The sequence below is a fragment of the Ruminococcus sp. NK3A76 genome, from assembly GCF_000686125.1.
Classification (GTDB): Bacteria; Bacillota; Clostridia; order Oscillospirales; family Ruminococcaceae; genus NK3A76.
The window spans coordinates 3,400,491-3,456,913 of record NZ_JMMA01000002.1; the positions used below are offsets into that span (position 1 = coordinate 3,400,491).

Below are 56,423 nucleotides of genomic sequence, written 5' to 3' on the forward strand. Positions count from 1 at the left end.
GTCACAACGAGCTGATCGTCGGCAAGGCGCTTGAAGAAGTGCGTGATGATGTTGTTATCGCAACCAAGCTGATGCTTCACTCTGTCGGCTTCGGCAGAAAAGTCTATGACGAGATACGCCGCCACCTTGAAGGCTCACTTGACCGCCTGCGGACTGACTATGTTGACATCTATTATCTGCACCGAATGGGCGGTGTGCCTGTAGAAAAGGTCGCAGAAGCAATGGGCAGGCTCATTGATGACGGACTTATCAGAGGCTGGGGACTCTCTCAGGTCGATGTGGATGTGATCGATGCAGCACAGAGGGTCACGCCCTTGACGGCAATACAGAACATCTACTCAATGGTAGAGCGTGACTGCGAGCGCCGAATTATCCCATACTGCATGGAGCATAACATCGGCTTTGTGCCGTTTTCGCCTATCGCAAGCGGTCTGCTTTCGGGCAAGATAACTGCCGAAACACAGTTTGAAAGAAACGACGATGTGCGCAACTGGGTCCCACAGTTATCCCGTCAGAACATCGAGGGCAATATGCCGATCGTAGAGATGCTTAATAGCTTTGCTGACAGGAAAAACGCAACGCCTGCACAGATCTCCCTTGCATGGATGCTCCACAAATACCCGAATGTAGTGCCGATACCCGGCTCAAAAAACAAGGAACGCATCATCGAAAATCTGAATGCTGCCGATGTGGAGCTTACGGACGAGGAGTTCAAGGCGCTTGACAGTGAGCTTAATAAACACAAGGTCTACGGACACCGTGGGCTTGGCGGATTCTGAACCTATACAAGCAACAAAACGGCGACCCTTCACTGGATCGTCGTTTTATTGTTTCGTTTCAAAAGCATTTGCAGGATAAATCCCACATAGGCAAACAGCACCATGACAGACAGGTATTGAAGCACAGTCAGCAAAGCAGAAGCGTTTGTGTCGATGAATACAAATTGCACTTTTCTGAACAGATAGTCTGTGAATTTCAGCGAGATAAACTCATAGATACCGACTGCACCGACCACACCGAAGATGATACGCAAAGCCCATACCACAGCCTTGTTTTTCAGCTTCATTCGTGCCGCTATCTGCGAAATATGCATACCGAGATGAACGCTCATCATCACAAGTCCCCAGTAGGCGCAGAGCATATGCACTGTTCTGGCGAACATCGCACCGCCGATATTCACAAAGGTGAAAACGTGCTTTGAGATCACGATACCGCTGTACATCAGCCCGATCATACACAGAAATACAAGCGCATTGACAGCAGTGTTCACGCTCCTGCGAAGATCATATTTACCCTTGAACAGCGACTTTATCCAACCGAAGTTCAGGATATGATGTAAAATGAACAGACCAAACATCGCAATGCCGATCACTTCATGTGCCGTTTCTCCCACGATAGAATAGCACATCAGAACGGGCAGAGCCGCTGTCATCAGAATGTCAGCGGCTGTTTTTATCTTCATTTTCATATCAGAATCCCAGCCCGTCAAGCCAGTCACGGACAGCCTGCTGCGTATCGGAGCTAAACTCCTGCGCAGTTTTGCCTTGAATTGCCATACCGTCAAGCACCTGTGCATTCGGCAGATAGCTTCCGATCGCAGAGTATGTTCCCGATTCACCGCTGCCTTCGTGAGTGTTGAACGGGATAACCACCTTGTCGGAGAAATCATAGCTGTCCATAAAGGTATAGACCGCCATAGGCATATCGCCCCACCAGATCGGATAGCCTAAGAACACTATGTCATACTGCTCCATATTCTCAACCTTGCCCTGGATCTCGGGACGTGCTTTGTCAGCCTGCTCCTGCTTTGCCACATCGCAGCAGTCATCATAATCCGCAGGATAGGGCGTGACAGTCTCGATATGAAAGCTGTCTGCACCGACCTCATCTGCGATAAACTCTGCAACTATCTGTGTATTGCCCTTGTCTATCGTGCCGACGTTGTAATTCTCATCGGCACGGGAAAAGTACGCAACAAGGATATTTTTGCCGTCGCTGTCTGTCGGAACCCCCTGTTTCAGCCTGACTTGACGCAGCGCTTTCATCAGACTGTTTATCATCGGCTTTTGTATCGTCTGACTTGCTGTCCTGCTTATTCAGCTTTTCCTGCACTGCTGCCTTGTCATTATCTGCAACGCTTGGGGCAGATGCAGGCTCTCCACTGCCGCAGGCGGTCAGCATCGATCCCATCATAAATGCCGCAATTACAGTTATAACTCTGTTTTTCATATCGCACCTCACTCAGTTGGTCTCAAATCGCCATAAAAAAAGCTCGAAGTTGCTCCACCGTCACACAGGAAGGTGGAACCTGTGATGAATTCTTATCGCCGAGGACGATCTTTTTGCCATAGCCTACCCGCCTTGCGATAGCCATACTGATCTGTCCTGCACCTGTAACTAACATTACTTCTTTCATGGGATCACCTCAGAATTGATTTTTCAGAATTTCGATAAATTCATTTGTGTGCTTTTTCGGGTTATCGGCTTTCATAAACGCACAGTACCGCCTGATGATCGGCTTGCCGTTTCGTGTGAGTCTGACCGCCTTTGTGGTGGTCTGTATTGCATCACCGCTGCCCTCTATGGGCATAAAACCCTTGCCCTGAATGACCTGCATCAGGGCATCATCAATATATTCTGTGAAATATATCTCGCTCTGAAAGCCCATGTCATTTGCATAAAAGCTGCGCTCCGTTTCCTGCTGATCGGGTGAAGAAAGGAGTATCAGCGGCGTGTTTTTAAGGTCGGAAATTTCAACCTCGTCAAGCTGGGCAAGGGGGGAATTTGTCGATATTTCCGCATAATATTCCCGAATGTCAAGCACGATGTTCACATACTCGTCAGAGAACGCCCTGCGCTGGTCGTTCAGAACAATATCGATCTCTCCGTTTCGAAGGAGTGCGTAAAGCGCATCGTGGTTTCCGTGGGTGACTTCCACTGTCACATCGGGGTACTGAACCGTAAACTCCGACACAGCGCTGTTGAATTCCTTGCCGCTGTAACCTTTAAGCAGTCCGACTTTCAGCAGCTCTCCGCTATTGCCTGAAACTCTTTGCAGCTCACGCACGATGTTATCATAATCTGCCACCAGCACAAGACTTTTCTTGTAGAAAAACTCGCCTGCGGGAGTCAGCGTGAAGCTGCGCTTTTTTCGCTCTAAAAGCGTCACACCAAGTTCTTCCTCCAGTGCCTTTATCTGCTGAGAGATAGCCGACTGCGAAATAAAATGCTCCTCTGCGGCTGCGGTAAAGCTGCCGAGCCGCACTACCGACTGAAAATAGCGTATTTGTTTGAGCATAATATCACCTCAGTAGGTCGAGGCGCTCGCTAAAGCAAAGCGCCATTCGCCATTATTCTTCACAAGCTGAAACCTAAGCTGTAGCCGCCATGTATGCTTTCCGCCGCCGAACACCGCCGCCGTGACCTTGCTCCTGCCTGTCAGCACGGCAGTATCACCATTGATCTCCACCTGCATATCCTCATGTTCGGCAGAGTAGTAATTCAGCGTGCCGTCCATGATCGAGCTGATATAGACTTCCTTCGGCTGCCGCATACCTGTCATGTGAACAAGCACAAAGCGGTCATCGTGGACACGTTCAAGCGTAGGCTTATCCTTGTTCACCATAGCGGTGTACATCTCCTTGTAGAGATGAATGATCTGTTCCTTGTCGGTCATAGTATCACCGTCAGTCATGAATTTTGTAATGATTCAAAAGCATCTCGCCAACACCCGGAGCTTCGGGATCGTGGGAACCCTTGCCTGTATCGAGCGCACGAATGCTGTCCATTTCCTCATCTGTCAGAGCGAAATCAAAAATGTCAATATTACCTTTAATACGCTCCGGATTCGTGGACTTCGGCAGAACGATAAAGCCCTCCTGCACCTCAAATCGCAGAATGATCTGTCCTGCGTTCTTACCGTATTTTTCAGCGAGTGCAGTTATCGCAGGATTTTCAAGCAAAGACTTATCACCGTGACCGAGGGGATACCACGCTTCGAGCTTTACATCGTCCTTTGCAAGCACCTCACGCAGAGCCTTCTGCTGGAAAAGCGGATTGCATTCCACCTGATTGACCGCAGGCTTTGTGGCAAAATCAGCCGTCAGCTCGGTGTAGAGTTTCGGTGTCATATTGCTGACACCGATAGACTTGATCTTGCCCTCAGCCTTTGCTTCTTCAAGAGCTTTCCACGCACCTGCCACATCGCCGTAGGGCTGGTGGAGCAGATAGAGGTCGATATAGTCAAGTCCCAGCTTGGAAAGTGACGTATCAATGCCTTTCTTAGCAGCTTCATAGCCGTAGTCCTGAAGCCACAGCTTGCTTGTGACGAAGATCTCCTCACGGGAAATTCCGCTGTCACGGACAGCCTTGCCGACTTCCGCTTCGTTGAAATATGCCGCTGCCGTGTCTATGTGGCGGTAGCCGACATTCAGTGCTTTAAGCACAGCATTGTATGTCGAGCCGTCGGCAGGGATCATGAACACGCCGAAACCCACCGCAGGGAGCTTGTTGCCGTCATTCAAAGTAATGTAATTCATAAGAGTTCCTCCTCAGATAGATTTCTTCGCCCACGCAGCGACCTTGCTTTCGGAATTTGCAGACTCGGCACCGTGAATGGAAAGCCCCGCCTTGACAGTTGCACCCTTGCAGAGGTTTTTCAGATCACGCTCACTTGAACCCATACCGCTGCCCTCGTTGGTACAGAAGGGAATAATCGTCTTGCCTGACAGATCATATTTTTCGAGGAGTGTGAACATACACATGGGCATCGTTCCCCACCAGTTAGGATAGCCCACAAAGATCGTGTCGTAGCCCTCAAAGTTATCGGGATAAGCCTTGATCTCGGGACGAGCCTTTGCACGCAGTTCAGCCTTTGCTTCCTCGATGCAGGTCATATAGCTCTCGGAATAGGGCTTGACGGTGTCCACCTCAAAGAGATCACCGCCTACTGCGTTCTGAATGAACTCAGCAACTCTCTCGGTGTTACCCTTGGCAATTGTTTTCAAGCCGCCGTTCCAGTAGTTTTCGCCCTTGCGGGAATAGTAAATGATAAGTATATTAGCCATTGTGATTACCTCCGTGATATATTTGGTAATTATATTGTATCACGGATTTTCGGATAAATCAATCTTAATTTCGGGGATATATGATAAGATTTACTTATGTAAACTGCACTTCTAAAACCATAATGTTGTTTTGTGTTTTGCAAAAAGCTGTGGGAATATCCGTTACGATGCGTTATGTAAAGAAACAGGGCAAGAAAATAGTGAACCTTGCAGATGAAAAGGGAATAGGCTTCTGAAAAGGAGAATAAGGCGATACCTATGCGTTGTCAGGTATCGCCCTTATTCGTTATTATTATGATTATTCTTGTCGATAGGTACTGCTACTGGTATAGTGTTACTATTTGGAACGGGGATAGTTGTGCTTGCCTGAGAGTGTCCGAGAACGCTTAGGGTCGTTTCAACGTCAAAGATTATGTAGACTGCCATATCGTATCACTCCCAAGCAAAGCAGATTATAGGTTAAGGCAACACCGCTGGGCCATTGTACGTCAGACACGCAGTCAAATTTTTCGTCAGATTGGCTAAATTTACCGCAGGAATACTAACGTATTTCAAGGTAAATTTGGGTAATATGACGGAAAACTTGCAAGTGGATGGCGTGCAAAGGTATCCGCCGGTGGCCCGGCGGTGTTGCCTTAATTATACCACACCGGAACTGAAAGGTAGATCGGCTGAAAAGAGCCATTGCTTTATTTATTCTCCTTTATCAGATTTACAGCCCTAATCCGTACCCTGCACCTACACCTATTACCGCAGAAAGCAGAATGATCTTGATAGGATGTACCTTTTTGAACGCAAGTACAGCAGTTACGGCGAATAATCCGAGAAATACCCAAAAGCTCACCGAAGAAAAAACCGATGCAGTGATACCCGACGGAAAGAATACCGTCCTTGCAACAGATATAAAGGCTGCACCTATCATTCCGACAACGGCCGGTTTCAAGCCCGACATGATACCGCCTACAGCTTTGCTTTTCTTATATTTCTCAAAACACTTTGCGATGATAAGGATAATGATAAATGACGGCAGAACAATTCCGAGCGTTGCGATAATTGCTCCGAGAACACCTCCGGTCCTCATTCCTACGAATGTAGCCATATTGACAGCAAGCGGCCCCGGTGTGCTTTCGCTCAGAGCGACGAAATCCACAAGTTCTTCCTGCGTAAGCCAGCCGTGGCGTTCCGCTTCCGCCTGTATCATTGCGATCATCGCATAACCGCCGCCGAATGTGAATGCTCCGATTTTCAGAAAGGCAAGAAACAGCTCAATCATTGCTCTGCTCCTTTCTGTTCAGAAGCGACCACAGCAGCCCGAACAATCCGCAGCCGATTATCACAAATACGGCATCTATTTTCAGAAAAGCAGTCAGAACAAGAGAAAGTCCCATTATCACATAAGAAAATGGTTTCTTTTTCTTCTGCACCGATTTAAACATCATCCACAGGGCTTTCAGTATCAGCGCAAGTACGGCTGCACGGATACCCATAAAAGCATAGCGGACGGCTTTTATGCTCTGAAACTGCGTCAAAATCAGGGATATAAGCGAGATTATAAGAAACGAGGGCAGAACAACACCGATGGTTGCCATACACGCCCCAAGAAAGCCCGATGTCTTATATCCGACGAATGTTGCGGCATTGATAGCAATCGGCCCGGGGGTTGACTCGGAGATCGCAACAATATCGGTGATGTCCTTTTCATTCAGCCATTTTTTGTTTTCGCATACTTCCTTCTGTATCAGCGGTATCATCGCATAACCGCCGCCGAAGGTAAAAGCCCCGATCTTCATAAAGGTCAGGAACAATTCAAGATTCTTATTCACAGTATCACTCCTACAAAGATATTATACCAAATCAAGGATTATACGTCAACACATGAAAACGCAGCCGACTATTTGCAACTATCAGGAAGATATAAAACGAACAAGAGATGCAATCAAGTATTATCATTTAGAAGATATCTGCTTTTTAAGCAAAAGGACAATAGATGCTCGTAAGCCTCGTAAAATCGGGATTTTAGAAGATGCCATCTTTTTTGTTTGACAGGTTCAGTTAATGTTTAAGAGGATCACCTGATCCAGGTAGTCCTCTTTCATTTCGCCAAACAAGGGATAGTCCGTTATAGCGCTGAGAAAAAGCACCTGACCTGTTGAATCGATCGGGTGCTTTTGTGCTGTCGTGTGATGGCTGCGGTTATTGATTGTAATGTATGCAGCATTTGTGGTCGCTTGTGGGGCGCCTGAATTTGCCTGAATACCTGCGTGTTTTACTTCGCTAAAAACTCCTCTATCTGCCACAGTACATCTTCGTTCTCGTCGTAAACACCGTGAGCCTGGCCGCTGTAGAGCTTGAGACTGCCGCCTGTAAGCTTGGCTATGAGCTCTGCGCCCTCGCTACCGAAGAGCTTGTCGTTCTCGGCACCTATGGCAAGGACGGGCACGGCGATTCTGCTAAGCTCGGGGCGAACATCAAAGCCCTTGAAGCCGCCGCACATCGTCACGAACCGTGTCAGCTCGTCGTCAGTCACGCTGTCGGCAAAGCTGATGAATGCATCACGGTATTTCTCAAAGTACCCTTGCGTGTAGACGTTCTCCCCAAAGGACATGATGAGCTCATCACGCCGCCTGCTTTGTGCAAGGGCTGCCCAGCTGTCAAAAACTTTCCCTGCATTTTCAGGTATGTATGGCGCTGTCGAGCATACGATAAGCCTGCCTGCAAGGTCGGGGCGCTTTGCGGCTATCGCCTGCGCTATCATGCCGCCCTGCGATACACCGTAAAGCACGGCACCTTTTATCCCCAGCGCATCAAGAGCCGCCGCTGTGTCGTCGGCCATGTCATAGATGCTGTAGCTGTCGGGAATGTTCTCACGCCTGTCTAATACATATACGCAGAATTTCTGCGCCAGACGCTTGTACTGAACCTTGATAGCCTCCTCTGACTCCATGACGCTCTTTAACGCAATGCCGGGTATTATCACAAACGGCTGCCCCGTATCAGCCCCGAAGCGGAAATACTTAAGCGTGATGCCGCCTGCCTGTATCGTCTCTGTGCTCATGATATCTGCCTCCCTCTGTGAGTTTGCTGTCAGTATAATTATACCATATCTAAGCTGAAGATTCTTTTAGCAGACACAAAAGCGCCTGCGCCTTACCTGTTGTCTATCTTCTCGGGGTACATATCGTGCCTGGTCAGCCTGTCCCACGCAACGGCCTCCCATTTGGTGCCGGGCTTGCCGTAGTTGCAGTAGGGGTCAATGGATAAGCCGCCACGGGGGAGGAACTTGCCCCATACTTCAATGTATTTCGGGTCCATGAGTTTTATCAGGTCATTTAGTATGATGTTGACGCAGTCCTCGTGAAAGTCGCCGTGATTTCTGAAGCTGAAAAGATATAGCTTAAGCGACTTGCTCTCGACCATGTTGATGTTCGGAACGTATGAAATGTATATCGTCGCAAAATCAGGCTGCCCTGTTATCGGGCAGAGGCTTGTGAATTCAGGGCAGTTGAATTTTACAAAGTAATCCCTGTCCGGGTGCTTGTTCGGAAATGTTTCGAGCACGCCGGGGTCGTAATCAAAGCCGTATTCTGTGTTCTTTTCGCCGAGCAGTGTTATGCTGCCCTTTTCGTTGTCAGTCCTGCCTGCCATAGTCATTCTCCTTTTTTGCCGAGCAAGGGGTCGCTCAGGCCGTTTTTCTCAAATGCTGCCGCTCTGTCACGACAGGTGCCGCATACGCCGCAGGGCTTTTCGCCGCCCTCGTAGCAGCTCCATGTCAGCTCGAACGGAACGCCTAACTCTGTGCCGAGCTTTACAACATCAGCCTTTGTAAGCCCCACAAAAGGTGCTTTTATGCAAAGCTGCTCTCCGCTGCCTGTGAATATCGCCTCGTTCATTGCGTTGTTGAACTTGTCCGAGCAGTCGGGGTAGGCGTTTCCTGCTGCATCGTCAGAATGTGCGCCGTAGTAGATGACACCGCACCCCTTTGAGAGCGCAATGCTCGCAGCCGATGCCAAGAATAGCCCGTTTCTGAAAGGCACATATGTCGATACAGGCTTGCCGTCAGTCTGGGTAAGCTGCTCGGCATAGCTTTCTTTGGGTATCTCGCCCGATGAGCCTTTTAGCAGCGTGCAGTCTGAGTCTTCAAATATCGTCTGTAAATCAAGTATCCTCCACTCAACGCCGTAGTGCGAAACAACTGCTCTTGCAGCCGCTATCTCCTTGTCGTGCTTCTGGCCGTAGTATATCGAGAGCGCAAACACATTCTCACGCCCGTGCTCCTTTATCGCAAGTGCCAGACAGGTCGAGCTGTCGAGCCCGCCGCTGAATAATACAAGTGCTTTCATAGCTTTCTCCTTATATGGTCTATCCTACTCAACAAGCTCTCTTAGCTCCTTGTCCTGCTTGAACCTGCCGATGAATGTCTTTGTCTCTGTCCTTGCCGAGGCATTTCTTATGCCCCTTGCCGTCATGCAGCTGTGTGAGCCGGTTATCTTGACTGCCACATCTTCCGTACCTGCGGCTTCTGAGATTATCTGCGCTATGTCACGCCCAAGACGCTCCTGAAGCTGCAAACGCTTTGCTGCCATGTCGCATATCCTTGCAATCTTGCTAAGACCCAGCACCCTGCCCTTTGGTATGTATGCCACATTCACCGTCATGTCATACATCAGCGCCATGTGGTGCTCACAGTAGCTGAAAACGGTTATGTCCTTCATAACGATAGCTTCGTCTGCGCCTATGTCCTCAGAGGAGAAGGTCTTGCCAAACATCTCTGCGATCTCGTGGTTTGTGTATTTTGTGCCTTCGAGCACTTCTTCAAGCATATTCGCCACACGCAGGGGAGTTTCCTTCAAGCCCTCACGGTCAGGGTCTTCGCCGATCGCTTCGAGCAGGCCTCTTATGTGGTATTCTATCTTCTCTCTGTCCATTTGTCATACTCCTCTTTCATCGGGCGACCATATCAGCTTGTGCAGCTGCAATTGCAGCCTTGCTTTGCCAAGCCTTTTCTCTTTCATGAATTCTACTATCTCTGCCGGCTCTATCCTGCCGAACACCGGGCTTAGAAGCACCGTGCATAACGGCTTGTATTCCTCGATGACCTCTGCCGCACGGTAAAGATCCTGCCTTGAGCCGCACACGAATTTCAGCGTGTCCCATTCCTTTAAAAGCGGAATGTTGTCGGTAAACATATGCCGCTCCATTCTGCTTGACGGCAGCTTGTAGTCTACGGTGAAAACAGGGCGGCACTTTTCCATGAAAGGCCTTATGTCCACAGAACCGTTAGTCTCTATCTCGACACGCAGCCCGAGTTTGGTAAGCGCAAGGATAAGCTCGTCTATCCCTTCCTGCAAAAGCGGCTCGCCGCCGGTGAGGGTCACGCAGTGCAGGTCGTATTTTTCTATCGCATCTCTTGCAATGCCGGTCAGGCGTGATATGCTCGCAAGCTCGAAGGGTGCGCCCTTTTCATTTGCCCAGGCCGTGTCGCACCAGTCGCACTTTAAGTTGCAGCCGGTAAAGCGCAGAAACAGCGCCAGCGCTCCGGCCTGCTGCCCCTCGCCGTTTATGCTCACAAAGCTCTCTGCAAGTTTTAAGCTGCTCATCTTGCCACCTCGTATTCTGCACAGTTGTCGGGCGTTTCGTATATCCTGACCGAGCACACCCTCAGCCCTGCACGGGTCAGCTCGTCAAAAAAGAACTTAGCAAAATTCTCGGCAGTCGGGCGGAACGGCACCTCTGTCAGTGCAAAGCCCTCGTCCTTAAGCGCTGCAAGGGTAGCGGCCTTAAGCGAGCCTGCTTCGTATATCAGCGTGTGATCGAGCTTGTCAGCAAGGGCTCTTACTTCGCTTTTGAGGTCTGCAAAGTCAATCAGCATACCTCTTTTCTCGCCCTCTGTTATAAGCTCCTCGCCGCAGACAGTCACCTCTGCCTTCCAGCGGTGGCCGTGGATATTTGAGCACTTGCCTTTATAGCCTGCAAGAAAATGTGCGCTGTCAAATGCTGCCGAAGTTATCAGCTTGTTCATTAAGAATTCCTCCAAAACATTAAAAAAGCGCCGCAAAAAATGCAGCGCAAAAAGTCATGCAAAAGGCGCACCTCGCCCTTTGCTGATAAACTCATTATAGCTGCCCTGGTTTTTATTAATGACAGGATGGCGCAAACGAACTGTCAGAAAAATATTATACCACCTGCGGCCGCATTTGTCAAGCAAGAAAATGTAAAGGCAACACCGCACAAAGACCGCCTGAAGGCTTTGTACGCAACTTACTTGCATCTTTTCCGTCATATTACACATTTTTTCCTTGAAATACGGTAGTATTCCTTCGGAAAATCTGTGCAATCTGACGAAAAAGCTGACTGCGCAATTTGCGCACAATCTTCGTGCGGTGTTGCCTTAAAGGTCGCAGCGTTTATTCTGACATCGCCTGACTCGTGGGCGTTGAGAGGGTCGAGGTTTCTGCAGGTCCACCATATTTTCTTGTTGTCGATGTAGGTGAATGCTGTGCCTGATGCCTTCGCCCTGATGAGCCACCCCTCAGGCAGCATGACTGCAAGAGACATCACGAGCATAAATGCCGTGACGAAACCAAGCAGCCGTTAACTTGTCTTTTTCATAGCTTTTTCTCATTTATAATGCGATATTACATCACCTATATGATACCACATTCTGCCTTTGCGTGTCAAGAGAACAGACCGCTCGCAAAGCCCCTTGAATACGCAGTTTGCCTGTGATATGAAACTGACAGGCAGGGCTGAATGTGCTGTTTTACAGCCTTTTGTATTGGCTTTGTAAATATGAATAATTATATCAATAATTTATAAACCAGTATCATATATAATATTAATAAATAATTAATCACAGCTGTGTCATATGCTATATTACCAATCTGCTGCTTGAAAAGAAACAGGATTTACAGCACATTGCCCATTTTCGGGGCATATCCGGGGTGATTAGTCAAAAGATATCCCGGTGATACCTTTTGTTCATATTCTCCAAAAAAAGTTGTGGGGTTTTGTACACCATTTCTCCGTTTTAGTTGATAAAAATAGCAAAAGCGCCAAATCATTTTGAACTTTTTTTAAAAAACGGTATAGGCTTCGGGAAAATCTGCTATAATATTAGTGTGAGGAAATAAGAGTAATAATAGGAAAACGTGTGATTATGTAAGGAGTGAATAAAGATCATGCACAGAAACAAGGGTATTATGGGCATCTCGGCTCTCGCAGGCGCAGCGCTTATGATAGCAGGTATGACAGCCTTTGCATCCGATGCTATGTCTATCACGGACAACAGAGAGTACACAGCAGCTATCAATACAGTTGAGGTCAGCATTGACGCTCTTAACGCTGTAGGCGAGAATGCCGGCACTGAGATCGCTTACATGAAGAAGACCGGTATGATAATAGGCGAGACACTCGAAAAGAACATTGAGTACACACAAAACTGCATCAAGAAGATAAAAAAGGCCGAAGAAGCCGAGCAGAAAAAGAAAGAAGAAGAAAAGAAAAAGGCTGAGGAAGAGAAAAAGAAGGCCGAGGAAGAAAAGAAAAAGAAAGAGGAGCAGGAAAAGACAGCCGCAAACACTGTCAACGCACAGTGGGATCAGAGCGGCCAGCTCAGCACCTTCTCCGGCATCTACTACGGCCCCTCCGGCAAGGAGACATACTATAACCTCGATATGAGCGGCATAGTAAGCATAATGAGAGGCATGGGCTATTCCGAAGACGCTTATCCCTACTGGGTAAGAGACGACGGCTGCAAGATGTTCGGCGACTATATAATGGTAGCCTGCAATCTTGATATCAGACCGAGAGGCACGCTCGTCGCCACATCGCTCGGAACGGGCATCGTTGTTGACACAAGCCCTGTTTTCGTAGGCGAAAATGCAACTCAGGTAGACGTTGCGGTCACATGGTAATAAATATGAATGATAAAGACCCTTTCCGTTTGTGGAAAGGGTCTTGTTGCTTACTGCAAAAGTCTGTGTTATTGTGATATGCTTGAAGCGCTTGCTCTCAAAGAAAGTCTCTCGTTTTCACTGCGATACACGAGGGGCTTTCCGGTCGCCCCTCGACCCTTCGGATCTACATCTTGGAAAGGGTCTTTCTATAAGTCATTATTTTCGTAAAAACTTCTTATAAAGCACGCTTGTCAGCCCGGCGGGCATGATGAACATGAACATCTGGAAAGCGCAGGGTATCAGAAGGTCGGAAAGCGAAGAAAAGCCCTTGCGCCATATCCTGTAACGCACCTTGATGAACGCCTTTGTGTTTACCCAGTTGGACCGGCGTCTGTAGTTGCCCTCGTTTACCCTGTAATCGACCAGCACCTTGGGTATGTTGTGCCCGATAGCGCCTGCTGTGAGCATATTCACTACAAACTCGTAGTCCTCGCACCTCGGTATGTCCGAGTAGCCGCCTGTGCGCAGAGCCTTGCTTTTGCGGTAGCAGAGCGTCTGGTTGTTGAAGGGGTTGCGTCGCTTTGCGTATTTTCTTATGGCCTTGTTGCTGACCGGGGTCTTTTTGTATGCTATGTGCTCGCCCGTGTCGCTGTCAAATTCGTCTATGTATGCGCCTGCCATGTCAAGCTCGGGGTGCTCTGCAAAGAGCTTCATCATAAGCTCGCACCTGTCCTTGTGGGCGATGTCGTCAGAATCCATCTTTACTATGTATTCGTGTTTGCAGGCTTTGAGCCCCTTGTTTGCGCACATCCCCACACCGCACTTGTTGCTTCTTATCACGTTTATGCAGGGGTGGCGTTCGCAGTACTTTTCAAGTACCGCATCAAGCTCGCCTGTGAGCTCGCCGTCGCAGACTATCACAAAATCGTCTGTCGGGTAAGTCTGGGATAGTATGCTCTTTATGCTCTTCTCAAAGAACTCTGCCCTTTCGCCTGAGTAAACGGACATCAGCACACTGTATTTAGGCAGCTTTATTTCTTTATTATTGTCACTCATTGTCCGTTCACCTCCTGTCTGTTACGATGCAGCTTCTTTTTTCTTTCTTTTCTTTTCTTCTATCTCTTTGGCCTTCTTGTCAAGCTCTTTCTGCTTTTTCTTCTTGGCGGCCTTCTGTTTTGCCTTGCGCTCCTCGATAGTCGTCATGTATTCATCTGCTATGTCGTCTATCTCGCCGCTTCTTACTACCTCGCCCTTGTCGAGCCAGAGTGCGTGGTCGCACATATTCTTGCAGGTCTCCATGTTGTGGGAAACGAAAAGCAGCGTTGTGCCGTCGGCAAGCATCTCGTTCATCTTGTTCATGCATTTCTTTCTGAAAAGCACGTCGCCGACCGAGAGCACCTCGTCAACTATCAGTATATCGGGCTTTACCATAGTAGCAACAGAGAAGCCAAGACGGGATTTCATACCTGAGGAGAAGTTCTTTACAGGCGTGTCGAGAAAGTCCTCGAGCTCTGAGAACTCAACTATCTCGTCAAACCTCTCTGCAACGAATTTCTTGCTGTAGCCGAGTATACAGCCGTTAAGATAAATGTTCTCCCTTGCTGTGAGCTTGGGGTCTATTCCTGCACCAAGCTCGATAAGGGAAGCCACAGTGCCGTTTACCGTCACGCTGCCCTTGTAGGGCTTGAGTATTCGGCTTATTACCTTTAGCAGTGTGCTCTTGCCGCTGCCGTTGGTGCCTATTATCGCCCACGCCTCGCCGGGCTTGATCTTAAGGTCAACATTCTGCAAGGCAAGGAACTCCTTGAACATCAGCTCGTGCTTTACGAGCTTGACAAAGTATTCCTTTAAGTTGTCTATATTCTCCGACGCTTTGTTGAAGCGCACGGTCACGTTATCAACATCAACGATATATTCGCTCATACACACTATCCTTTTTAATAATGGTCGATATGTCAGTTAACTGTTCCCAAAGCACTGCCTGTGGATCACACAAGCGCAAATATCAGATGTACAGTATGAATTTATCCTGTGACTTTCTGAATGCTGCCACGCCAATGAAGAACATCAAAAACGCATAGGCAAAGCCGAGAACAAAGTCCTTTGCATCGACTAACGCCCACGATTCGAGCCCACGCCTTACAGCCGGGCACCATACGAATGCTCTGAACTGCTTTATGTAAATGTATGCCGGGTTGAAATTCTCGATAACATATGCAAGGTAATATCCGTAGGGAGTCTGACCCTTTTTGATCTGGCTCTTGCCCTTGTCGTAGAAGGAGCCCATGTTGTAGAATATTGCCGAGCAGTATATCCACATGGTAGTAACGGCATGGTAGATGTACTTTATGTCACGGAAGAACACATTGAGCGCTGCGAGCAGGAAGCCAAGCCCCATAGCGAAGATGTAGGCTTCGATTATGACTATCACGATACCTAAGTTCCAGAATGAGAACAGGCATCTGCCGTATCTGAGCGAGAGCGCTACCATAAGTATAACGAGCGCACCCAGCGAGAATACGAAGTCTACCATTGATGCCGTTATTTTCGACATCGGGAACATAAACTTTGAAACGTAGGTCTTTTTGAGCAGCGATGCGTTGTCGGTTATCGAGCTCAACGATTTGTCGGTCGCTGTCTTGATGAACTCGAACACTGTTCTGCCGCACATGAGGTATATCGGGAACAGCTCGGTCTTCTTTGTGAACAGCAGCGTGAATACTACCGACATGATTATCATTATCAGCAGGGGATTTAGCACGCTCCATATATAGCCGAGAAAGCTGCGGCGGTATTTGAGCTTGATATCTCTTGCAACGAGCTGATATAGCAGATCCTTGTAATTGAACAGCTCTAAAAACGAGCCCTCCTTGAACTTATGCTTTTTTTCCTCTGTCAAGAAAATTCAGTCCTTTTTAAAGGCAGCACCGCACGGCCACCGGCTCCGAGCCTTTGTGCGGTGTTGCCTGAAATTTATTGATAATAATTCAATGTTAATTCTACCACAAAGCCCCAAAAGTGTCAATACAAACCACCGTCAAATCGCCCTTTTGACCGAAATATCAGCGTATATAAAAGGTTTATAGGCAATAGCGCACAAAGCCCCGACATAGGGCAGAGATAATAAAAAAGCACCGACGGCATCGGTGCTTTGCGTTACCTGTTCATATCATCTATCTCGGCTGTTGTGTAGTGCGAATAGCCCTCGTATTCATAGCTTTTGTCGATGCCTTTCATAAACAGCTCCAGCGCCTTTTGCTTGCTTATGCGTTCTTCTTCGACCGCAAGCTCGGCGGAGCTTGTTATACCAAGTTTGTTTTGTATCATAAGGCGCTACCTTCCTTTGATTTGTCGATACTATTATAACATATTTCGGCTATCAAGTCAATTGACAGCCGTTTTTACCGTTATCTGAAAAAAATCCACGTACCCTCTTGACAAATCTTCACAAATAGTGTAAAATTACACTAAAGAGGAAATCAAACACCAAAAGGAGCGCTTTTTATGACAAGAGAAGAATTTATAAAAAACACAGATGAGCTGCTGCGCCTTGTGCGCACTGAGTATGAGCTGACGCAGGAGAGTATGGCGCTCTGCCTCGGCATATCAAAAAAGACGCTTGTCGGCATCGAAAAGGGCCGTGGCTCGCTGGGCTGGACGGGGGCGGTAGCACTCTGCTCGCTCTTTTCGCAGAGCAGTATACTGCAAAACACCTTCGGCGGCGATATGCAGGATATTCTCAGTGCGCTTGCATTCGAGCGTGTGCAGCCTAAGTACCCCAAGACTATGGGCGGCCGTGTATGGTGGGAGGAGGTGCAGCAGGGTATTGGCTGGCATATCCAGCAAAACTACATCTCACGCCACTACCGCCTGCTGACCGATGACGACAGGCACGTCTGCTCGTCCTTTGACCTTGAAAAGGTAAAACTCGCCGCCGCAGAATATGAAAGGGTGAATGCAAAATGAAAAAGGACGTAAGGCTTTACAATATGATAATGCCGCTGTGGCTGGTGCTTGCATTCCCCGTGATGTGGCTGCCGACGCTTGCAGGCAATTTTATCATCGACAGCATAGTTTTGCTTATCCTGCTGAAAATAAAAAAGAATGAAAACAAAAAGGATATATGGAAGGGCTGCATATTAAAGGTGTGGGCTTTCGGAATGCTCGCTGATATCATCGGCGGTGCGGCGCTTGTGGCAATAAGTATTTTTCTTGAGAAGATACGCCGCTATGAGGCATCAAATGCTATTATATTCAATCCCTGGGCAAACCCTCTCTCGGCTGTGAGTGTGCTGTTTTGTATGGCACTGTCGTCGGTGCTCATCTATCTGTTTGATAAGAAGATATCATTTAAAAAGGTGTTTGATGACGAGAGTGACCGCAGGTGTTTCGCACTTGCCTTTGCTGTCATCACAACGCCGTGGCTGTTTGCATCGTCTATAGTTATACAGTAGGGAGTGATACTATGAACGCTCTCAGAAGCAAGAAAGCCCTGCTGCTTTTGTGGTTTCTGCTAATAAACTACGCCTTTATTGGCTGGGCGGCAAGCTGCGGCGGGAGACCGTTTCTTCAAAGCCTGACAGATACACAGACGGAGGTGGTTTTGCTCGGCTCTGTGCCTGCGGCGGCTTTGGTGCTGTTCTTTGTCAGGCCCTTTAAGACCTGTGAGGAAAAGCGTTCGTTTCTATGTTTTGCGGCGATACTCATTTTTATCATAAATGCTTTCTGGCTGACGATAATACATGATGTATTTGCATAAGGAGTGATACTATGACCGCTCTGAGAAAAAAGAAGATACTGCTGTTTTTGTGGTTTGCTCTTATAAACTATGGCTTTATGGGCTGGGCGGCAATGTGCGGACTGCCGCTGTTTCCGCACCTGACAGATTATCAGACCGAGTTTTTGCTGCTCGGCTCGGTGCGTATAGCGGCGGTGGTGATATTCTTTGTGAGACCTCTCGGAACCGGTGACGAGCAGCGCTTGTATATGCGCTTTGCAGTAAAGCTCATTATTATCATCTATGCATTTTGGCTGCTGGTAGGTAATGTATTCGAGCATCTTTATTACGATATATTTGTGGACAAGGATATTATAAAAGAGCTGTTCGGTTGACATATCCTCGTTGTTTTGGTATAATATAATCAACGAAAAAACCAAAAAGGAGCTGTTATTTATGAACACCGATAAAAGAAAAGTCGTGCTTATAGGCACGGGAATGGTAGGTATGAGCTTCGCTTATTCGCTCGTTAATCAGGGCGGCATATGCAACGAGCTGGTGCTTATCGACCTTAACAAGAAAAGAGCCGAGGGCGAGGCTATGGACTTAAACCACGGGCTTGCCTTTGCAAAATCGAATATGAAGATATACTGCGGCGAGTATAGTGACTGCAAGGACGCTGATATCGTAGTCATCGCAGCAGGTGTTGCACAGAAGGAGGGCGAGACACGCCTTGACCTTTTAAAGCGCAACACCGAGGTCTTCCGCTCTATCATAACTCCTGTTGTCAAGTCAGGCTTTGACGGCATATTCGTTGTCGCCACAAACCCTGTTGACATCATGACAAGGGTGACCTTTGAGCTGTCACGCTTCGGCGCATCAAAGGTAATAGGCACAGGCACGAGCCTTGATACGGCAAGGCTTCGCTATCTGCTGGGTGATTATTTCACCGTTGACCCGAAGAATATCCACGCATATGTTATAGGTGAGCACGGCGATTCGGAGTTCGTTCCACTCTCGCAGGTGATGCTTGCCACAAAGCGTGTAACAGGCATTCTTGATGATGAAAAGAGCCCCTACACCTACGAGGGCATGGCTCGAATTGAGGAAGAAGTGCGCACAGCCGCCTACAAGATAATAGAAGCCAAGAGTGCGACCTATTACGGCATAGGCATAGCTCTCACCCGGATAGTAAAGGCTATCCTGGGCGATGAGAACAGTGTGCTCACAGTCTCTGCAAAGCTCTCGGGCGAATACGGCACAAAGGGCGTGTTCATCGGTGTTCCGAGCATCATCGGCAGAAACGGTGTCAAGGAGATAGTCGAGCTTGAGCTTACCGAGGACGAGCAGGAGAAGTTCCTCGCCTCAGCTGCCGTGCTCAATGATGCGTTTGACGGGCTGGGAATTTAGTCTGAGGTAACAGGTAATAGGTAACAGGTAACAGGTGAGGTATCGCCGCTTTGCGGCGATATATCAAAAACAGTTTACCCCCGAGGTTCACAAACCCCGGGGGTAAACTGTTATATATTACTTTGTATTGACTACGATCATAACAGCCACCTTGCCGGCAGCGTCGGTGTTTACGAATACCAGCTCGCCGGTCTCGTCGTCAAGGCTTATTATGCAGCTGTCAGCGCTGCCGTCGGTCAGCTTGTCAAGGTCAAAGCCGAGCTTCTTTGCAAGCTCATCTATCTCGCCCTTGTCGTCAACACCTATGACCTCGCCCTTTATCTCTGTCACGGCCTCGAATATCACCCATGCTAAGAACTGCGAGAGCTTCTGATTTACCGAGAAGTCGAGCGACTTGCCTGTAAGTGTGCCGAGGTAAACAAGCGGGTCGTCGTTTAAGAGGTCTCTGCTGAATATGCAGGCGAGCCTGTCGCCGCTCGTGCCTATGATGAAGGCTGTGTCTTCACCGTCGAGGCGTGATATGTATGCCGGGGCAAACACCCTGCTCTTTGCACCCAGGTCAAAGCCCGAGCTTGTGAGATAAAGCTCTTCGAGCGCCTTTGGGAAGCTGATGCCGAGCCTGCTCTCTGCATTGAGCACAGCTGTCTTGTCAACGCCCTTTTCTTTTGAAAGAATTTCCGCCGCTTTTGCAGCGCTGATGTTATACTGCTTTGCCATTGGTTTTACCCTCCCGAATAATACTTATCTTGTTTGTTCATTGCTTACAAGGCTCATGCGAATTGTTGTATATTATTAGTAATAGTATATCACACATCATACCTCTTGTCAAGCGCCGGGCGGGCTGCTGAGGCCGTAAGACGCACGCATGGATATGAGCTTTTTTACGTTTACATCGCTTATGTTTTTAACACCGCCCAAAAGCCTTGCGTTTATCGACACCTGCGCCTGATGTTCAAGCGTGTCCATGCGGCAGAATGCCGTTATCAGGTCACGCCCCAGAGCAAGTGCGCCGTGGTTTTCAAGCAGCAAAACATCGTGGCTTTGCAGATAAGGCGCTATCATTTCTGGCACCTCGTCAGTCGAGGGGGTGGCATACGGCACGAGGGGAGCCTTGCCGACCTCCAGCACGGTAGATATCATGCATTCATCGTCAAGCGGCAGCCCGGCGCACGCAAAAGATGTCGCCGCAACAGGGTGTGCGTGTATCACAGCACCGATGTCTGCCCTCTCCCGGTAGCAGCGCAGATGCATCTTTATCTCGCTTGAAGGCTTAAAGCCGGGGGCTGCGTCCAATACGTTCATGTCGCCGTCTATAAGCCCGACATTCTCCGCCTTGAAAAACGCCTTGCATATCCCGGTCTGCGTGGCTAAGAATTTTCCCTCGCCGACATTGACGGATATGTTGCCGTCGTTTGCCGCTGCCCAGCCCTTTTGCCACATCATGCGGCAGATTTCTGCTATCTGCTCTCTGAGCTCTGAGTACATCCTGCGTCCTCCTGTTCTTGTGTGCTTACTGTGCTTTTTCGCTCACGCAGCCGCAGTATCAGGCAAATAAATGCCGATGCTGCCAGTGCGCCCGAGGTGTCTATCAGCACGTCCTTTACCTCGCCGCTCCGCCCGGGAACAAAGGTCTGGTGGTATTCATCACTTGCGGCATATATTATTGCAGCGAGCGTGCTTGCGATGATGGCCAAGTAAGGCTTCCTGCCACGCCATTTTAAAAAGAAAGCCGTTGATGCGAACATAAGCGAGCCGAACACGCCGTATTCTAAAAAGTGAGCAGTTTTTCTTATTATGTGCTCTATGTCTGACGAGCTGTCGTCTGATTCGAGCGTGTCAGCTATCACCTGAGCCACCTCGCCGCTTAGTGATGCGCTCTCATCTGAGTCCTGCGATGAAAAGGAGTATATAACTACCGCCCAGATCACCGCAAGTGCCAGAAACGCCGCTGCAAGCAATATGTCAGCAGTGGCTCTGTTTTGAGACATATTCTATCAGTTCCTTCTTGTCGTTTTGTACGTTGCCGGCGATAACACCGTCAAGCGCCATTTCAAGCGCTGTGCCTATCTCTTTGCCTGAGTATCCTGCCGCAATAAGGTCGTGGCCGTTCAGGTCAAGGTCTTTAAGTGTCAGGCAGGCGCTCTTTTCTTCGAGAGCTGCCCTTATCTCAAGCAGTATGTCAAGGTCTTTTAGCTTTTCCTCACGGTAGTACATCGACTGCGCCAGCGTGTCGGCACGGCGTATCTTTAAGTAGTTGTCAAAAAACTCGTACCCGTGCTTTGATATGAACCGCCCGACGCTGCGCTCATTCTCCGCAAGCCGGTTGTCGTGCTCGGTTATGTAATTGCAGATAAGCTCTCTTGTCTCATTGTCGGCTCTTAGGCGTGAGAGTATCTCATCTGCCATCTTTGCACCTTCAAAGGGGTGCTTTTTGAAGTGGTCGATGCCGTTTTCGTCTGTTGTCTTGCACCTTGGCTTTGCAATGTCGTGCAGCAGCATCGTAAGCCGCAGAGTCTCGTCCGGTTCTATGTTGTCAATACTTTTGCAGATGTGGGTGTATACATCATACATATGGTGAGGGTTGTTCTGTATGACATCAAAGCACTCGGCAAGCTCCGGGATTATGACTGCGAATACCTCTCTGTATTCGATCAGCAGCCTGCCTGCCCTTGACCCTGTCAGCAGCTTTTTAAGCTCGCAGAATATCCTCTCTGCCGATACATATTTAAGCAGCCCTGCCTTTTCTCTGAGCGCTTTGGCCGTATCATGCTCTATGTCAAAATCCAGCACGCTCGAAAAGCGAAGTGCTCTTAGTATGCGCAGAGCGTCTTCTTCAAATCTTTTGCCGGCATCGCCTACACAGCGTATAAGCCTTCTGCCAAGGTCGCCCTGCCCGTCAAACATATCTATCACGCCGCCGTCTGTGTCAAAGCACAGTGCATTCACGGTAAAATCACGCCGGCTGAGGTCTTCTCTTAGCAAGCGCACGAATCTGACAGAATCCGGCCTGCGGTGGTCGGTGTAATCCCCGTCCGAGCGGAATGTCGTCACCTCTATCGGCTCGCCGCCGCTCAGCACAGTCAGCGTGCCGTGCTTAAGCCCTGTTTCAATGCAGCGCATATCAGAGAAGACTTCTTTCATCTCGTCGGGGTAGGCGGCTGTGCATACATCCCAGTCGTGCGGCGTTTTGCCAAGCAGACTGTCCCTTACGCAGCCGCCTACAGGGTATGCCTCAAACCCGGCACTGTTCAGTTTTTCAAGCACGTCCCTGACGTGACCGGGTATAGCTGACAAATTCGCTCACTCCTTTTATAGTCCTGCAAAGCAGGACACATCGATTGTGCATAGTGCATTGACTATGTCATTTCCACAAATCCCATTTTGCCGTCAGGCGTGGCTTTGAGGTGAACGTCAAAGTTACCTATCAGCTTGCCTGCCTCAAAGATGTAGTCATACCAAACCTTGCCGCCGATAAAGCTTAACGTAACTGAGCTCAGATAGTCAAGCTCTATGTCCTTGTCCTCGACTGCCACAGCAGTCAGCAGCGATTCGTACTTTGAGCTCTCGCCGAGTATCTTTACGGCATTTGCAAGGTGCTGCCTGAACTCACCGTTCCAGAAATCTTCATCGTCTTCCTTTGCCGGGTCGTCAGTGCGCACCGATATGTAATCTACCTTTTCTCCCCATACCATAAGCGGCATCTCAACGGGGATAGTTATTATATCCATTTCCATTGCTTATTGCTCCTTGTCATCGGGCGTTATCTTAAACAGCCTTGCGGTGTAGGGTGCCATGTCTGCGGTCAGCGCACCGTCTGCAAACTCATATCTGTTGTCTGCAAACGAAGGATAAATGCACTCGGCCCTTGCCTGCCTGCCGCTAAGATACCCCACAGGCAGAGTGACACTTCCGCTGTCTCCCTCACGCCTCCATACAGCGATGTATGCGCTGCCGTCGTCATTTCTGAGCCCTAAAGAGGTGAATTCGTCACCGAACCCTGATAAGCCTATCGGCCAGAAAGGCACGGCTGAGCGTATGTCTTTTCTTATCTCACGGTAGAGCTTTATCGCCTGTTTTACAAGCTCGCCGCTCTGCTCGTTTATGTATGCTAAATGACCGCTCTGATGTATGCGCAGCAGCATGGCATTTACCATGTTGAAGACTACCTCCTCGCTGTTGCCGTCGGTCTTCGGGTAGCTCCAGATAGCCGACTGCTCGGGTGTGAGCGCAGTGGGGGAGTTTGCAGCGATAGTGCAGTAGAGCTTGTAGTCGTCCTGGTCAGAGGTTGACTGTATCGAATACAGCGAGAGCATCTGATAGTCCATTCTCAGCCCTCCGCTCGAACAGTTCTCGATAATGAGCGAGGGGTGGCGCTTGAAGGTGTCTCTGAGCCAGCTTATGTATGCTCTCTCGTGCCCGAGCAGGCCGTCGCCGAAGCTGTCAGCGTCAGTCTCGGTGCCTATGCCGGGCTCGATGTTGTAATCCATTTTGATGTAGCCGATGCCGTATTCGTTTGTAAGCCTGTCGATAGTCTCAGCAGCGAACTCTCTTACCTTTTCGTTCCTGAAATCGAGCTGATAGCGGCTGCGGTCATACACTCTCTTGCCGTGCCGCATAAAGAACCAGCTGTCGTCTGCCCTGCCCTTTAACAGCGGACAGTTTATTCCCATGACCTCCAGCTCTAACCATACACCCGGTATCATGCCCTTGCTTCTTATGTAGTCGGTGACAGGGCGTAAGCCGTTCGGGAAGCGCTTGTGTGATACCTGCCACTCGCCGACCTCGTCCCACCACGCACCGTCAGCATACCAGCCGGCATCAATGCAGAAATACTCGCACCCGGCCTTTGCAGCAGCGTCTATGAGGGGGTATTCCTTCTCCTCGGTCGGGTCGCCCCACAGGCAGTTCATGTAGTCGTTGAATATTACGGCAAGGCGCTCGTTGTCCTTGTTGCGGCGGCGTATCAGACGGCGGTAGCGTGTAAGCTCGGCTATTGCGTTGTCAAACGCCGGCATATTGTCCTTTTTTGCAACGCCCACAGCCGCAGTCACCGACTCGAACACGTCGCCCGGCTTAAGTGTCTTTGTAAAGTGTGATTCTATCTCAGTAGGGCCGCTGAGCTGAAGATACAGATGCCCCTCCTCGTCAGAGACTTCTGCGTGCCATGAGCCGTTGTGCTCTATCTGCCATACAAGTGCCGAGCCTGTCTCGGTGTTTTCTATCACACCCATAGGTATGTATTCCTTTGCCGACCAGTTGCCGACATTGCCTATCGCAAAGACCTTCGAGCTGTGCTGGAAAGGCGTCGGCTGCGTCTGCGAAAGTCCGAGCTGCGGCAGCGTGTAGCTCTGCCAGCTGAGCTCTCTCTGCCATGAGTTGTGGCATACCCAGAACAGCATCTTCTTATCCTGAGGCAGACTGCCTTCCTTTTCAATGCCGTTTAGATTGAAGGAGGATACATATTCAAGCACCTGCGGCTCATCACCCTTGTTGGTGACGGTAGTCCATACCCTGCAAACGCTCACACCGTTATAAAACTGATAGTGCGACACAGTCTCGATGCCTGTCGGCTCGTCATAGCAGGTGACTTCGATAAGCCTGCCGAGCTGGTTTGCCGTGTCGTTTATATCTTTAAACTTCATGCGGTAGCCGGGGGCTGTGATGATATATTTGTTGCCGTGGCGCTCTAAAGGCCTGTCAAGCCCTGAGAGGTTTATCTCCACCGGGCGGAAGCTCTTTGCAGCCTCAAAAAGCGCAAAGCCCTTCTCCTCGCAGTAGGGCTCAATGTCTTTTTCCGAAAACGGCACCGGTGCAAAATGCAGCAGTTTTATCTCATTCTCGTCGTTTATCTCAAACAGCATATAGATGCCGTTTTCAAAATAGCTTATTCGCTTTGCCATATATATACTCCCTCTTTTTTTAGTTAACAGTTACCAGTTGTGGTGTCCTGCTTCGCAGGACAGATGGCCATTCGGCCTGTCTGGACAGCGATCTTGCATATCATCGGCAATACCTCGGGGGAACAAGCCCGAATGGGCATAATGTGCCGAAGGCACACCTCACCTGTTACCTGTTACCTATCACCTGTTACCTGTTCAAATAGCTCCCTGAACCGCCCTGCGACCGTTCCCGAAAACTCGCCGTAGCCCTTAGGCCACTTCATGTATCCGTGCGCACGCAGCTCTTTGCCGTTTGTAAACCTCACATCGAGCGAAAAGCCTGTGCCGTCCATTACCATGCGGTTTGACTTGTCAAAGCCGTTCCAGCGGTTTATCTTCATGTCCCTCATAAGCTGCGAAAGGCTCTCGGCAAAGTCAAAGTCCACCTGCTTTCTCAGCGCCTGCTCGTCAGGCACACCGCTTGGCTTGTATTCGGCAGTGTAGCTGCCGTCTTTGTTCATTTTCAGACTGTAATGATAGCCCGAATACATCTCAACTCCGTTCGAGCCGCTCATGAAAAAGCTCATTATCGCCCCTATCTTCACAGGGAACAGCAGTTTTAATAGCCTCACAGCATACCCCTTATCTTGTCAAGTATCCTGTGCGCTGCATCGTCCTTGGACATAATGGGCAGCTCCTGCATATCGTCCTTTGTTATCATGGTTATCACGTTTGTGTCAACGCCGAAGCCTGCGCCCTGCGTTCTTAATGAGTTTGCGCATATCATGTCGCAGTTTTTGCTGTCGAGTTTTCGGCGTGAATTCTCTATCATATCATCAGTCTCCATAGAGAAGCCGCATATTATCTGCCCCTCACGCTTTTTCCCGCCGAGGGCTTTTAAGATGTCCTGCGTGCGCTTTAGGGGGATAGACATATCTCCGTCCTTTTTCTTTATCTTGCTCTCAGCTACCGTTTCGGGGGTGTAGTCTGCAACGGCTGCAGCTTTTATAATGATGTCGGCCTTTTCGCTGTTCGCCATTACAGCATCATACATATCAGCCGCCGATGTGACGGAAATGTTGTTTACAAACATCGGTTCACCTGTCTCCATGTGCGCATGAACGAGCGTTACGTCAGCCCCACGCCTTGCAGCAGCTCTTGCAACGGCAACGCCCATTTTGCCGCTTGAATGATTTGATATAAAGCGCACAGGGTCTATCGCTTCTCTTGTTGCACCGGCGGTGACGAGTATGTTCTTGCCGGTCAGGTCTTTTTCAAATGCTATCTCCTGAATAACGTGCTCAACAAGTACGCTCTCCTCGGGCATACGGCCGTCGCCTATGTCGCCGTTTGCAAGCATTCCACGGTCAGATGCTATTATCCCGTAGCCGTATGATGCGAGCTTTTTGATGTTGTCTTCAACTATCGGGTTGTGCAGCATATTGTGATTCATGGCAGGGGAGACGAGCTTCCTGCACGGGCAGGCCATAACGGTAGTCGTGAGCATATCGTCTGCAATGCCGTTTGCTATCTTGCCTATGACATTTGCAGAGGCAGGAGCTATCAGCACGATGTCGGCAGCCTTTGCAAGGGCAACGTGCTCGACGCTGTACTGGAAGTTCCTGTCGAAAGTGTCGATAAGGCACTTGTGCGAGGTCAGCGTTTCAAAGGTGATAGGGTTTATAAACTGTGTTGCATTCTGCGTCATAAGAACGTGAACATCAGCGCCCAGCTTTATGAGCATTCTTGCGACATTCGCCATTTTGTATGCGGCTATAGAGCCTGTTACGGCTAAAACTACGGTCTTTCCCTTGAGCATTTGTTGATTCCTCCAATTTGAGAATGGTTTTACAGTGTTAATTTTATTATAACACAGAATTTCAAAAAAAGATATAGCTTTTTGAAAAAAAATATGCTATAATGTACTCGCTCGGGGAAAGCCCCCGTGTGCGGCTGTGCCGGAAAGTCCGTGAGTGCGAAAAGCAGGTATCTTTTTTGAGCCTGACTTTGCAAAAGCACAAAGGGCAGGAAAGCACCGGCGCTGTATTGTATCCTCTTGTGAGGAATAATAACAAAGGAGGTTTTCAGATATGAAAACAAACAATTTCTTCAACACCAAAAATCTTGTTATCCTGGGGCTTATGACAGCACTTGTGCTGATCTTCTCGTTCACATCTATCGGCACTATCCCGATAGGCCCACTCTCGATAACACTCAACATCATACCTATAGCTATCGCAGCTGTTACCTGCGGCCCTGCCGGCGGTGCTGTCGTCGGTGGTGTGTTCGGCCTTATGAGCTTTTTACAGTGCATAGGCATAGGCGTTCCTTCGGGAATGGGTGCAGCACTTTTCGCTATCAACCCTTTCCTCGCATTCGTTCAGAGATTTATCCCGAGACTTGCTGACGGCCTTATCGCAGGCTTTGTATTCAAGGCTCTCAGAGACAAGGCAGCAAAGCCCGTTGCCTGCGGTATCACAGGTTTCTGCTCGGCATTCTTCAATACACTTTTCTTTATGAGTGCGCTCGTGCTGCTCTTTGGCAACACTCAGTATATGAAGGATCTCATGGGCGGCAAGAATGTCCTCGTATTCATCGTGACATTTGTAGGCGTGAATGCGCTTGTTGAGATGATCGTTTCCACGGTCTTCACAGCAGCAGTAGGCACAGCACTTTTCAAGGCACGCCTTATCCCGTCTCAGAAAAAGGCTCAGGAAGCCGCATAAAGGCAACACCGCACAAAGACCGCCTGGTGGCTTTGTACGCATCTTGCTTGCATATTTTCCGTCATATCACCCAAATTCACCTTGAAATACGGTAGTATTCCTGCGGCAAATTTGGGCGAACTGACAAAAAATCTGACTGCGCAATCTGCGCACAATCCTTGTGCGGTGTTGCCTAAACCATTCTCTCCGCCGCATAACTTCTGCGGCGGATAGATTTTTATCTGGACGGCAGGTGTCCGGCTCAGAATGCCAGAATAGGCAAAAGCGGCGCAGCCGCACCTCAACTGTTAACTATTAACTGAAATATAGGGGGAGAAACTATGATACTCGCTATCGACGTGGGAAATACAAATATCGTGCTCGGCTGCTTTGATGATAAGCAGATACTTTTCCGTGAGAGGATATCGACAAATCAGCTCGCAACTGACCTTGAATACATGACGCTGTTCTCGACGGCGCTGAAACTGCACTCGCTCTCGGAGGAGAATATCTCAGGCGCTATTATCTCGTCAGTCGTGCCGAGCGTTACAAATACCCTTAAGCAGGCGATAACCAAGCTCGCAGGAGTTACCGCTATGGTGGTGGGCCCCGGCGTAAAGACAGGTCTCAGCATCATGATAGACAACCCTGCCACACTCGGCGCTGATCTTGCCGTGGACGCAGCTGCCGCTATCAGCGAATACAAAGCCCCGATGATAATCATCGACATGGGCACAGCTACCACAATGTCGGTGGTGGATAAGAACAAAAACTACATCGGCGGTGTTATCATGACAGGTATGGCCGTATCGAGCGATGCGCTGACCTCACGCACCTCGCAGCTGCCGAGGATAGCTTTTGAGACACCTAAAAAGATAATCGGCACCAACACCGTTGACTGTATGAAAAGCGGTATCATGTTCTCGACCGCAAGCGCACTCGACGGCATGATAGAGCGCATGGAGGAGGAGCTCGGCGAGAAGTGTACCGTAATCGCCACCGGCGGCCTTGCACCGCTCATAATCCCGCTGTGCAAGAGGGATATCACCCTCGATGAAGACCTACTGCTCAAAGGCCTTATGGTCATATACAACAAGAATAAAAAAGACTGATAAAACACCAGCCCCCGGCGTCGTTTATGACACCGGGGGCTGAATATTTGCTATTTGATCTTCCGTAAAAAGAAGTAAGCTGAGCTTTTTATAAAGCATACACCGCCGAAACCTCCTGACGGTTGGCGGTGTTCAAACCTAAATTACAAGGAGTGCCGTCTTAGATCCCGGGGGTTGCCGCCCTCGGGGCTTAGGCTTTTCCTTTAATAACAGTATACCACACCCTTGGCGTTTTGTCAAGGGCTTTTGTATTGACATATTGGAAAATATATGCTATAATACTATTGGCTCGAGTTGGCGGTCTCCTTAGAGATGAGGAGGGTTGCACAATGTATCTGACACTTAGTGATTTTATACTCCTTATGGAGCTGTTGCTCAGAGTGGTAGAAATACAGATAATGTGCTACTTGTTCTTCCGTAACAAGAAGAGAAAGTAAGCTGAACGTGTAGACCCGGAAAGGGACAACGCAAGTAAAGCAAACACCGCCAAATCTCCATAAGATGAGGCGGTGTTTTATCCGTTAAATTATTGGAGTGCCGTCATTATTCTGCGGAGAGGTCGCATTCTTCGCAGGACTCGGGCTATCCCTTATCTAAAGTATACCACAGCCTTGGCGTTTTGTCAAGGCTTTTTTGTATTCTGAGGGGTGGTTCGTGGGGGCTTTGCTTTTCCTGCCCGAATGGGCATCATATCGGCGCAGTGAAATGTTTTGCAAAGCAAAACTTTCGTCTTATCGGCTTTCGCCGATAAGACACGACACCTCAATTCTTCACTATTCACTGATTCCGTCCCAAAGGGGGCACGATAATAGCCCTCCCCGTTTCTCAGGGAGGGCTTGAACTATCTAATTAACTTAACCTAAGCTAAGGTAATTATCACAATGGCCGTAATTACTGGAGCAGCTGGAGAACCTGTGAAGGAGCCTGGTTTGCCTGAGCAAGCATAGCCTGAGCAGCCTGTGTAAGGGTATTGCCCTGTGTATACTGCATCATGGTCTTAGCCATATCTGTATCACGGATTCTGGAGTTAGCGTCTGTGATGTTCTCAGAAGCAGTTGTCAGGTTGTTGATCGTGTAATCAAGTCTGTTCTCCATAGCACCGAGAGAAGCTCTCTGTGAAGATACGTTGTTGATAACATCTCTAACCTTCTCTGCAACTACGGAAGCTGCATTCTGATTTGAGATATTAAGCGTTAAACCTTCAGTATTAGTCGAAACACCTTTACCACCAGAATAATTATCGCCTGTAAGACCAACCTTTTTTGTATCATCAACATAAACACTTGTTGCCTTCAAATCAGCAAATAAATCATTTGTCTTCAAGCTCTTTAAGCTGATTCCCAACTTATCAGCCGCACCAGAAGTTTCACCTATCTGTAATGTCAACGCACTGCCTTCCTTTTTAGCAATGGTTGTTTCAGCAACTTCAATTGCTCCTGCTTTCTTATCAGCAGCTGCAACTTCCACTTTTGCTATTGTTCTTGCGGCGGAAGTATCCATATCACCATTAAACAGTTTTAATTCATTGAAATTAGCTGTTGTAGCAATTCTGTCAATTTCAGCTGTTAGCTGGTTTACTTCGTCTTGTAAAGCCTGACGGTCAACACCAGTGGTTGATGCATCGCCTGCTTTTGTAAAGTTTTCATTTTTGGTGCCACCATCAACAGTCTCATAAGTACCATTAGCCGACTTCTCAGCAAGCTCTACTATCCTGTTAAGCATATCATGAACTTCGCCCATGTAACCCTCAGCTGTCTTGATAAGGGAAGCGCCGTCCTCTGCGTTCTTGGAAGCTGTGTCAAGAGCCTTGATCTGAGCCTTCATCTTCTCGCTTATTGCAAGACCGGAAGCGTCGTCTGCTGCTCTGTTGATCTTAAAACCTGTTGACAACTTTTCAAGGTTGCCTGCTACTGTTGAATTGTTCTTGTTGAGCGCATTGTTTGCGTTCAGTGCCATTGTGTTAGTTCTAACTACCATACTCATAATAAATACCTCCATGTATTATAAATTTTTTTGTCACGGCGTCCTTGCCGTGTATGGTTTTGGTTGGCTTGGAGCTGTGCGCTACTCCTTGCCGCTTACAATATATTAATCGTCCGTCAGGCAGTTTTTTAAATTGGCAGATGTTACAAATATTTTTGGGTTTTATGGGCGTAATGCACAGGAAAAATCCCTTCCCCGTTTCTCAGGGAAGGGATTTTTTTCGTTTAAACTAACTTGCGCTAAGTTCTAAGCAGCTGTTCCAATTACTGGAGGAGCTGGAGAACCGATGACGGAGCCTGGTTTGCCTGAGCGAGCATAGCCTGAGCAGCCTGTGTAAGAGTGTTGCCCTGTGTATACTGCATCATGGTCTTAGCCATATCTGTGTCACGGATTCTTGAATTAGCGTCTGTGATGTTCTCAGAAGCAGTTGTCAGGTTGTTGATTGTGTAATCAATTCTGTTCTCCATAGCACCGAGCTTAGCTCTCTGTGCAGATACATCGTTGATAACGTCACGTACCTTTTCTGCAACAACAGAAGCAGATTCCTGATTGGAAACGTTAAGTGTTACACCATTAGCATTTGTAGATGTGGTATTCTTTGCAACCACTAACTGAGCAGTTGCAACATTATTAGCATTTTTTGTATCAGTTGTTAATGAATTAAACAGCTGATCTGTTTTAAAGCTCTTAATGTTTACACTCAGCTTATCAGCTGCGCCAGATGTCTCACCAATTTGAAGTGTAAGAGCAGAACCAGCAGTATATGCGGTCGATGCAACAGATGTTCCTTTTTCTTTAAATACACCATTTTCTAACGTATCATTTGTAACAACCAAGCCTTTATTTGTTGCATTATCCTTGTCCATAGAGCCATCCATAAGTTTTAACTCATTAAAGTTGGCTGTTGTGGCAATTCTGTCAATTTCAGCTGTTAGCTGATCAACTTCGTCCTGAAGTGCCTGACGATCGGTTTCAGCTGCTCCAAAAGCCTCTTTAGCCGCTCCGCCTTCCTTGGTCTCATAAGTACCGTTAGCCGACTTCTCAGCAAGCTCTACTATCCTGTTAAGCATATCATGAACTTCGCCCATGTAACCCTCAGCTGTCTTGATAAGGGAAGCGCCGTCCTCTGCGTTCTTGGAAGCTGTGTCAAGAGCCTTGATCTGAGCCTTCATCTTCTCGCTTATTGCAAGACCGGAAGCGTCGTCTGCTGCTCTGTTGATCTTAAAACCTGTTGACAACTTTTCAAGGTTGCCTGCTACTGTGCTGTTGTTCTTGTTGAGCGCATTGTTTGCGTTCAGTGCCATTGTGTTAGTTCTAACTACCATACTCATAATAAATACCTCCATGTATTATAAATTTTTTGTCACGGCGTCCTTGCCGTGTATGGTTTTGGTTGGCTTGGAGCTGTGCGCTACTCCTTGCCGCTTACGTTATATACATCGCACGGCTTTGAGTATTTTAAAGGGGCAATGTTTCACAAATGTTGAGGCCTTTTGTTGTGCAGACTTAACAAATGAGGGGTATTTGCAGCCTGAATCGCTCAGAAGCGTGGCTGCGAAGGGGTGATGCCAGCTGCGCAGGCACGGGGCGACCGCAAAGTCCCCTGACCAACCCTCAGAATACAAAAAAGCCTTGACAAACCGCCAAGACTGTGGTATACTGTGATTAAGGAAAAGCCTAAGCCCCGAGGGCGGCAACCCCCGGGATCTAAGACGGCACTCCTTGTAATTCTAAGTGTTTGAAAACACCGCCGTTACTTAGAGTTTCGGCGGTGCTTTACTTTTATATCAAAAGCTAAGCTTACTTCTTTTTACGGAAGATAAGGTAGCACAATGTAACAAGCGCCATAAGCATACTTGTGAATTGAAACAGACTTTCGTATGTAACGTAATCCTGCATAGCTACCACCTCCTTATCTCTAAGGAGACCGCCAAATCTATGTTGCCAAACTCAGGCTATGGCTATTATAGCATATATTTTCATAAGTTGTCAATGCAAAAAGCCTTGACAAACCGCCAAGACTGTGGTATACTGTGATTAAGGAAAAGCCTAAGCCCCGAGGGCGGCAACCCCCGGGATCTAAGACGGCACTCCTTGTAGTTATTGGTGAAATTGCACCGCCAACCATTTGGAGGTTTCGGCGGTGCGTTCTTTTTATTAAAAAGCTACGCTATTTCTTCTTGTGGAAGATAAGATAGCAGAGGGTAATGACACCTACGAGCATATTGGTGTATAACACAAGCTCGGTAAAGGTTATGTATTCCATGCTACCACCTCCTTATCTCTAAGGAGACCGCCAAATCTATGTTGCCAAACTCAGGCTATGGCTATTATAGCATATATTTCCCCAAAAATCAACTCGACCCCCGGGGCATCACACCGCCCCGGGGGTCGTTCTGTATACTTTTATCCGGCTCAAAGCCCCTTTGCGCTCTTAAGCGTTATGCCGTTTGCGCCGAGCTTTATCGCATGGTCAAGACCGACGAACTTGCCGCTTTCCTGCCAGAGCACTTCCTTGACGAAGTTGTATTTCTCGTCGTCCCAGGTGGTGAAGTCATCAAGCACTAAGCCGCCCGTGTCGCCTGAGTTTGCGTTGAAGCACCAGAAGGTGTGGTTTAAGTGATTGTCCTTTATGAGCTTTCTCATGTAGGTCATCCATGTGAGGTTCGGCTCGGTCATAAATCCGCCCCATTCGCCTATCAGCAGGGGAGCCGTGTCGTTCTCGCAGATGTAGAACCAGTTGTCCTTCCAGCAGTCCTTCATCAGGCTGTCAAAGTCGTAGCTGCCCTTGAACCACGGCTGCTCGTAAACAGTCGGGCCGTAGTCGTGCGGCGAGTAAACGAGCTTGTCCTGATACTTGCCAAGGTCAACAGGATAGTCCTTTACACCTCGTAAGTTGCCGCCCCACCAGTTGAAGTAGTAGTCATCATCATCGGTGGACTTGTAGTCGCCGTTTTTCTTGATGTCCTTCGGGTATATCTCCGTGCCCTCTACCATAATGAGCACGTTCGGGTTCTTTGCAAGCACCTTGGAAGCCGCCACCTCTGCGGTGTTCTTCCAGTTGTTCTTGTCCTTCGAGTCGTTCCATATAGCAGCACTGTCGCCCTCGTTAGGCTTGCCGTGCGGCTCGTTTTTAAGGTCGAAGGCTATTATCGTGTCATTCTTCTTGTACCTGTCAGCCGCCCATTCAAGTGCTGCGTAGTAATCCTCCTCGCTCACCCTGTCAGTGTACCAGAGATTTGCGTTGTGACCCGATGCATCAGTGTTTGCTGAGTGTATGTCGAGCATTACCTTAAGCCCGTTGTCCTCCGCCAGCTTAAGGAAATACTCAAATATCTCCAGGCTGTTCATCTGATTTAGCTCTGCGTTGTAGGCGTTGTTGTAGTTTGCCTGCGGATAATCGCCTGCCGCCCAGTTGTTTATCAGCTCAGCCGATATCGGAACTCTTATCAGGTTGAAGCCGTGGTCTGCTATCGCCTTGACAGTCGGTGCAAGCTCGCTGTTCCATAACCCGTCAAAGGTGTTCGTGCCTGTGTTGTAGCCGAACCAGTTCACACCTGTCAGCCAGACCTCCTTGCCGTCCTTGTCGAGTATCTTGCTGCCGTCGGTGTGCAGCCAGTCGTCGCCCTGTACGGCGTTCTTGTTCCTTGTCAGAAGCTCCTTGGTGCTCTTTGACGATGCACCGTTGTTATTGCCGCCGTTATTATTGTTCTGGTTGTTATTGTTGTTTTGATTGTTCTGCTGGTTCTGGTCTACCTTGCCGGCCTTTACCGTGCAGTCCTTCTTGTTGAGCTTTGCGCTCTTTATCTTAAGTGCCGAAGTCGTGCCGATGTTGCAGCCTATGACCTGCGAGCCGCCTGCCGGGATCTCGCCGTTGTAGTCAGCGTTCGTTATGGTGAGCGTGCTGCCGCTTGCCTTCCATGTGCCGTTCCAGCCGTCAACGCTCTTTAATCCGTCAATGTCGCACACCAGCGTCCAGCCGCTTATCGGAGAAGATGTGTTGTTTTCTATTTTGAGCTCTAAGGTGCACATCTGTACGCCGCTGTCTTCCCAGCCGTTGCCTGCATTATATACTATAGTATAGCCGTCGCTCTTTTTGTCGTCAGCGTCCGATGAGTCGTCCTGCGAGCTTTCTTCTGACGAGCTGTCAGCTTCAGATGAGCTGTCTTCCTCCGACGAGCTGTCTGAGCTCTCATTGTCAGATGATGCATCGTCACCGCCTACAGGCAGGCCGCCTGCGCTCTCCTCGGAAGATGCGTCGTCGCCTCCCTCGTCCTCGCTGCTCGATGCCGACACAGACGAGCTCTCACCCTTTGATGAGCTGTCGTCTTTCTTTGCATTGTGCATGAGTGCTATAGCAGCGATAACAGCCACCACCAGCACATCAAGTGCTATAAACGCCGTCAGCAGGCGCTTTTTCTTTGCCTTGTCCACTTCGCCCGACGGCTGCTGCGGCTCGGGCGCAGTATCAGCTTCGGGGGCTGCCTCTGCTTCGGGAGCTTCGTTTTCGTCAGGGGTCTTTATATCCTTTTCATCAGACATATATCTTCCTCCAGTTTCCGGTTGGATATCAACCGTGATATATCACGCTGTTTCTTCTTATACTTTTTAATTATAACACACTTTTTCCTATTTATCAAGAGCGCAGATATGATTTTATCAAATAATCATACGTTAAGGCGGCAGACTTTATAAACTCCGGCATCACCGCCATGCATGATAACGTTTACACTGCTGCGATAATAGGAAATGTATAAAAATAAATAGCATAATCTATATCTTTTACAGCGGCATTATGGTAATATAATTATAACAATTGATGCTGAAAGGAATGATACCTTATGTATACCCCGAATGAGAAACGCTATGATAAAATGGTCTATAACCGTATCGGCAGGAGCGGCCTGAGAGTTTCGGCCATATCGCTCGGCCTCTGGCAGAACTTCGGCTTCGGCTCGAGCTTCACCGCTGCCGAGGAGATGTGCCGTACCGCCTTTGACCTCGGTATCACACACTTTGACCTTGCAAATAACTACGGCCACCCCTATAACGGCTCTGCCGAGGAGAATTTCGGCAAGATACTCGACCGTGGTATGCGCCCTTTCCGTGACGAGCTGTGTATCTCCACAAAGGCCGGCTATGATATGTGGCCTGGCGTTTACGGCGATAAGAACGGCTGCCGCAAGTATCTGATATCCTCGCTCGACCAGAGCCTTAAAAGAATGAAGCTCGACTATGTCGATATCTTCTACCACCATGTCTTTGACCCTGATACCCCTCTTGAAGAAACAGCTCTTGCACTTGACCATATAGTGCGTCAGGGCAAGGCGCTCTATGTAGGCATATCAAACTACAACAAGGCGCAGACTGCCGAGATACTGGCGATATTTAAAGAGCTCAAGACACCATTTATCGTCAACCAGCCCTCTTTTTCTATGCTCAACCGCTGGGTCGAGCGTGACGGGCTCGATAAATTCTGTGCAGAAAACGGCATAGGCCTTGCGGTGTTCTCGCCGCTCTATCAGGGCTTTCTGACTGACAGGTATTTAAAAGGTATACCCGATGACTCCCGTATCGGCAAGGGCGCTACCTGGATAAAGAACGAGCTTGATGACAAGATGCTCGCCAGACTTAATGCCTTAAACGACCTCGCCGCTAAAAGAGGGCAGAAACTTTCTCAGCTCGCTGTAGCATGGCTTCTTAACAACAAGGCCGTGGCTACAGTGCTTTGCGGAGCGAGCAGGCCGCAGCAGATAATCGACAACGTGGGCGCTCTTGAAAACTTAACATTCACTCAGGCAGAGCTTGACGAGATTGAAAAGATACTCGCTATGTGATAAGGAGAGCAGGCTTATGAAAAAGAGAAAAGCACTCCCTCTGCTGCTTGCGTCAGTGATGCTTCTTGCTTCGTGCGGCAAGGGAAGCTCGTCGCAGAGCTCTGACAGCGGTACAGAGCAGTCGTCCTCATCATCTGAGGAGAGCGGCGCTGAAAATCAGAATGTCGATATGCTCGATATAAAGCCCTCGCAGGTGATAAACAAAGAGCCTGCGACCTTTGAGAGCCTTGGCGCTGACAAAGAAGCCGTCAAGGCCTTTGAGCAAGAACAGGCCGGCGAGCACACTATCCCCTCTATCCACATAGTCACCGCTCCGGGTGACGAGGTGGTGTCTATTTACGATTACACCTCATGCGTGGTCGATACTTTTAACTGCGACGAGAGCGTCAGACTCGACGGCGTGTCGGCAGGCGTCAAGGTCAGGGGCAATTCGAGCGCATTCTACGGCGACGTGGCGCAGATAAGAAAAAACCAGGTGCCCTACAGGATAAAGTTTGATAAAAAGACCAATATGCTCGGCCTGCATGACGGCGCCGAGGCAAAAAGCTGGGTGCTCCTCAAAGCTGACTGGGATCTTATAAGAAACGATATAGCCTTCCGCTTTGGCAGAACGCTTATCGGCGGGCATACATTCAGCACCGATTCTCAGATAGTGTATGTCTACCTCAATAACGAGTTCAAGGGCATATACACCCTCTGCGAGCAGTGCCAGGTCGGCAAGAACCGTGTCAACATCACCGAGCAGGAGGAGGGCTACACCGGCAACGACCTCGGCTATTATCTGGAGATAGACAACTACGCCACAGGCGATGAAGACAATATCTACATCACCCTTGACTATGGCGAATACGAGGTGACGGATATCGAGGGCGAGACGAGAAAGTTCGTGCCGGCTGAGTATTCGCTAAAGAGCGATGTATACACCAAGCAGCAGGTGGAGTTTATCGAGAAGTATATGAAGGGCGTTTTCGAGATAGTATACCGTGCCTGCGAGAAGGGCGAGTATTACACCTTCGATGAAAACTACGAGCTTGTAAAGGCCGACTTTGACAATGCAAAGGACACCGTGGAAGCCGTTATGGATATCGAGAGCGTTGTGGATATGTACCTTTTATATGAGATAGTACACGACTACGACTGCGGCGAGGGCAGCTTCTTTATGTGCGTTGACTTTTCCGAAAACAGCGAGGTAAGAAAGCTCACATTCACCTCTCCGTGGGATTTCAACTGGGCGTATAACGACAGCACATCACGCTACTGGGCAGGCGCATTCTGCGAGCAGAGCTTTGTTAAGTCAAAGGGCGACAGAACAAACCCCTGGTTCGTAATACTTATAAAGCAGGACTGGTTCAAAGCGCTTGCTTCTGAGAAATGGACATCTCTTAAGGACACAGGCCTTATTGACAAGTGCATAGCCGATGAGAAGATATACCTTGAAGTATACAAGGATGACCTCAACGAAGACGGCGGCGTTGACTGCGCATATGACCTTTTCAACTGGATAAACGCAAGGCTCAAATGGATGGACAAGCAGTTCTACACAGGCAGCTGATGACAGGTAATGCAAAGCTATAAAGCATCATACCCCCGGGAGTTTTTTAAATATCCCGGGGGTATTTGCTGTTTTGGCAGTGCTTGACCCCGTTTTGCAACACTTTTTTGTAAAATTATCCATAATTTTGTATATTTACCGTTGACAATTTGAAGGTTTTGTAGTATAATACATACGGGTATCTTTGTGGGCAGCTCTGCCCTTATGAATGGCGGTGAGGTAATGGTTGAAAAGAGCATTCTCTATATCGGTAACAATAAGATGAACCAGTTCGTTCTCAAACAGGCTATCGGTAAGGATTACAATATCATCATGCTCGGCAGCTATATGGAGGCTGTCAGCAAGACCTCTGCTCTTATCGGCAGGGTGAGCGCTGTTATATGCTGCGATGAGCAGTTCTCAAATGAGATGCGTGTCTACGGCGATGATTTTGTCACCAAGAAGTATTCCGAGACGGTGCCTCTTATAGCTATGCTGCCGAGAGAGATAGTTGAAGACCACGCTTCTGCCGTTTACCTTTCAGGCTATAACGAGATAATCGAGATGCCCTACGACCCCACATACCTCCGCACAAAGATGAAGGCCGTGACCGAGATCTACGAAAAGGCCAAGACCGAGAGCGGCGGAGATTCCAAGGATCTTGAAAAGCGCACCAAGCAGCTTATAACCGTCCTCTCAAACTGCTTTACACTGATACAGTTCGAGTCAGCAGACCATATAATCCGAAGCAAGGATCTGACGCATATCATTGCCGAGACGTTTGCTGATATGTACCCCGAGTACGGCATCAGCCAGCAGGACGCTGATTATATAGGCGATGCGGCAGCACTGCACGACATAGGCAAGGCTCTCATACCGCCGAGCATACTCTTTAAGGCCGGCAAGCTCACTGATGATGAGTTCATCACCATGAAGCAGCATACCGTAAAGGGTGTTGAGCTTCTGAACCGCTTCGGGCTCGATAATTCGCATAAGTTCTTTACCTATGCGTTCGAGATAGCCAAGTACCACCACGAGCGCTGGGACGGCAAGGGCTACCCTGACCACCTTGAGGGCGACCAGATACCTATCTCCGCTCAGATATACTCGATAATCGACGTTTATAACGCCCTTATCGCAGAGCGTGTGTATAAGTCGGCTATCCCTTACGACCAGGCACTGTCTATGATAAGAGAGGGCAAGACGGGCGTTTTCCCGCCGAAGGTTCTCTCGGCCTTCAATGAGTGCGAGTCTAAGATGAGGGCTTACCTCGAACGCTCGCTCAATATGAAGATAGAAACATCAGGCACGGTCGTTACCGGCAGCTGAGTGCTGATACTATTATATATATTATATTAAGACACCCCTGCATATAAATATCAGAATATGATAGTCCCCCGTGAGGTCCTGCAAGGATCATGCGGGGGCTTTGTTTTTTACGATCTCTTGCCCGTAAATTGCCGTGCGCTTTCTTTATGTTAGAATATTTGCTGAAAATGCGCTGTTTCGTTTGTCTAATATGCTTAATTCATAGCATTATTTTGCAGTATTTTGAATAAATATCTGTAAGTGACTTGATTTTTGTACCGTTATGTAGTATAATTAACTTGGTATAATATGAATAATAAGATAACTGTCGGATGACGATTAAATCAATTCATTTGACAAAAACTGCAAACGGAGGTAAAAAGGCTATGCTGTTTGAATCTATTGACTTTAAAGCTATGGAATCGAGCCTGAATATGCTTAATGTTAAGCAGCAGGTCATAACGAATAATCTCGCTAATGTTGATACTCCTCATTATAAGACTCAGGAGGTCAGCTTCAGGGATCTTCTTGACCGTGAGTATGAGAGCGCAAAGCGTGGCGGCGACTATGCCTTTGAGACCTCTATACTCCAGACGGAGGATACATATTTTACAACAGACGGCAATAACGTAGATGCTGATAAGGAATCGCTCGAGCTCTACTCGACATACCTCCAGCAGTCATATATCATTCAGAAGATGAATATGACTATCGGCAACTACCAGTATGTAATGCAGAATGCAACATTCAGATAAGGAGGGGAGATAAGTGGCTTTTTTGAATTCGCTCAATATCACAGGCTCGGCACTCACGGCTGAGAGATATAAGACAGATGTCATTTTACAGAACATCGCAAACCAGAACGTGGCCGCTTCCTCGCCCGAAGAAGCCTACCAGCGCAAGCAGGTGGTCTTCCGTGAAAGGGCTATGACCTTTGATGAGCGTATGATGAAGGTCTACGGCGGCGGTGTAAGAGTTACCGAGACAGTTGAGCTCGGTGAGGACGTAAACCCTGTCTACGACCCCGACAACCCACTCGCAGATGAGGACGGCTACATATATATGCCCAATGTCAACAACGCCGAGGAGCAGATAGACCTGCTTGAAGCTACCCGTGCGTATGAGGCTAACCTTACAGCCCTTTCTGTGGTCAAGGCAATGGCCGCAAAGGGTCTTGAGATAGGCAAGGGCGGCTAAGGAACACACTGACTTAAAAGACTATTACGAGGTGATAATAAATGCCTGTAGCACTTATAACTCCGCTTGAGCCGATGAAGGCTATAGAGCCTGTGGCAGAGCGTGCCGGAAGACTATTGAAGACTGACAACACCGGCGCATCATTCGAGCAGCGCCTTGAAGATGCTTTAAATAATGTAAGAGACTTGGAGGAGGCTTCAAACAAGGCTTCCTACGACCTCGCTGTCGGTAAGACCGATGATACGACGGGCGTTATGCTCGCCGCTACCAAGGCGCAGATAGCGATACAGATGACTACCCAGATAACCACAAGGGCAGTTAATACCTACAGAGAGATAATGCAGATGAACATCTGATAAGGATGACATCTGAGTCAGTAGAACGGTTGGGAGAAAAGACATTCTATGAATGAGAAGTTAAAGGCCTTCGGCGGCCGCATCAAGGAATGGTGGGGCGGCCTCACAGCGGCGATAAGGCGGCTCATAATTATCAGCCTTGTAATAATAGTGGGTGCGGCGATAGGTCTTACTATCTTCCTTAATTCCCGTACCAACGGCTATGTCACCCTGTTTCCGAATATGTCGGCTGAGGAGACTGCCGAAGTCTACCAGTATCTCCAGAGCGAGAACGTCGAGGTGATAATAAACGGCGACGGCCAGCTCATGGTAAAGGAAGAACAGTGGGATCAGCTCGTGTATGAGCTCGCAGCAAAGGGCTATCCGCAGTCGGCACCGTCGTATTCGACGTATATCGACAACCTAAGCATGACGATGACCGATTCTGAGAAGAAAAAGCTCATTATAATGGAGCTTCAGGACAGATTGCAGACGACTATAAATCGTATCGACGGCGTAAAATCATCGGTAGTCACGATATCCTATCCCGAGAGCTCGAACTACGCATGGCAGCAGAACACAGAAAAGGCCAAGGCGAGCGTTACGCTCACGATGAGAGGCAATACGCAGTTTACCTCGCAGCAGGTGCAGGCGGTAAAGAACCTCGTGGCTTATTCCGCACAGCAGATGAGCCCTGATGATGTTACCGTGATAGATACAAGAACCGGCAAGGAGCTCGGCGGCTCGGCAGGCTCGGGCGAGGAGTATGAGCTCGGCACCCGTGAGAGCTATGAGCGCATAGTAAGACAGCGTATAGAGGAGGGTGTCATAGAGATACTCTCAAACCCCTACGGCGCAGGAAATGTCGCAGCAGCGGCAGCAGTTTCGGTAAACTATGACAAGATAACCGAGGAGATGAAGAAGTACTTCGAGGAAGAAGGAAACATCGTTGACTGGGAAAAGATAACCTATACAGGCGACCGTGACGGCGACAATGCTCCCGGCGGTGTCACTGGCGAGGAGGACAACACAGACGTTCCTTCCTACCCGAACGAGGACGAGGAAGCTTTAAGGAACGACCCCGACTACTACGAGCACGAGGTCGATAACGCCGTAAGCTATGTCCTTACACAGACAGAGAAGGCGCAGGGCGTTATAGAAGACGCAAGCGTTTCCATAACTTTAAAGACAAAGACACCCCTTACCGATGCCGACAGAGACAGGATAATATCTTTAGTCAAGAACGCCACGAGCATATATGACCTCAACAAGATAACAGTATTTGACTGGCGTGGCACCGATGAGGAGGAAGACGAGACAGAGGAGGTAACGACACCTCTTACCAAGAACTGGCTCTTCTGGGCTCTTGTGGCACTCGGTGCAGTGCTTATAATAGCTATCATAATCATACTTGTGGTAACTTCAAAGAGCAAGAAGAAGATAAAGGAACTCGACCAGAAGAACAAGGCAAAGGTCAACGAGCTCGAAGAGGAGCTGGAGGATACCAAGCGGCGTTCGCTTATCGAGCAGGCTAATGAAAACAACAAGCTGCAAAAGGAAACGGCCGAGGAGGTCAAGAAGTTCGCTGTTACCAACCCCGAGCTTACTGCGGCTATCATACGTTCTATGATAAACGAGCAGGAGCTTGATGAACAACAGCAGCAGAACAGCGAGGAAGAAGGCAGCGGAGGAGATGAGAGCTGATGTCACCCAAAAGAGAGAAGGCTTCCCGTGCTAAGGGAAAGGCTATGGAAGCAGCTGCTCAGGAAGAAGCTGCCGCAGCAGAAAAACAGCGTGAGGAAAAGGCAAATTCATTCCGCTTAAGCTCCGTTGCGACTATGAACAAGCGCACCAAGGCAGCAGCTGTGCTGATAGCACTCGGCACATCTCCTGCATCTGAGGTGGTAAAGTATCTGCATGAGAATGAGGTCGAGACGCTCTCCGCCGAGATAGCGCAGATAAAGAGCCTTACCGCCGAGGAAAAGGAAGATATAATAAACGAATTCTACGAGATGTGTATAGCCCAGAAGGCTATCACAGAGGGCGGCACAGACTACGCAAGGAGCGTGCTCGATAAGGCCTTCGGCGAGAAAAAGGCCGATGAGCTGATATTCAGGGCAACAACTAAGATAGACAGCGCCCCCTTTGCATTCATAAATGATGTAGATAATAAGAACCTGCTTATGACGCTCCAGCATGAGCACCCGCAGACTATAGCTGTGGTGCTGTCTCACGTTTCGAGCGATAAGGCATCAAAGATAATCTCCGAGCTCCCCCGTGAGCAGCAGATAGAGATAATCGAGCGTATTTCCAATATGGACAAGGCGAACCCCGAGATAACGGCGATAGTTGAGAGAAGCCTCAAAAAGAAGCTCTCGGGAACATACAATACCTCGTCCTCGTCTGCTCCAGAGCACGGCGGCGTACAGTATATCGCAGAGATAATGAACCGTATCGACAAGGACTCGCAGAAGGCGGTCTTCGAGGGCATGGAGGTCACAAACCCCGAGCTCGTCGGCAAGATAAAGAAGCTCATGTTCGTTTTCGGCGATATCATAAACTTAAACGACATGGAGATACAGGCCTTCATAAGAGAGGCCGACACCAAGGATCTTACCGTGTCGCTCAAGGCGGCCTCGCCCGAGCTTCAGGAGAGGATATTCAACAATATGTCGTCCCGTCAGAAGGAAATGATACAGTCGGATATGCAGTATCTGCATAACCTGCGTATGCGTGATGTCGAGGCGGCTCAGCAGAGGATAATAGATGTTATCAGAGGCCTTGAGGAAAGCGGCGATATCGTGCTCTTCAAGGGCGGCGATGATGAGATAATAGCTTAAAGGGTGATGTTTATTGCTCAATGTTATAAGCCCGGCTAACGTGACTGAGAACGCAAGAGCGGTAGAGATACCAGATGCGGTGATAGTTAAGAAGCCAAAGCCTAAAAATTCCGATGTTACTCTTGAAAAAGCCGGCATCGAGACCGATAAATTTGATAAGACGACACGAAAGGCGCTGCAGGAATATTTTGCCGAGCAGTATAACGAGCTGGTCAGGAACGCCAAGGCCGAATCCGCAAGGATAGAGGAGGAGTGCAAGGCAAGAGTTGACAGCTCGCTCAGAGAGGCAAGGGAAATAACCGAAAACGCTAAGGAAGAAGCAAAAAAGATAATAGACGAGGCGATAGCCCAGGGCGAGGATCTCAAAGAGCAGGCAAAGCTCGAGGGATTTGAGGAGGGCAAGCGTATCAAGGCGCAGGAGACCGACGAGATGTTCAAGGCAGTCGCCAAGCAGATAGATGAGATAAAGACAGCACAGCAGCAGGCATTCGATGAGTATGCCGAGCAGCTTAAGTTCTTCGCTGTAGATGTGGCGGAGGACGTGGTAAAGAGAAAGGTCGAAAGCGATGACCTCTATCTTGAAAACATGGTAAAGCGTGCGCTGCTGGGCTTCAAGGATGCAGACTACATAAGCGTGACTATGAGCGAGAACCTCTCGATGCTTGCTAAAAAGCTCAAAGAGGACCGCCACACGGCAGGCCTGCAGAACGCTGAGTTCAAGACAAATCTCCCTGAGGGGGGAAGCGTTATATTGGAAGTCAAGGAGCAGGTGATAGACGCATCGCTCCCCGTTCAGTTTGAAAATATCAGAGAATACCTCAGGAATATAGACGAGGGTGACGAGGACGATGAACAATTCCTTTGATAAGATAATCAACCTCCGGCGTGAGATGCGCCACATGAATTTCTATACAAGGCTTGGCAAGGTCGAGCAGATAGTCGGCATGATAATAGAAGTGTCAGGGCTGCTTGCAAGCATCGGCGATGTGTGCGAGATACGCATACCGAACAAGCCGCCTGTTTTAAGCGAGGTCGTGGGCTTTCACGACGGCATAACACAGATAATGCCCTACGATGAGACAGACGGCATAGGCTACGGCAACACGGTGTACAACACCGGCAAAAAGCTGCGGGTAATGATGGGCGATAACCTTATCGGCAGAACAGTCGATGCGCTCGGAAGACCTATCGACGGGCTCGGCGAGATATCAGACGGTGTGATGCATCCTATAAGCGGCAAGGTCGCAAACCCCATGCGCCGCCCTGAGATACGAGAGCCGATAACTCTCGGTGTCAAGGCGATAGACGGTATGATAACCCTCGGCAAGGGGCAGAGAATAGGTATATTCGCAGGCTCGGGCGTTGGTAAGTCAACGCTTATGGGCATGATAGCAAGAAATGTAACGGCAGATGTCAACGTGCTCGCACTTGTCGGCGAGCGTGGCAGAGAGCTTATGGAGTTCTTAAAAAAGGATCTGGGGCCTGAGGGCCTTAAGCGCTCGGTGGTCGTGGTCGCTACATCTGATAACTCGGCAATGCTCAGAAACAAATGCGCAATGACAGCCACGGCGATAGCTGAGTATTTCAAGAACCAGGGCAAAGACGTGCTGCTGATGATGGATTCGCTGACACGTTTCTGTATGGCGCAGCGTGAGATAGGCCTTTCGACCGGCGAGCCGCCTGTTGCAAGAGGCTATCCGCCTTCGATATATGCATCGCTCCCCAAACTGCTCGAGCGCTGCGGCAACTTTGAAAACGGCTCTATCACGGGCATTTACACAGTCCTCGTTGAAGGTGATGACACCAACGAGCCTGTAGCTGACACGGTAAGAGGTATCATAGACGGTCACATAATGCTGTCAAGAAAGATAGCCATGACCAACCACTACCCGGCTATAGACGTGCTCGCATCGCTTTCAAGACTTATGAGCTCTATAGCTACTCCCGAGCAGAAGGAGTGCGCAGGGCAGATAAGAAACATGATGAGCATATACAATGATAATATAGACCTTATATCTATAGGCGCATATAAATCCGGCTCAAACCCGGCGCTCGATACGGCGATAAAGAAGATAGACGCTATAAACGGCTTCCTGATGCAGAAGGTCGATGAGAAGTTCACCTTCGAGCAGACGGTCGAGCTGATGCGCAAGATAGTCAAGGGGTAAAAGAAGATGATGGCAAATGAAGAAATTTGAGTTCTCGCTCGGCAGGATAAGGGATTACAAGAATATCCTGCTCGACAGGGAAAAGAACGTGCTCGTCGGGCTGATGATGGAGAAAAACAACATCACCGACCGCATGGAACAGCTCGATAAGGAATTTGAGCGCATAAACAACGAGATGCACGAGGAGATGCGCTCGGGGCTCAATGTAACAAGGATAAGGCTCTATGAAGCCCAGAAAAACGGCATGAGAGAGGAGCAGAGGCTCTTAGGCGACAGGCTCGACTTTTTGCAGGTGTCGATAGACAAGCAGCAGGAAAGGGTAAGCTCGCTGAAAATGGACGTTTCGGGCTATGATAACTTAGAAGCCAAAAAGCGTGAGGAATGGAACAGGCAGCTCTCAAAGGAGCAGGACCTTGTGATATCCGAATTCGTATCCCAGAAGTATACAAGAGAGCACAAAAACTACTGATACCAAATGCGGCCACGCATTTGATAATAATTGACAGAGGGCTGCCTTCTGTCAGACAAAAAACACACGGGAGGTGAATTGAATGGACGCAAACAATTTAATGGCAGTAACAACAGGCGATGCCGGTAAGGTAAACCACGCAAAGCCAAGAGCAAGGGTCGATGACAAGAATGTTCAGAATGTCGATTTTCTCGATATAGTGAACAGGCTTTCAGCAAGCCAGACGCAGAGCAGCAGCAAGGCAGGCAAGACATCAAAGCAGACAGGAGCGCAGGAGGCTTCAGGCGCACAGGAGCTTACAACAGGTGAGGTCGATAGCACAAAGACCGATAACGAGGTGCTGGGAACGCTCGATGAGATAATCAGCGAATACGGTGCTGAGAACCTGAATGCGGATATCCTTATGGAGCTGATGTCGATGTACACTACCGACAGCTCGGTTGAAGGGCTTGTAAATTCAGATGACCCCTTGCAGACAGTTCAGAGCAGCCTTTACAGCGCAGTTCTCGACAATACATCACTGCTTCGCACAGGCGGTGAGATGATAGACGAGATAGCAGACGGCTACTTTGACGACCTTGTAAATGTCATGGGCTCATCAAAGGCTCTAAACAGCCTTCTTGAAGCGCTCGGCTCGGTGCAGGATGCGGATGAGTTTGAAAGAGCTCTCAAAACTATATCGGGCATAACGGTGACAAGCGAGGTCAACGAGGTAGACAGGACTGTAAACGTGCTCAGTGAACAGCTTAATCTCTCAAAGGCAGTGAGAAGCGCACAGGCAAGCATCGAAGGCAGGGAAATGCCTGTACAGACCGATGTAGCGGCGAATGAAGCACCCATATTCGCACAGAACATCGTGAACACACAGGTACAGCCCGCACAGCAGATACAGCCTGAGCAGACAGTGCAGTCTGAGCAGTTGGTACAGACGGCCGTTCCCGAAAGCATTGCGGAAAATACAGGGTACGCACAGCCTGTGTATGCAGAGCAGAGGGAAATGACCGCACAGCCTGAACAGACAGCGCAGACAGTACAGACAGCTTTCCCCGAAACTGTCGCAGAAAATACCGGGTACGCACAGCCTGAGTATGCACAGACAAGGGAAACATCGGTACAGCCTGAGCAGACAGCACAGACGACCCCACAGCCGGTTCAGACGGAACAGGCCTTACAGCAGGTAACAGATGCGCAGACAGCGCAGCCACAGCAGGTCATGCAGACAGCACAGCCCGAAAGCGATGAAGGTGACGCAGGGTACGCACAGCCCATGCAGACAGAGCAAACGGACGATGCTTCACAGACCTACAGGCAGGCACCGACAGCGCAGCAGCCGACAACAGAGCAGAGCCATGCACCCGGCAAAGCACAGACGGCACAGCAGGAAAGGACATCAGCTCCGGTAAGAACGCAGAGCACACGCAGTACACAGCAGACTCAGCCGGCACAGGTATCAGATGCACCCACAGATACGGCAGCGCAGGCAATGGGCTTCGTGGACTACGGCAGAGGAGTGACACCCAAGGAGGTGCTCACCGAGGGAACGCCCGAGGACAAGGCAGTCTTCAATCAGACGCTCGACCTTTTATCAAGGGCTATAACCGAGGAAAGGCAGCTCTATACGGCAAGGCTCCACCCTGAGGGGTTAGGCGAGATAATCATAAGAATGGAAAAATCAAGCGCAGGTGTCGTATTCGATATCCTCGCAACCAACGAAAAGACCGCACAGCTCATCAATGCCAGACTTGCACAGCTGCAAAACGGCATGAGCGAATATGAGGCAAAGGTCAACCCTGCGGTAGTAACGGCTTCAAGCAATGCAGAGAGTATGTCGGGCTTCGGCTTTGATGATTTCTCGGGCAGCTTCGGCGGCAGGGGCGAGAACGCCTACAGCGGCAACAGACAAAGAGCCGGCACTCGCTACACCGAAGTAGGTGAAGACGAGCGTGAGGCTAAAACGACAGGATATAAGACTACCGATATCCTTAACAGAACTATATAAGAAAAGGAGGAGCACGCTATGGCAATAGACAGCTTGAATTCGGGCTACACCGCTTCGAGAAACTATACAGACCTTATGAACGGCACTGCCAAGTCAACGAGCGCTCAGAATCTTTACAACAACGTAAAGTTCTCAAACGAGGATTCGTCAAAGGTCGAAGTACAGGACTTTCTCAACCTTATGGTGACACAGCTCACAAACCAGGACTTTATGAACCCTGTTGACGATACCCAGTATCTCTCTCAGCTTGCACAGTTCTCGTCGATGAGCGCTATGCAGGAGATGGCATCATTCTCAAAGCAGAGCTTCGCTATGAGCTACCTCGGCAAAGAGGTCACAGCTTCCGTTTACAACATAGGCGGCGATGTCGAGACGACTACAGGCAAGGTGACAAGCGTTTCGTTAGTAGGCGATGACTACAAGTTCACAGTCAACGGAAAGGAATTCTCTCTTTCGGATATCAAGAGCGTTTCTGACTCTTCAAAGCCTTCTGAGACTGAGAGCACCATAACAACAGAGGCGGCTGCCGATACACAGAATACATGATATACGCTATACGAGCATGAGCGGTGATTATCCATTTTAAAGGAGAAAGGAGTCTTGGGATATGGATATTAAGATGCTAAGGCTCACAGCGCCGATTACTACGGGAATACCGCAGACAAGCACAGCAAGCGTGAACGACAGTATCGCTACGGCCAATTTCGACCAGGTGCTCAAAAGCCAGCTGCAAACGAGCGGCCTTAACTTCTCAAAGCACGCAGTCAACCGTGTGGTCGAGAGAAACATCAACGTTTCCGACGACAATATGGAAAGGCTCAATGCAGGCGTTGAGATAGCACGGGAAAAGGGGCTTGACGATACGCTCATACTTGTGGATCAGTCGGCGTATATAGTAAGCGTGAAGAACAACACCGTAATAACCACAGTTTCAAATGAAGAACTAGTGGGCAACTGCTTTACAAATATCGAAGGAACGGTTATAGTATAAGGGCCGGACCTGTTTTAGGGGGTCTTTGGCTCACACCGAATGACAGAGGGTGAGCCCGACAAAACCGTTTCATAAAAAATACTAAAATGAACGGAGGATCATATTATGATAAGAAGCTTATATTCAGGCGTTGCTGGTATGACAACACAGCAGACCAAGATGGACGTTATAGGTAACAATATATCAAACGTATCTACATACGGCTTCAAGGCAAGCCGAGTTACATTCAGAGACGTATACTATCAGACATCAAGAGCAGCTACTGAGGCTACTGCTGCCAAGGGCGGTACGAATGCGGTTCAGATAGGCTACGGCGCTAAGATAGGCTCGACAGACGTTAACCAGTCAACTTCCGTTATGGCAACAACGGGTCTTGCACTCGATGCTGCTATCACAGGTGACGGTTACTTCCAGGTAATGGACGGCGACGGCAATATCTTCTACACCAAGGCTGGTATGCTCGACGTTGACGCAGAGGGCAACCTCGTTGATATCAACGGTAACTTCGTGCTCGGTGTTTCGGGCAACAACATGAACCAGGGCGCTTCCTCACAGAAGATAAGGATATCGCTCCCCTATGAGAACCCCAACGTTTCGTCCGCAAGCGACGTTATAAACGACATCAACATAAAGGTGAGCTCCACTGCTGAGAATGCAAACGGCAACCTTTCATTCAACTTCATATCTTCAAACAATATCCCGATAGGTCAGAAGGCTGAGGCTGTTGTGACTTCAAACTCTATCACTGTAACACTTAATGCAAATGAGTCGTTTGCAAACCTCAATGAGCTTGAAAATGCTATAAACGACGCTATCACAGCAGCAAACTCGGGCGCAGCGCACCCGGCAGGCAATTTCAGGATAGACATCGACTCGGCAGCGGCTTTTAGCGAGCCTCTTACAGGTGAGCAGATAGTCGGCGCAAACTTCGGTGTCGCATCAGGTAAGATACCGCTCCCGGCAGATATATCAAGAGCATTCTCGATAAAGAGCGTGGGCGATGAGTTCAGCTACGACCAGCCTATGGATTTTGATATCGCAGTTGATGAAACAGCCGGCACCTGCACTATAACAGCAGGCGGCGGACTGTACAAGGCAGTAGTTACCAAGGAGCAGATGCAGACAACAGGTTCTGTAGTTCTCAGAAATTCTTCGGCAGATCCGGAGGATGACGACAGCTTCGTACTCACATTCCCGAACTGGAACAATGTAAGCACATATACAGGCGCACACGCAGGCACAGAGGACTGTACACCTTCCGCTCCTGCAAGGAACTTGGGCCTCGGCTCGACCTCCTTCGCACTCAACGGCGGTACTGAGGGCGGCGCACAGACCTTTGCAGACCTCACAGGTGTTGCTATAGGCTTTAACGGCATAATCTACGGCACACACCCTGCACTCGGCACTATCGAGCTCGGAAGAATAGATCTTGCGACCTTCGACAACCCGGCAGGTCTTTCGCAGGTGGGCTCCACATACTTCCAGAGAACAGTTAACTCCGGCGAGCCTCATCTGTGCATACCCGGCGAGGACGGTTCAGGCTCCATCGCAGGCGGTACACTTGAAACTTCAAACGTTGACCTCTCGCAGGAGTTCTCGGATATGATAGTTACACAGAGAGGCTTCCAGGCTTGCTCAAGACTTATCACAGTTTCCGATACTATGCTCGAGGAGCTTATAAACCTTAAGAGATAAGCACCATACAAGCAATATTTGACCCTGAGGGCGGCATAATGCCGCCCATTGTGGGGTAAATAGAAGTAAGCCGGAAAAGACGACAGGCGGGTATCATTACAGTTTCGCCCGGCTCTTGGCGCTTATTTCTGAATGGAGGGTATTGATAATGATAGTTCTGACAAGGCACAATGACACACATTTCGCACTTAATGACGACCTTATTGAAACCATCGAGGAATGCCCCGATACAACAATAAAGCTCACAAACGGCAAGATATACATCGTAGCCGAGAGCCTTCATGAAGTGATAGAAAAGATAATCGAGCACAGAAGGCAGTGCGTGAGCAATGTATTTTACGGAGCTTCGATAAAGCAATGAAAAATACTCTCATAATATAATATGCGAAAGGGGCATATCTTAAGTTATGGATATTTCATCGATCATAGGCTGGGTAGTCGGAATGGGTCTGATAGTTTTCTCTATCATGCTCGGCACCGACCCTGAAACAGGCGGCTATATGGTAACGCCGGCCTCAATAAAATCGTTTATAGATATCCCGTCTATTGCGATAGTTGTGGGCGGTACCTTCTGTGCGCTGTTCGTTTCATACCCGCTTTCAATGTTCAAGAAAATGCCTAAGCACATGGCAATGATGTTCAAGGACAAGAACAAGAACCCGAACGAGATAATCGAGCAGCTCATAGACTTTGCCAAGGAAGCAAGAATAAACGGTGTTCTCGCTCTCGAAGAAAAGGTAAAGGGTATCGAGGACAAGTTCATGCAGAATGCGCTGATGATGGTCTGCGACTCGGTAGACCCCCAGAAGGTGCAGGAAATGATGGACAACGAGCTTGACTACATGGAGGAGCGACACTCGCAGTGTCAGGGCTTTTACCTTAAAGGCTCGGACTATGCGCCTTCCTTCGGTATGATAGGTACACTTATCGGTCTTATAAACCTGCTTGGCAACCTGTCCGACTCGGATGCGCTCGCAGGAAACATGGCGGTAGCGCTTATCACGACATTCTACGGCTCGTTTTTGTCATCATTCGTGTTCAAGCCTATCGCAAACAAGCTGAAGGTAAGGCATGAGTCTGAGATGCTCTGCAAGTCGATAATCGTTGTCGGCGTTCAGGGTATACTCGCAGGCGACAACCCCAACTTCATACAGGACAAGTTAGTCAAGCTCCTGCCTGCTAACCAGAAGGCCAAGAAGGGCGGCAAGGGCGATGCAGGCAAGTTCAATGACGACGGACGTATATAATTAATAATTAATAGTTAATAATTAATAATTAAGGTGTCCTGCTGCGCAGGACGTATTATAAAAGAATTGTGCATTGTACATTGTACACCATGCATTGGAAGGGAGTGTGAGGCAGTTGGCGAGAAAAAAAGGCGGCGGTGAGGAAAGCGGCGGAAGCTGGATGGATACATACGGCGATATGGTTACGCTGCTGCTTACATTCTTTATTGTTCTCTACTCAATGTCCTCTATCGAGGAATCTAAATGGGCGGAGATAGTAAAGGCATTTAATAAAAACGGCAAAACTAAGGTCGATCAGATAGTCCTTGTGGTTGACGGCGACGGTGATTCGCCTGCGCAGAATACCGGCGACAGTGAGCCCGAGGGGCAGGGGCTGACCGAGTTTGATGAATTCTATACAGCGCTTGTTGAGTACCTCGATGAGCAGGAGGCTACCACCGAGGTGGCTGAGCAGGGCGAGGACGAGAGCAGCGATACATCAAACGGCACCAACAAGGAAAACATCTACCTCAGGTTCCAGGATATGATAGCCTTTGAGCCGGACACTGCCGTGCTCAGGGAATCAAGCTACGACTTCCTCGACTTCTTCGGTCAGAAGCTCTCGGATATCGAGGACAAGCTCGCAGTTGTTATCATCAAGGGACATACCGCGATATATGACAGCTCGGAGGTCGATGCGAGAATACTCTCCTCGGAGCGCGCAAGTACGATAGCTAACTACCTTGAAACAAATTATAATATCGAGCCCAAAAAGCTTTTCCCGCTCGGGCTCTCAAATCTCTATCCCGTTGCAGACAACAAGTCTGAAGACGGCAGAATGAAAAACAGGCGTGTTGAGATATCTATCATCGGCGTCAACTCACCGCTCATCAAGGACGACCTCTTAAAGAGCCTTATCGGTATGGATTACGACTACGATAAGCTGCTCGAGGGCAACTCGCTCGCAGATGCCGTGACAGGCGATGCAAACGAGGCAAGCGATGAGGAGAAGACCGAGGACGAAGGGGAAGAAAAGTCTGACGAAGGCTCAGAAGAAGAGTCTGATGAAGAATAATTACTGTAAGGAAGAATCATAAATGAGCAATTCTGAAGCACAAGAGCAAAACAAGGCTGCTGAAGTGACCGCCCAAAAGGCTGTTCTGTACGATTTCAGAGTGCCCAAGAAGTTCACCAAGGAGGACGTTAAGGCACTCAACCGTATAACGGACGCCTTTTCAAAGCACTTAAGCTCGGGGCTTACGGCTATGACAAGGGAAAACTGCTCGGTCTACAACCCCCGTATCGAGGAGATAAGAACGACCACATACCTTGAAAGCCTGCCTAAATTCACTATGATAGGGCTTCTGGGCTTTACGGTCTTAGACACGGAATTCCGTGACCCGAGGGTTATGTTCCACATTCCGCCGTCGCTGTCGTATCTGCTTATAGATATATTGCAGGGCGGCCCCGGAAAGACGCTGCAGATGGACAGGCAGCACACCGACTTAGAGGTGGCTATACTCAAAAACCTTATAACACGCTTCTGCGATATGCTCAGCGCCGCATGGAGCTCGCTCGTGACTACCGAGATAAGCTACGAAAAGAGCGAGACTAATCCCAAGCTGATAGATGTAAGGAGCGAGAGCGACGTAAGGCTCGTCATGAGCTTTGACGTGTCGGTGAAAAACTCTGTCTCGACTATCAGTATCGCATATTCGGCGCAGTTCCTTGAAGACCTTATGGAAAAGCTGCACGGGCAGAAGGTCGATACACAGAACTTCGAGCCTATTGATGCAGAGCGTGACCAGAGACGGCGTGAGCAGATAATAGACACGCTCAGCGAATCGAGCATCGAGCTCAAGGCAGTGTTTGCTGAGCTGACGCTTGATATGCAGGAGGTCATGAGCCTCAGGGTCGGGGATATAATACCCCTTGATAAAAAGCTGACCGATGATATTACGATAGAGGTCGATCACGTCCCGTGGTTCAAGGCAAAGCTCGGGCAGACCAACATCAAAAAGGCCGTAAAGATCACGGAAAGTATATATGATACAAACAACGAGTGAGGAGATAATTTCAGATGAGTCTTGACAGATCTAAGTTCGATAAAATATCAGAGGTGCTTTCGGACGCAGTGGGTTCGGCGCTTGATGCGCTATCTCCCATTCTCGGTGCAGACCTTAATGCACAGCCGCAGCCTGCACAGATACACACTATAAAGGATACTGACTACTCGGGCGTTATGCCTGCGATGTATTTCAATATAGTCTTTGTGGGAGATATCAGCGGCAAGGCCGTGGCAGTGTTCCGTGAGATAGATCTTGCGGTCATACTCAGGCTGCTCATGAATTCCGACAGCGATGAGATCGAGTTTGACGAGATGGGTCTCGGAATGATAAAGGAGATAATGTCTCAGGTCTCAAATAAGCTCTCCTCAAAGCTCGGCGAGTTCTTCGGGGTGGAGGCTTCGGCATCTATCTCGGCGCTCATGCAGTTTGAAGGCAACAGCGTAGTTGCAAGTGCCTTCGGCGGCAAGGAAACGGGCGAGTGCGCCACAGTAAACGTCAAGTACGAGGTCGGCACCATACTCAAGGGCAAGGCCTGCGTAACATTTGACGATATGTCGGTGAACAATCTCTCGAAATACTACGATATGACAAACAACAGCACCACACAGCAGCAGCTCACAGCTGCTCAGAACGTTCAGAGCATAGGCGCTGTCAGCAAACAGAATATGAGGCAGGCTGCAAGGCAGCCGATACAGAATACAAACGCCCCGGCGCTCAATATCTCGCCCTCGTCGTTCCCGAGGTTCGATGTGGGGGCTGATGATGACGGCATAGGGATGCCAGGAAACATGGATCTTCTTATGGAAGTGCCTATGAACGTATGCGTTGAGATAGGAAAGACAAAGAAGAAGATGAAGGAGATAATGAATTTCTCGCAGGGAACTATTATTCCCATAGACAAGCAGGCAGGCGCTCCGGTGGATATAACCGTGAACGGCCAGCTCATAGCAAGGGGCGATGTTATCGTTATTGATGACAACTTCGGTGTCAGGATAACCGAGCTTGTGAATTCAAAGAATAATATTACTTCCTGATCGGAGGAGTCAGCTTGGACATAGTAAAGAGCGTATTTACGCTTATTTTCGGGCTTATCCTCTTTGCAGGGATACTTTATCTTGCGTATATCTCCACCAAGTTCATTGGCAAGCGGTATATGATAAGCGGCAAGGGCGGGCGCAACCTGAAGATACTTGAAACAGTGTCTGTCGGCCGTGATATGACCATTGCTATAGCAAGGGCAGGCGAGAGGATATTCCTTATAGGCATAACGCCCGACCGCATAAACCTTATAAGCGAGCTTAAGGAGGAGGAGCTGCTTACCCCCTACAGCGAGGAGCAGAGCAGCAGTATACAAAAGGGCAGCATCAGCTTTGCGGATGCGCTAAAGTATAACATCAACAAGAAGCTCGGCAAAAACGAGGATATAAACGACTACCTGAAAAAAGAGGACACATCAAAAACGGCGGAGGAAAGCGATAATGAATAAGGCCCGCATGATAAAAAAACACATTCTCCGTCTGATATTCGGCTCGCTCGGGGTGATGCTGAGCATATCTCTCATGACACTCAGGGCAAATGCAGCGACTGTTGATGTGACACTTGACACAGGCGAGTCGAGCGGCTCATCAAGTGCGCTTGATCTGCTTTTCCTGTTAGCGATACTCGCACTCATACCGTCGCTTCTGCTCGTGATGACCTCGTTTACGAGGATAATCATATCGCTGTCTTTTTTAAGATCTGCTATCGGCACGCAGTCCGCACCGCCTAACCAGGTGTTGATAGGGCTTGCGTTGTTTCTGACTATATTCATAATGTTCCCGACCTTTACGCAGATAAAGGAGAACGCTTATGACCGGTATGTCAGCGGCGAGATAGGCGAGCGTGATGCGATAACCGAGGCGGGCAAGCCGCTTAAGGAGTTCATGCTAAAGCAGGTATACAACGACGATCTTGATATGTTCGTATCGCTTGCTGAGGATAAAAATATAACC

The 56,423-nt window shown here is 48.9% G+C and carries 62 protein-coding genes and 2 pseudogenes (2 of these 64 cut by a window edge); 31 read left to right on the top strand and 33 right to left on the bottom strand.

Annotated features, from left to right (window positions below; all coding sequences use genetic code 11):
• Positions 1-779, top strand: partial view of an aldo/keto reductase gene (locus tag CD05_RS0115865; RefSeq protein ID WP_028511305.1) — the 3' portion only. 187 nt of this gene lie to the left of the window's left edge; only the last 779 of its 966 coding nucleotides appear in the window; its start codon lies beyond the left edge, outside the window; its stop codon occupies positions 777-779.
• A 29-nt stretch (positions 780-808) separates the two neighbouring features.
• Here CD05_RS0115865 and CD05_RS0115870 read toward each other — a convergent pair whose 3' ends face one another.
• From CD05_RS0115870 to CD05_RS0115950, 18 genes and pseudogenes are all read right to left on the bottom strand, one after another.
• Entirely contained in the window at positions 809-1,468 is a 660-nt protein-coding gene (locus CD05_RS0115870) for a DUF4405 domain-containing protein (RefSeq protein ID WP_028511306.1), read from the bottom strand.
• 1 nt (position 1,469) lies between these two features.
• Positions 1,470-2,060, bottom strand: a complete 591-nt coding sequence (locus tag CD05_RS19125; protein ID WP_242841282.1) for a flavodoxin — start codon at positions 2,058-2,060, stop codon at positions 1,470-1,472.
• Positions 2,061-2,314: 254 nt separating this feature from the next.
• A pseudogene (locus tag CD05_RS20755) lies at positions 2,315-2,416 on the bottom strand (short-chain dehydrogenase); the annotation flags it as partial.
• Between the two features lie 9 nt (positions 2,417-2,425).
• Complete coding sequence (locus CD05_RS0115885; RefSeq protein WP_051589080.1) at positions 2,426-3,298, bottom strand: LysR family transcriptional regulator; 873 nt, start codon at positions 3,296-3,298, stop codon at positions 2,426-2,428.
• Positions 3,299-3,307: 9 nt separating this feature from the next.
• Positions 3,308-3,676, bottom strand: a complete 369-nt coding sequence (locus tag CD05_RS0115890) for a nuclear transport factor 2 family protein (protein WP_028511308.1) — start codon at positions 3,674-3,676, stop codon at positions 3,308-3,310.
• Between the two features lie 10 nt (positions 3,677-3,686).
• Complete coding sequence (locus CD05_RS0115895) at positions 3,687-4,538, bottom strand: aldo/keto reductase (protein ID WP_028511309.1); 852 nt, start codon at positions 4,536-4,538, stop codon at positions 3,687-3,689.
• A gap of 12 nt (positions 4,539-4,550) precedes the next feature.
• Positions 4,551-5,066 (bottom strand): flavodoxin, encoded by a 516-nt coding sequence (locus tag CD05_RS0115900; RefSeq protein WP_028511310.1) that lies wholly within the window; start codon positions 5,064-5,066, stop codon positions 4,551-4,553.
• Between the two features lie 279 nt (positions 5,067-5,345).
• Positions 5,346-5,492: a hypothetical protein gene (locus CD05_RS20760; RefSeq protein WP_156947529.1), complete on the bottom strand. Its 147-nt coding sequence runs from the start codon at positions 5,490-5,492 to the stop codon at positions 5,346-5,348.
• Positions 5,493-5,778: 286 nt separating this feature from the next.
• Positions 5,779-6,339 carry a chromate transporter gene (locus CD05_RS0115905; RefSeq protein WP_028511311.1) on the bottom strand — a complete coding sequence of 187 codons (561 nt, stop codon included), beginning with the start codon at positions 6,337-6,339 and terminating at the stop codon, positions 5,779-5,781.
• Positions 6,332-6,889, bottom strand: coding sequence for a chromate transporter (locus CD05_RS0115910; protein WP_028511312.1), 558 nt, complete (start codon positions 6,887-6,889; stop codon positions 6,332-6,334). Before CD05_RS0115910 ends, CD05_RS0115905 begins: the two co-directional genes overlap by 8 nt.
• Positions 6,890-7,114: 225 nt before the next feature.
• Entirely contained in the window at positions 7,115-7,363 is a 249-nt protein-coding gene (locus CD05_RS20765; protein ID WP_156947531.1) for a hypothetical protein, read from the bottom strand.
• Positions 7,333-8,121, bottom strand: a complete 789-nt coding sequence (locus CD05_RS0115915) for an alpha/beta hydrolase (protein ID WP_051589081.1) — start codon at positions 8,119-8,121, stop codon at positions 7,333-7,335. The genes CD05_RS20765 and CD05_RS0115915 overlap by 31 nt, the downstream gene beginning before the upstream one ends.
• 92 nt (positions 8,122-8,213) lie before the next feature.
• A complete protein-coding gene (queF, locus tag CD05_RS0115920; protein ID WP_347495376.1) occupies positions 8,214-8,717 on the bottom strand; it encodes a preQ(1) synthase in 504 nt (167 codons plus the stop codon).
• Positions 8,714-9,406, bottom strand: coding sequence for a 7-cyano-7-deazaguanine synthase QueC (gene queC / locus CD05_RS0115925; RefSeq protein WP_028511315.1), 693 nt, complete (start codon positions 9,404-9,406; stop codon positions 8,714-8,716). Before queC ends, queF begins: the two co-directional genes overlap by 4 nt.
• Positions 9,407-9,430: 24 nt before the next feature.
• Positions 9,431-9,991: a GTP cyclohydrolase I gene (gene folE, locus CD05_RS0115930; RefSeq protein WP_028511316.1), complete on the bottom strand. Its 561-nt coding sequence runs from the start codon at positions 9,989-9,991 to the stop codon at positions 9,431-9,433.
• A gap of 3 nt (positions 9,992-9,994) precedes the next feature.
• On the bottom strand, positions 9,995-10,663 hold the full coding sequence (queE, locus tag CD05_RS0115935) for a putative 7-carboxy-7-deazaguanine synthase QueE (RefSeq protein ID WP_028511317.1): 669 nt from the start codon (positions 10,661-10,663) through the stop codon (positions 9,995-9,997).
• Entirely contained in the window at positions 10,660-11,085 is a 426-nt protein-coding gene (gene queD / locus CD05_RS0115940; RefSeq protein WP_028511318.1) for a 6-carboxytetrahydropterin synthase QueD, read from the bottom strand. Before queD ends, queE begins: the two co-directional genes overlap by 4 nt.
• A 257-nt stretch (positions 11,086-11,342) precedes the next feature.
• Positions 11,343-11,621 (bottom strand): hypothetical protein, encoded by a 279-nt coding sequence (locus CD05_RS0115950; protein WP_028511320.1) that lies wholly within the window; start codon positions 11,619-11,621, stop codon positions 11,343-11,345.
• A 623-nt stretch (positions 11,622-12,244) separates the two neighbouring features.
• On the opposite strand from CD05_RS0115950, the gene CD05_RS20990 reads away from it, so the two are divergent.
• A complete protein-coding gene (locus tag CD05_RS20990) occupies positions 12,245-12,979 on the top strand; it encodes a hypothetical protein (RefSeq protein ID WP_037323101.1) in 735 nt (244 codons plus the stop codon).
• Positions 12,980-13,177: 198 nt separating this feature from the next.
• Here CD05_RS20990 and CD05_RS0115960 read toward each other — a convergent pair whose 3' ends face one another.
• The 4 genes and pseudogenes from CD05_RS0115960 to CD05_RS20770 form a co-directional block, all read right to left on the bottom strand.
• Entirely contained in the window at positions 13,178-14,017 is an 840-nt protein-coding gene (locus CD05_RS0115960) for a glycosyltransferase (protein ID WP_028511321.1), read from the bottom strand.
• Between the two features lie 21 nt (positions 14,018-14,038).
• Positions 14,039-14,884, bottom strand: a complete 846-nt coding sequence (locus tag CD05_RS19135; RefSeq protein WP_084262230.1) for an ABC transporter ATP-binding protein — start codon at positions 14,882-14,884, stop codon at positions 14,039-14,041.
• An 82-nt stretch (positions 14,885-14,966) separates the two neighbouring features.
• Positions 14,967-15,860 carry an ABC transporter permease gene (locus tag CD05_RS0115970; RefSeq protein ID WP_028511322.1) on the bottom strand — a complete coding sequence of 298 codons (894 nt, stop codon included), beginning with the start codon at positions 15,858-15,860 and terminating at the stop codon, positions 14,967-14,969.
• Between the two features lie 338 nt (positions 15,861-16,198).
• A pseudogene (locus tag CD05_RS20770) lies at positions 16,199-16,288 on the bottom strand (cell filamentation protein Fic); the annotation flags it as partial.
• 177 nt (positions 16,289-16,465) lie between these two features.
• On the opposite strand from CD05_RS20770, the gene CD05_RS19140 reads away from it, so the two are divergent.
• The 5 genes from CD05_RS19140 to CD05_RS0116000 all read left to right on the top strand — a co-directional run bounded on the left by CD05_RS19140 (position 16,466) and on the right by CD05_RS0116000 (position 19,088).
• The gene (locus tag CD05_RS19140) at positions 16,466-16,927 is read left to right on the top strand and encodes a transcriptional regulator (RefSeq protein WP_037323104.1); all 462 of its coding nucleotides are present in this window, start codon (positions 16,466-16,468) and stop codon (positions 16,925-16,927) included.
• Complete coding sequence (locus tag CD05_RS0115985) at positions 16,924-17,415, top strand: hypothetical protein (RefSeq protein WP_028511323.1); 492 nt, start codon at positions 16,924-16,926, stop codon at positions 17,413-17,415. The genes CD05_RS19140 and CD05_RS0115985 overlap by 4 nt, the downstream gene beginning before the upstream one ends.
• An 11-nt stretch (positions 17,416-17,426) precedes the next feature.
• Positions 17,427-17,720, top strand: coding sequence for a hypothetical protein (locus CD05_RS0115990; protein WP_028511324.1), 294 nt, complete (start codon positions 17,427-17,429; stop codon positions 17,718-17,720).
• 11 nt (positions 17,721-17,731) lie between these two features.
• Positions 17,732-18,073, top strand: coding sequence for a hypothetical protein (locus tag CD05_RS0115995; RefSeq protein ID WP_028511325.1), 342 nt, complete (start codon positions 17,732-17,734; stop codon positions 18,071-18,073).
• Between the two features lie 61 nt (positions 18,074-18,134).
• Positions 18,135-19,088: an L-lactate dehydrogenase gene (locus CD05_RS0116000; RefSeq protein WP_028511326.1), complete on the top strand. Its 954-nt coding sequence runs from the start codon at positions 18,135-18,137 to the stop codon at positions 19,086-19,088.
• A 117-nt stretch (positions 19,089-19,205) separates the two neighbouring features.
• On the opposite strand, the gene CD05_RS0116005 is transcribed toward CD05_RS0116000, so the two are convergent.
• The 8 genes from CD05_RS0116005 to coaBC form a co-directional block, all read right to left on the bottom strand.
• Positions 19,206-19,805, bottom strand: coding sequence for an SMI1/KNR4 family protein (locus CD05_RS0116005; RefSeq protein WP_028511327.1), 600 nt, complete (start codon positions 19,803-19,805; stop codon positions 19,206-19,208).
• Between the two features lie 108 nt (positions 19,806-19,913).
• The gene (locus tag CD05_RS0116010) at positions 19,914-20,573 is read right to left on the bottom strand and encodes a class II aldolase/adducin family protein (protein WP_028511328.1); all 660 of its coding nucleotides are present in this window, start codon (positions 20,571-20,573) and stop codon (positions 19,914-19,916) included.
• A complete protein-coding gene (locus CD05_RS19145; protein WP_051589082.1) occupies positions 20,546-21,076 on the bottom strand; it encodes a VanZ family protein in 531 nt (176 codons plus the stop codon). The genes CD05_RS0116010 and CD05_RS19145 overlap by 28 nt, the downstream gene beginning before the upstream one ends.
• Positions 21,051-22,382: a CCA tRNA nucleotidyltransferase gene (locus CD05_RS0116020; protein ID WP_028511329.1), complete on the bottom strand. Its 1,332-nt coding sequence runs from the start codon at positions 22,380-22,382 to the stop codon at positions 21,051-21,053. The genes CD05_RS19145 and CD05_RS0116020 overlap by 26 nt, the downstream gene beginning before the upstream one ends.
• Before the next feature lie 62 nt (positions 22,383-22,444).
• Positions 22,445-22,822, bottom strand: a complete 378-nt coding sequence (locus CD05_RS0116025) for a hypothetical protein (RefSeq protein WP_028511330.1) — start codon at positions 22,820-22,822, stop codon at positions 22,445-22,447.
• A gap of 3 nt (positions 22,823-22,825) precedes the next feature.
• Positions 22,826-24,988: an alpha-galactosidase gene (locus CD05_RS0116030; protein ID WP_028511331.1), complete on the bottom strand. Its 2,163-nt coding sequence runs from the start codon at positions 24,986-24,988 to the stop codon at positions 22,826-22,828.
• A gap of 173 nt (positions 24,989-25,161) precedes the next feature.
• Complete coding sequence (locus tag CD05_RS0116035) at positions 25,162-25,599, bottom strand: hypothetical protein (RefSeq protein WP_028511332.1); 438 nt, start codon at positions 25,597-25,599, stop codon at positions 25,162-25,164.
• Positions 25,596-26,786 (bottom strand): bifunctional phosphopantothenoylcysteine decarboxylase/phosphopantothenate--cysteine ligase CoaBC, encoded by a 1,191-nt coding sequence (gene coaBC / locus CD05_RS0116040; RefSeq protein WP_028511333.1) that lies wholly within the window; start codon positions 26,784-26,786, stop codon positions 25,596-25,598. Before coaBC ends, CD05_RS0116035 begins: the two co-directional genes overlap by 4 nt.
• A 271-nt stretch (positions 26,787-27,057) precedes the next feature.
• Between coaBC and CD05_RS0116050 the strand changes: the two genes are divergently transcribed.
• Together CD05_RS0116050 and CD05_RS0116055 are read left to right on the top strand one after the other, a co-directional pair.
• On the top strand, positions 27,058-27,693 hold the full coding sequence (locus CD05_RS0116050; RefSeq protein WP_028511335.1) for an ECF transporter S component: 636 nt from the start codon (positions 27,058-27,060) through the stop codon (positions 27,691-27,693).
• 320 nt (positions 27,694-28,013) lie between these two features.
• Positions 28,014-28,784, top strand: coding sequence for a type III pantothenate kinase (locus tag CD05_RS0116055; RefSeq protein ID WP_028511336.1), 771 nt, complete (start codon positions 28,014-28,016; stop codon positions 28,782-28,784).
• A gap of 891 nt (positions 28,785-29,675) precedes the next feature.
• Here CD05_RS0116055 and CD05_RS0116065 read toward each other — a convergent pair.
• From CD05_RS0116065 to CD05_RS0116085, 3 genes are all read right to left on the bottom strand, one after another.
• Positions 29,676-30,767 (bottom strand): flagellin, encoded by a 1,092-nt coding sequence (locus tag CD05_RS0116065; protein WP_051589083.1) that lies wholly within the window; start codon positions 30,765-30,767, stop codon positions 29,676-29,678.
• A 263-nt stretch (positions 30,768-31,030) separates the two neighbouring features.
• The gene (locus CD05_RS0116070) at positions 31,031-32,098 is read right to left on the bottom strand and encodes a flagellin (RefSeq protein ID WP_051589084.1); all 1,068 of its coding nucleotides are present in this window, start codon (positions 32,096-32,098) and stop codon (positions 31,031-31,033) included.
• Positions 32,099-33,182: 1,084 nt separating this feature from the next.
• Positions 33,183-35,309, bottom strand: a complete 2,127-nt coding sequence (locus CD05_RS0116085) for a cellulase family glycosylhydrolase (protein ID WP_242841283.1) — start codon at positions 35,307-35,309, stop codon at positions 33,183-33,185.
• A 299-nt stretch (positions 35,310-35,608) separates the two neighbouring features.
• Between CD05_RS0116085 and CD05_RS0116090 the strand changes: the two genes are divergently transcribed.
• From CD05_RS0116090 to fliP, 22 genes are all read left to right on the top strand, one after another.
• A complete protein-coding gene (locus tag CD05_RS0116090; RefSeq protein WP_028511340.1) occupies positions 35,609-36,604 on the top strand; it encodes an aldo/keto reductase in 996 nt (331 codons plus the stop codon).
• 16 nt (positions 36,605-36,620) lie between these two features.
• The gene (locus CD05_RS0116095) at positions 36,621-38,156 is read left to right on the top strand and encodes a CotH kinase family protein (protein WP_028511341.1); all 1,536 of its coding nucleotides are present in this window, start codon (positions 36,621-36,623) and stop codon (positions 38,154-38,156) included.
• 222 nt (positions 38,157-38,378) lie between these two features.
• On the top strand, positions 38,379-39,464 hold the full coding sequence (locus CD05_RS20160) for an HD domain-containing phosphohydrolase (protein ID WP_051589085.1): 1,086 nt from the start codon (positions 38,379-38,381) through the stop codon (positions 39,462-39,464).
• 365 nt (positions 39,465-39,829) lie between these two features.
• Positions 39,830-40,198, top strand: a complete 369-nt coding sequence (gene flgB, locus CD05_RS0116105) for a flagellar basal body rod protein FlgB (protein ID WP_028511342.1) — start codon at positions 39,830-39,832, stop codon at positions 40,196-40,198.
• Positions 40,199-40,211: 13 nt separating this feature from the next.
• The gene (gene flgC, locus CD05_RS0116110; RefSeq protein WP_028511343.1) at positions 40,212-40,640 is read left to right on the top strand and encodes a flagellar basal body rod protein FlgC; all 429 of its coding nucleotides are present in this window, start codon (positions 40,212-40,214) and stop codon (positions 40,638-40,640) included.
• A gap of 41 nt (positions 40,641-40,681) precedes the next feature.
• Complete coding sequence (gene fliE / locus CD05_RS0116115) at positions 40,682-40,996, top strand: flagellar hook-basal body complex protein FliE (RefSeq protein ID WP_051589086.1); 315 nt, start codon at positions 40,682-40,684, stop codon at positions 40,994-40,996.
• A gap of 48 nt (positions 40,997-41,044) precedes the next feature.
• Positions 41,045-42,679: a flagellar M-ring protein FliF C-terminal domain-containing protein gene (locus CD05_RS0116120; protein ID WP_028511345.1), complete on the top strand. Its 1,635-nt coding sequence runs from the start codon at positions 41,045-41,047 to the stop codon at positions 42,677-42,679.
• Positions 42,679-43,815, top strand: coding sequence for a flagellar motor switch protein FliG (gene fliG, locus CD05_RS0116125; RefSeq protein ID WP_242841284.1), 1,137 nt, complete (start codon positions 42,679-42,681; stop codon positions 43,813-43,815). Before CD05_RS0116120 ends, fliG begins: the two co-directional genes overlap by 1 nt.
• A 13-nt stretch (positions 43,816-43,828) precedes the next feature.
• A complete protein-coding gene (locus tag CD05_RS0116130) occupies positions 43,829-44,680 on the top strand; it encodes a FliH/SctL family protein (protein ID WP_028511347.1) in 852 nt (283 codons plus the stop codon).
• On the top strand, positions 44,664-45,983 hold the full coding sequence (locus CD05_RS0116135; protein ID WP_084262233.1) for a FliI/YscN family ATPase: 1,320 nt from the start codon (positions 44,664-44,666) through the stop codon (positions 45,981-45,983). The genes CD05_RS0116130 and CD05_RS0116135 overlap by 17 nt, the downstream gene beginning before the upstream one ends.
• Positions 45,984-45,999: 16 nt before the next feature.
• Entirely contained in the window at positions 46,000-46,452 is a 453-nt protein-coding gene (locus CD05_RS0116140) for a flagellar FliJ family protein (protein WP_028511349.1), read from the top strand.
• A gap of 82 nt (positions 46,453-46,534) precedes the next feature.
• A complete protein-coding gene (locus CD05_RS0116145; RefSeq protein WP_028511350.1) occupies positions 46,535-48,451 on the top strand; it encodes a flagellar hook-length control protein FliK in 1,917 nt (638 codons plus the stop codon).
• 18 nt (positions 48,452-48,469) lie between these two features.
• On the top strand, positions 48,470-48,997 hold the full coding sequence (locus CD05_RS19155; RefSeq protein ID WP_051589087.1) for a flagellar hook capping FlgD N-terminal domain-containing protein: 528 nt from the start codon (positions 48,470-48,472) through the stop codon (positions 48,995-48,997).
• A gap of 61 nt (positions 48,998-49,058) precedes the next feature.
• Positions 49,059-49,442 carry a TIGR02530 family flagellar biosynthesis protein gene (locus CD05_RS0116155; RefSeq protein ID WP_028511351.1) on the top strand — a complete coding sequence of 128 codons (384 nt, stop codon included), beginning with the start codon at positions 49,059-49,061 and terminating at the stop codon, positions 49,440-49,442.
• Positions 49,443-49,547: 105 nt separating this feature from the next.
• Positions 49,548-51,137 carry a flagellar hook-basal body complex protein gene (locus CD05_RS0116160; protein WP_028511352.1) on the top strand — a complete coding sequence of 530 codons (1,590 nt, stop codon included), beginning with the start codon at positions 49,548-49,550 and terminating at the stop codon, positions 51,135-51,137.
• Positions 51,138-51,285: 148 nt separating this feature from the next.
• The gene (locus CD05_RS0116165) at positions 51,286-51,498 is read left to right on the top strand and encodes a flagellar FlbD family protein (RefSeq protein WP_028511353.1); all 213 of its coding nucleotides are present in this window, start codon (positions 51,286-51,288) and stop codon (positions 51,496-51,498) included.
• A 46-nt stretch (positions 51,499-51,544) separates the two neighbouring features.
• Positions 51,545-52,384, top strand: a complete 840-nt coding sequence (locus CD05_RS19160) for a motility protein A (RefSeq protein ID WP_037323106.1) — start codon at positions 51,545-51,547, stop codon at positions 52,382-52,384.
• 115 nt (positions 52,385-52,499) lie between these two features.
• Complete coding sequence (locus tag CD05_RS0116175) at positions 52,500-53,438, top strand: flagellar motor protein MotB (RefSeq protein WP_028511354.1); 939 nt, start codon at positions 52,500-52,502, stop codon at positions 53,436-53,438.
• Between the two features lie 22 nt (positions 53,439-53,460).
• Positions 53,461-54,429 carry a FliM/FliN family flagellar motor switch protein gene (locus CD05_RS0116180; RefSeq protein WP_028511355.1) on the top strand — a complete coding sequence of 323 codons (969 nt, stop codon included), beginning with the start codon at positions 53,461-53,463 and terminating at the stop codon, positions 54,427-54,429.
• 14 nt (positions 54,430-54,443) lie between these two features.
• Positions 54,444-55,466 (top strand): flagellar motor switch protein FliN, encoded by a 1,023-nt coding sequence (gene fliN / locus CD05_RS20165; RefSeq protein WP_028511356.1) that lies wholly within the window; start codon positions 54,444-54,446, stop codon positions 55,464-55,466.
• Between the two features lie 14 nt (positions 55,467-55,480).
• Entirely contained in the window at positions 55,481-55,918 is a 438-nt protein-coding gene (locus tag CD05_RS0116190; RefSeq protein ID WP_028511357.1) for a flagellar biosynthetic protein FliO, read from the top strand.
• On the top strand, positions 55,911-56,423 hold the 5' portion of the coding sequence (gene fliP / locus CD05_RS0116195) for a flagellar type III secretion system pore protein FliP (RefSeq protein WP_028511358.1). It continues 282 nt past the right edge of the window; 513 of the gene's 795 nt are visible here — the first part of the coding sequence; its start codon is at positions 55,911-55,913; its stop codon lies beyond the right edge, outside the window. Before CD05_RS0116190 ends, fliP begins: the two co-directional genes overlap by 8 nt.

Excerpts from the sequence above, each read along its gene's own strand:
- CD05_RS0115870 (WP_028511306.1), bottom strand. The coding sequence starts at position 1,468 with ATGAAAATGAAGATAAAAACAGCCGCTGACATTCTGATGACAGCGGCT.
- CD05_RS19125 (WP_242841282.1), bottom strand. The coding sequence starts at position 2,060 with ATGATAAACAGTCTGATGAAAGCGCTGCGTCAAGTCAGGCTGAAACAG.
- CD05_RS0115885 (WP_051589080.1), bottom strand. The coding sequence starts at position 3,298 with ATGCTCAAACAAATACGCTATTTTCAGTCGGTAGTGCGGCTCGGCAGC.
- CD05_RS0115890 (WP_028511308.1), bottom strand. The coding sequence starts at position 3,676 with ATGACCGACAAGGAACAGATCATTCATCTCTACAAGGAGATGTACACC.
- CD05_RS0115895 (WP_028511309.1), bottom strand. The coding sequence starts at position 4,538 with ATGAATTACATTACTTTGAATGACGGCAACAAGCTCCCTGCGGTGGGT.
- CD05_RS0115900 (WP_028511310.1), bottom strand. The coding sequence starts at position 5,066 with ATGGCTAATATACTTATCATTTACTATTCCCGCAAGGGCGAAAACTAC.
- CD05_RS20760 (WP_156947529.1), bottom strand. The coding sequence starts at position 5,492 with ATGGCAGTCTACATAATCTTTGACGTTGAAACGACCCTAAGCGTTCTC.
- CD05_RS0115905 (WP_028511311.1), bottom strand. The coding sequence starts at position 6,339 with ATGATTGAGCTGTTTCTTGCCTTTCTGAAAATCGGAGCATTCACATTC.
- CD05_RS0115915 (WP_051589081.1), bottom strand. The coding sequence starts at position 8,121 with ATGAGCACAGAGACGATACAGGCAGGCGGCATCACGCTTAAGTATTTC.
- queF (WP_347495376.1), bottom strand. The coding sequence starts at position 8,717 with ATGACTATGGCAGGCAGGACTGACAACGAAAAGGGCAGCATAACACTG.
- queC (WP_028511315.1), bottom strand. The coding sequence starts at position 9,406 with ATGAAAGCACTTGTATTATTCAGCGGCGGGCTCGACAGCTCGACCTGT.
- folE (WP_028511316.1), bottom strand. The coding sequence starts at position 9,991 with ATGGACAGAGAGAAGATAGAATACCACATAAGAGGCCTGCTCGAAGCG.
- queE (WP_028511317.1), bottom strand. The coding sequence starts at position 10,663 with ATGAGCAGCTTAAAACTTGCAGAGAGCTTTGTGAGCATAAACGGCGAG.
- queD (WP_028511318.1), bottom strand. The coding sequence starts at position 11,085 with ATGAACAAGCTGATAACTTCGGCAGCATTTGACAGCGCACATTTTCTT.
- CD05_RS0115950 (WP_028511320.1), bottom strand. The coding sequence starts at position 11,621 with ATGTCTCTTGCAGTCATGCTGCCTGAGGGGTGGCTCATCAGGGCGAAG.
- CD05_RS20990 (WP_037323101.1), top strand. The coding sequence starts at position 12,245 with ATGCACAGAAACAAGGGTATTATGGGCATCTCGGCTCTCGCAGGCGCA.
- CD05_RS0115960 (WP_028511321.1), bottom strand. The coding sequence starts at position 14,017 with ATGAGTGACAATAATAAAGAAATAAAGCTGCCTAAATACAGTGTGCTG.
- CD05_RS19135 (WP_084262230.1), bottom strand. The coding sequence starts at position 14,884 with ATGAGCGAATATATCGTTGATGTTGATAACGTGACCGTGCGCTTCAAC.
- CD05_RS19140 (WP_037323104.1), top strand. The coding sequence starts at position 16,466 with ATGACAAGAGAAGAATTTATAAAAAACACAGATGAGCTGCTGCGCCTT.
- CD05_RS0115985 (WP_028511323.1), top strand. The coding sequence starts at position 16,924 with ATGAAAAAGGACGTAAGGCTTTACAATATGATAATGCCGCTGTGGCTG.
- CD05_RS0115990 (WP_028511324.1), top strand. The coding sequence starts at position 17,427 with ATGAACGCTCTCAGAAGCAAGAAAGCCCTGCTGCTTTTGTGGTTTCTG.
- CD05_RS0115995 (WP_028511325.1), top strand. The coding sequence starts at position 17,732 with ATGACCGCTCTGAGAAAAAAGAAGATACTGCTGTTTTTGTGGTTTGCT.
- CD05_RS0116000 (WP_028511326.1), top strand. The coding sequence starts at position 18,135 with ATGAACACCGATAAAAGAAAAGTCGTGCTTATAGGCACGGGAATGGTA.
- CD05_RS0116005 (WP_028511327.1), bottom strand. The coding sequence starts at position 19,805 with ATGGCAAAGCAGTATAACATCAGCGCTGCAAAAGCGGCGGAAATTCTT.
- CD05_RS0116010 (WP_028511328.1), bottom strand. The coding sequence starts at position 20,573 with ATGTACTCAGAGCTCAGAGAGCAGATAGCAGAAATCTGCCGCATGATG.
- CD05_RS19145 (WP_051589082.1), bottom strand. The coding sequence starts at position 21,076 with ATGTCTCAAAACAGAGCCACTGCTGACATATTGCTTGCAGCGGCGTTT.
- CD05_RS0116025 (WP_028511330.1), bottom strand. The coding sequence starts at position 22,822 with ATGGAAATGGATATAATAACTATCCCCGTTGAGATGCCGCTTATGGTA.
- CD05_RS0116030 (WP_028511331.1), bottom strand. The coding sequence starts at position 24,988 with ATGGCAAAGCGAATAAGCTATTTTGAAAACGGCATCTATATGCTGTTT.
- coaBC (WP_028511333.1), bottom strand. The coding sequence starts at position 26,786 with ATGCTCAAGGGAAAGACCGTAGTTTTAGCCGTAACAGGCTCTATAGCC.
- CD05_RS0116050 (WP_028511335.1), top strand. The coding sequence starts at position 27,058 with ATGAAAACAAACAATTTCTTCAACACCAAAAATCTTGTTATCCTGGGG.
- CD05_RS0116055 (WP_028511336.1), top strand. The coding sequence starts at position 28,014 with ATGATACTCGCTATCGACGTGGGAAATACAAATATCGTGCTCGGCTGC.
- CD05_RS0116065 (WP_051589083.1), bottom strand. The coding sequence starts at position 30,767 with ATGAGTATGGTAGTTAGAACTAACACAATGGCACTGAACGCAAACAAT.
- CD05_RS0116070 (WP_051589084.1), bottom strand. The coding sequence starts at position 32,098 with ATGAGTATGGTAGTTAGAACTAACACAATGGCACTGAACGCAAACAAT.
- CD05_RS0116085 (WP_242841283.1), bottom strand. The coding sequence starts at position 35,309 with ATGTCTGATGAAAAGGATATAAAGACCCCTGACGAAAACGAAGCTCCC.
- CD05_RS0116090 (WP_028511340.1), top strand. The coding sequence starts at position 35,609 with ATGTATACCCCGAATGAGAAACGCTATGATAAAATGGTCTATAACCGT.
- CD05_RS0116095 (WP_028511341.1), top strand. The coding sequence starts at position 36,621 with ATGAAAAAGAGAAAAGCACTCCCTCTGCTGCTTGCGTCAGTGATGCTT.
- CD05_RS20160 (WP_051589085.1), top strand. The coding sequence starts at position 38,379 with ATGGTTGAAAAGAGCATTCTCTATATCGGTAACAATAAGATGAACCAG.
- flgB (WP_028511342.1), top strand. The coding sequence starts at position 39,830 with ATGCTGTTTGAATCTATTGACTTTAAAGCTATGGAATCGAGCCTGAAT.
- fliE (WP_051589086.1), top strand. The coding sequence starts at position 40,682 with ATGCCTGTAGCACTTATAACTCCGCTTGAGCCGATGAAGGCTATAGAG.
- CD05_RS0116120 (WP_028511345.1), top strand. The coding sequence starts at position 41,045 with ATGAATGAGAAGTTAAAGGCCTTCGGCGGCCGCATCAAGGAATGGTGG.
- fliG (WP_242841284.1), top strand. The coding sequence starts at position 42,679 with ATGTCACCCAAAAGAGAGAAGGCTTCCCGTGCTAAGGGAAAGGCTATG.
- CD05_RS0116135 (WP_084262233.1), top strand. The coding sequence starts at position 44,664 with ATGAACAATTCCTTTGATAAGATAATCAACCTCCGGCGTGAGATGCGC.
- CD05_RS0116140 (WP_028511349.1), top strand. The coding sequence starts at position 46,000 with ATGAAGAAATTTGAGTTCTCGCTCGGCAGGATAAGGGATTACAAGAAT.
- CD05_RS0116145 (WP_028511350.1), top strand. The coding sequence starts at position 46,535 with ATGGACGCAAACAATTTAATGGCAGTAACAACAGGCGATGCCGGTAAG.
- CD05_RS19155 (WP_051589087.1), top strand. The coding sequence starts at position 48,470 with ATGGCAATAGACAGCTTGAATTCGGGCTACACCGCTTCGAGAAACTAT.
- CD05_RS0116155 (WP_028511351.1), top strand. The coding sequence starts at position 49,059 with ATGGATATTAAGATGCTAAGGCTCACAGCGCCGATTACTACGGGAATA.
- CD05_RS0116160 (WP_028511352.1), top strand. The coding sequence starts at position 49,548 with ATGATAAGAAGCTTATATTCAGGCGTTGCTGGTATGACAACACAGCAG.
- CD05_RS0116165 (WP_028511353.1), top strand. The coding sequence starts at position 51,286 with ATGATAGTTCTGACAAGGCACAATGACACACATTTCGCACTTAATGAC.
- CD05_RS19160 (WP_037323106.1), top strand. The coding sequence starts at position 51,545 with ATGGATATTTCATCGATCATAGGCTGGGTAGTCGGAATGGGTCTGATA.
- CD05_RS0116180 (WP_028511355.1), top strand. The coding sequence starts at position 53,461 with ATGAGCAATTCTGAAGCACAAGAGCAAAACAAGGCTGCTGAAGTGACC.
- fliN (WP_028511356.1), top strand. The coding sequence starts at position 54,444 with ATGAGTCTTGACAGATCTAAGTTCGATAAAATATCAGAGGTGCTTTCG.